Origin of the sequence: Streptomyces alfalfae (assembly GCF_004127445.1) — a bacterium.
Lineage (GTDB): Bacteria > Actinomycetota > Actinomycetes > Streptomycetales > Streptomycetaceae > Streptomyces > Streptomyces alfalfae.
The window spans coordinates 1-56357 of record NZ_QEXM01000027.1 but is presented as its reverse complement, the minus strand read 5'-3'; the positions used below and the strand labels follow the sequence as shown (position 1 = coordinate 56357).

At 72.0% G+C, this 56357-nt stretch carries 52 protein-coding genes and 1 pseudogene (1 of these 53 running past the window's edge); 22 read left to right on the top strand and 31 right to left on the bottom strand.

Going from position 1 to position 56357, the window contains the following annotated elements:
* On the bottom strand, positions 1 to 774 hold the 5' portion of the coding sequence (locus DCW30_RS12510; protein ID WP_076685093.1) for a hypothetical protein. It extends 42 nt beyond the left edge of the window; 774 of the gene's 816 nt are visible here — the first part of the coding sequence; the start codon lies at positions 772 to 774; its stop codon lies beyond the left edge, outside the window.
* Positions 775 to 1038: 264 nt separating this feature from the next.
* Between DCW30_RS12510 and DCW30_RS37435 the strand changes: the two are divergent.
* Positions 1039 to 1650: pseudogene (locus tag DCW30_RS37435) on the top strand (phosphatase PAP2 family protein); the annotation flags it as partial.
* Between the two features lie 446 nt (positions 1651 to 2096).
* On the opposite strand, the gene DCW30_RS12500 reads toward DCW30_RS37435, so the two are convergent.
* Complete coding sequence (locus DCW30_RS12500) at positions 2097 to 2720, bottom strand: response regulator (protein WP_079250371.1); 624 nt, start codon at positions 2718 to 2720, stop codon at positions 2097 to 2099.
* A 54-nt stretch (positions 2721 to 2774) separates the two neighbouring features.
* The gene (locus DCW30_RS12495; RefSeq protein WP_076689010.1) at positions 2775 to 4457 is read right to left on the bottom strand and encodes a sensor histidine kinase; all 1683 of its coding nucleotides are present in this window, start codon (positions 4455 to 4457) and stop codon (positions 2775 to 2777) included.
* 192 nt (positions 4458 to 4649) lie between these two features.
* Here DCW30_RS12495 and DCW30_RS12490 point away from each other — a divergent pair, with 192 nt between their 5' ends.
* From DCW30_RS12490 to cseC, 5 genes are all read left to right on the top strand, one after another.
* A complete protein-coding gene (locus DCW30_RS12490) occupies positions 4650 to 5585 on the top strand; it encodes an HhH-GPD family protein (RefSeq protein ID WP_062771652.1) in 936 nt (311 codons plus the stop codon).
* A gap of 208 nt (positions 5586 to 5793) precedes the next feature.
* Positions 5794 to 6333 carry a SigE family RNA polymerase sigma factor gene (locus tag DCW30_RS12485; RefSeq protein ID WP_062771649.1) on the top strand — a complete coding sequence of 180 codons (540 nt, stop codon included), beginning with the start codon at positions 5794 to 5796 and terminating at the stop codon, positions 6331 to 6333.
* Positions 6321 to 6968: a hypothetical protein gene (locus DCW30_RS12480; RefSeq protein WP_205576601.1), complete on the top strand. Its 648-nt coding sequence runs from the start codon at positions 6321 to 6323 to the stop codon at positions 6966 to 6968. Before DCW30_RS12485 ends, DCW30_RS12480 begins: the two co-directional genes overlap by 13 nt.
* Positions 6969 to 7032: 64 nt before the next feature.
* Positions 7033 to 7746 (top strand): two-component system response regulator CseB, encoded by a 714-nt coding sequence (gene cseB / locus DCW30_RS12475; protein ID WP_062771643.1) that lies wholly within the window; start codon positions 7033 to 7035, stop codon positions 7744 to 7746.
* A gap of 61 nt (positions 7747 to 7807) precedes the next feature.
* Entirely contained in the window at positions 7808 to 9172 is a 1365-nt protein-coding gene (gene cseC, locus DCW30_RS12470; protein WP_076685095.1) for a two-component system sensor histidine kinase CseC, read from the top strand.
* An 88-nt stretch (positions 9173 to 9260) separates the two neighbouring features.
* On the opposite strand, the gene DCW30_RS12465 is transcribed toward cseC, so the two are convergent.
* Positions 9261 to 10808 carry an MDR family MFS transporter gene (locus DCW30_RS12465; protein WP_076685096.1) on the bottom strand — a complete coding sequence of 516 codons (1548 nt, stop codon included), beginning with the start codon at positions 10806 to 10808 and terminating at the stop codon, positions 9261 to 9263.
* 145 nt (positions 10809 to 10953) lie between these two features.
* On the opposite strand from DCW30_RS12465, the gene DCW30_RS12460 reads away from it, so the two are divergent.
* On the top strand, positions 10954 to 11583 hold the full coding sequence (locus tag DCW30_RS12460; RefSeq protein WP_129299891.1) for a TetR/AcrR family transcriptional regulator: 630 nt from the start codon (positions 10954 to 10956) through the stop codon (positions 11581 to 11583).
* A gap of 43 nt (positions 11584 to 11626) precedes the next feature.
* Here DCW30_RS12460 and DCW30_RS12455 read toward each other — a convergent pair whose 3' ends face one another.
* On the bottom strand, positions 11627 to 12304 hold the full coding sequence (locus DCW30_RS12455; RefSeq protein ID WP_062771631.1) for a M23 family metallopeptidase: 678 nt from the start codon (positions 12302 to 12304) through the stop codon (positions 11627 to 11629).
* Between the two features lie 612 nt (positions 12305 to 12916).
* Positions 12917 to 15445: an ATP-dependent Clp protease ATP-binding subunit gene (locus tag DCW30_RS12450; RefSeq protein WP_030785664.1), complete on the bottom strand. Its 2529-nt coding sequence runs from the start codon at positions 15443 to 15445 to the stop codon at positions 12917 to 12919.
* Positions 15446 to 15885: 440 nt separating this feature from the next.
* Here DCW30_RS12450 and DCW30_RS12440 point away from each other — a divergent pair, with 440 nt between their 5' ends.
* Positions 15886 to 16479: an SCO3374 family protein gene (locus tag DCW30_RS12440; RefSeq protein ID WP_062771625.1), complete on the top strand. Its 594-nt coding sequence runs from the start codon at positions 15886 to 15888 to the stop codon at positions 16477 to 16479.
* Here the strand turns inward: DCW30_RS12440 and DCW30_RS12435 are convergent.
* The 10 genes from DCW30_RS12435 to DCW30_RS12395 form a co-directional block, all read right to left on the bottom strand.
* The gene (locus DCW30_RS12435; protein ID WP_062771622.1) at positions 16458 to 16796 is read right to left on the bottom strand and encodes a histone-like nucleoid-structuring protein Lsr2; all 339 of its coding nucleotides are present in this window, start codon (positions 16794 to 16796) and stop codon (positions 16458 to 16460) included. The two genes, DCW30_RS12440 and DCW30_RS12435, sit on opposite strands and share 22 nt — an antisense overlap.
* A 226-nt stretch (positions 16797 to 17022) precedes the next feature.
* Entirely contained in the window at positions 17023 to 17565 is a 543-nt protein-coding gene (locus tag DCW30_RS12430; protein WP_063802732.1) for an amino-acid N-acetyltransferase, read from the bottom strand.
* A 9-nt stretch (positions 17566 to 17574) separates the two neighbouring features.
* Positions 17575 to 18093, bottom strand: coding sequence for a BlaI/MecI/CopY family transcriptional regulator (locus DCW30_RS12425; RefSeq protein WP_237283554.1), 519 nt, complete (start codon positions 18091 to 18093; stop codon positions 17575 to 17577).
* A 246-nt stretch (positions 18094 to 18339) separates the two neighbouring features.
* On the bottom strand, positions 18340 to 18516 hold the full coding sequence (locus DCW30_RS36665) for a hypothetical protein (protein WP_162933568.1): 177 nt from the start codon (positions 18514 to 18516) through the stop codon (positions 18340 to 18342).
* A gap of 14 nt (positions 18517 to 18530) precedes the next feature.
* Positions 18531 to 19169 carry a hypothetical protein gene (locus tag DCW30_RS12420; RefSeq protein ID WP_119271249.1) on the bottom strand — a complete coding sequence of 213 codons (639 nt, stop codon included), beginning with the start codon at positions 19167 to 19169 and terminating at the stop codon, positions 18531 to 18533.
* A 458-nt stretch (positions 19170 to 19627) separates the two neighbouring features.
* Entirely contained in the window at positions 19628 to 20434 is an 807-nt protein-coding gene (locus tag DCW30_RS12415) for a type III pantothenate kinase (protein WP_076685099.1), read from the bottom strand.
* On the bottom strand, positions 20434 to 21423 hold the full coding sequence (gene nadC, locus DCW30_RS12410) for a carboxylating nicotinate-nucleotide diphosphorylase (protein ID WP_076685100.1): 990 nt from the start codon (positions 21421 to 21423) through the stop codon (positions 20434 to 20436). The genes DCW30_RS12415 and nadC overlap by 1 nt, the downstream gene beginning before the upstream one ends.
* A gap of 2 nt (positions 21424 to 21425) precedes the next feature.
* Positions 21426 to 23144 carry an L-aspartate oxidase gene (locus tag DCW30_RS12405; RefSeq protein ID WP_076685101.1) on the bottom strand — a complete coding sequence of 573 codons (1719 nt, stop codon included), beginning with the start codon at positions 23142 to 23144 and terminating at the stop codon, positions 21426 to 21428.
* The gene (gene panC / locus DCW30_RS12400) at positions 23141 to 24145 is read right to left on the bottom strand and encodes a pantoate--beta-alanine ligase (protein ID WP_076685102.1); all 1005 of its coding nucleotides are present in this window, start codon (positions 24143 to 24145) and stop codon (positions 23141 to 23143) included. The genes DCW30_RS12405 and panC overlap by 4 nt, the downstream gene beginning before the upstream one ends.
* Positions 24142 to 25080 carry a Rossmann-like and DUF2520 domain-containing protein gene (locus DCW30_RS12395; RefSeq protein WP_076685103.1) on the bottom strand — a complete coding sequence of 313 codons (939 nt, stop codon included), beginning with the start codon at positions 25078 to 25080 and terminating at the stop codon, positions 24142 to 24144. Before DCW30_RS12395 ends, panC begins: the two co-directional genes overlap by 4 nt.
* Before the next feature lie 148 nt (positions 25081 to 25228).
* On the opposite strand from DCW30_RS12395, the gene DCW30_RS12390 reads away from it, so the two are divergent.
* On the top strand, positions 25229 to 26482 hold the full coding sequence (locus tag DCW30_RS12390) for a threonine aldolase family protein (RefSeq protein ID WP_079250041.1): 1254 nt from the start codon (positions 25229 to 25231) through the stop codon (positions 26480 to 26482).
* Here DCW30_RS12390 and DCW30_RS12385 read toward each other — a convergent pair.
* Complete coding sequence (locus DCW30_RS12385) at positions 26433 to 26666, bottom strand: hypothetical protein (protein WP_076685104.1); 234 nt, start codon at positions 26664 to 26666, stop codon at positions 26433 to 26435. The two genes, DCW30_RS12390 and DCW30_RS12385, sit on opposite strands and share 50 nt — an antisense overlap.
* A 285-nt stretch (positions 26667 to 26951) precedes the next feature.
* On the opposite strand from DCW30_RS12385, the gene DCW30_RS12380 reads away from it, so the two are divergent.
* Positions 26952 to 28058, top strand: coding sequence for a DUF5937 family protein (locus tag DCW30_RS12380; protein WP_062771597.1), 1107 nt, complete (start codon positions 26952 to 26954; stop codon positions 28056 to 28058).
* Between the two features lie 49 nt (positions 28059 to 28107).
* Here the strand turns inward: DCW30_RS12380 and DCW30_RS12375 are convergent, their stop codons facing one another.
* Both DCW30_RS12375 and DCW30_RS12370 read right to left on the bottom strand, forming a co-directional pair.
* The gene (locus DCW30_RS12375) at positions 28108 to 28779 is read right to left on the bottom strand and encodes a response regulator transcription factor (protein WP_062771594.1); all 672 of its coding nucleotides are present in this window, start codon (positions 28777 to 28779) and stop codon (positions 28108 to 28110) included.
* A gap of 50 nt (positions 28780 to 28829) precedes the next feature.
* Complete coding sequence (locus tag DCW30_RS12370; protein WP_076689016.1) at positions 28830 to 30029, bottom strand: sensor histidine kinase; 1200 nt, start codon at positions 30027 to 30029, stop codon at positions 28830 to 28832.
* Between the two features lie 105 nt (positions 30030 to 30134).
* On the opposite strand from DCW30_RS12370, the gene DCW30_RS12365 reads away from it, so the two are divergent.
* On the top strand, positions 30135 to 31142 hold the full coding sequence (locus DCW30_RS12365) for an SAM-dependent methyltransferase (protein WP_076685105.1): 1008 nt from the start codon (positions 30135 to 30137) through the stop codon (positions 31140 to 31142).
* Positions 31143 to 31167: 25 nt separating this feature from the next.
* Here the strand turns inward: DCW30_RS12365 and DCW30_RS12360 are convergent, their stop codons facing one another.
* A complete protein-coding gene (locus DCW30_RS12360) occupies positions 31168 to 32331 on the bottom strand; it encodes an NADH-quinone oxidoreductase subunit D (RefSeq protein ID WP_076685106.1) in 1164 nt (387 codons plus the stop codon).
* Between the two features lie 57 nt (positions 32332 to 32388).
* Between DCW30_RS12360 and DCW30_RS12355 the strand changes: the two genes are divergently transcribed.
* Both DCW30_RS12355 and DCW30_RS12350 read left to right on the top strand, forming a co-directional pair.
* The gene (locus tag DCW30_RS12355; protein ID WP_076685107.1) at positions 32389 to 32898 is read left to right on the top strand and encodes a PH domain-containing protein; all 510 of its coding nucleotides are present in this window, start codon (positions 32389 to 32391) and stop codon (positions 32896 to 32898) included.
* Positions 32895 to 34280, top strand: coding sequence for a PH domain-containing protein (locus DCW30_RS12350; protein ID WP_079250042.1), 1386 nt, complete (start codon positions 32895 to 32897; stop codon positions 34278 to 34280). The genes DCW30_RS12355 and DCW30_RS12350 overlap by 4 nt, the downstream gene beginning before the upstream one ends.
* Before the next feature lie 136 nt (positions 34281 to 34416).
* Here DCW30_RS12350 and DCW30_RS12345 read toward each other — a convergent pair whose 3' ends face one another.
* The 4 genes from DCW30_RS12345 to DCW30_RS12330 all read right to left on the bottom strand — a co-directional run bounded on the left by DCW30_RS12345 (position 34417) and on the right by DCW30_RS12330 (position 38223).
* Entirely contained in the window at positions 34417 to 35544 is a 1128-nt protein-coding gene (locus DCW30_RS12345) for a hypothetical protein (protein WP_076685108.1), read from the bottom strand.
* Between the two features lie 211 nt (positions 35545 to 35755).
* The gene (locus DCW30_RS12340; RefSeq protein WP_076685109.1) at positions 35756 to 36727 is read right to left on the bottom strand and encodes an ABC transporter substrate-binding protein; all 972 of its coding nucleotides are present in this window, start codon (positions 36725 to 36727) and stop codon (positions 35756 to 35758) included.
* Between the two features lie 90 nt (positions 36728 to 36817).
* Positions 36818 to 37498 (bottom strand): ABC transporter permease, encoded by a 681-nt coding sequence (locus DCW30_RS12335; protein WP_076685110.1) that lies wholly within the window; start codon positions 37496 to 37498, stop codon positions 36818 to 36820.
* Positions 37495 to 38223, bottom strand: a complete 729-nt coding sequence (locus tag DCW30_RS12330) for an ABC transporter permease (protein WP_076685111.1) — start codon at positions 38221 to 38223, stop codon at positions 37495 to 37497. Before DCW30_RS12330 ends, DCW30_RS12335 begins: the two co-directional genes overlap by 4 nt.
* 158 nt (positions 38224 to 38381) lie before the next feature.
* Between DCW30_RS12330 and DCW30_RS12325 the strand changes: the two genes are divergently transcribed.
* Positions 38382 to 39542: an ABC transporter ATP-binding protein gene (locus DCW30_RS12325; protein ID WP_076685112.1), complete on the top strand. Its 1161-nt coding sequence runs from the start codon at positions 38382 to 38384 to the stop codon at positions 39540 to 39542.
* Positions 39543 to 39635: 93 nt separating this feature from the next.
* On the opposite strand, the gene DCW30_RS12320 is transcribed toward DCW30_RS12325, so the two are convergent.
* Entirely contained in the window at positions 39636 to 40754 is a 1119-nt protein-coding gene (locus tag DCW30_RS12320) for an alpha/beta hydrolase (protein ID WP_076685113.1), read from the bottom strand.
* Between the two features lie 248 nt (positions 40755 to 41002).
* Between DCW30_RS12320 and DCW30_RS12315 the strand changes: the two genes are divergently transcribed.
* From DCW30_RS12315 to DCW30_RS12290, 6 genes are all read left to right on the top strand, one after another.
* A complete protein-coding gene (locus tag DCW30_RS12315; RefSeq protein ID WP_076685114.1) occupies positions 41003 to 42823 on the top strand; it encodes a phosphatidylglycerol lysyltransferase domain-containing protein in 1821 nt (606 codons plus the stop codon).
* Positions 42824 to 42853: 30 nt separating this feature from the next.
* Entirely contained in the window at positions 42854 to 43723 is an 870-nt protein-coding gene (gene folP / locus DCW30_RS12310) for a dihydropteroate synthase (protein WP_076685115.1), read from the top strand.
* The gene (locus DCW30_RS12305) at positions 43720 to 44280 is read left to right on the top strand and encodes a nuclear transport factor 2 family protein (RefSeq protein ID WP_076685116.1); all 561 of its coding nucleotides are present in this window, start codon (positions 43720 to 43722) and stop codon (positions 44278 to 44280) included. The genes folP and DCW30_RS12305 overlap by 4 nt, the downstream gene beginning before the upstream one ends.
* Positions 44281 to 44423: 143 nt before the next feature.
* Positions 44424 to 44783, top strand: coding sequence for a dihydroneopterin aldolase (gene folB / locus DCW30_RS12300; protein WP_062771561.1), 360 nt, complete (start codon positions 44424 to 44426; stop codon positions 44781 to 44783).
* Positions 44780 to 45391 (top strand): 2-amino-4-hydroxy-6-hydroxymethyldihydropteridine diphosphokinase, encoded by a 612-nt coding sequence (folK, locus tag DCW30_RS12295; protein ID WP_062771559.1) that lies wholly within the window; start codon positions 44780 to 44782, stop codon positions 45389 to 45391. The genes folB and folK overlap by 4 nt, the downstream gene beginning before the upstream one ends.
* A gap of 144 nt (positions 45392 to 45535) precedes the next feature.
* Complete coding sequence (locus DCW30_RS12290) at positions 45536 to 46021, top strand: DUF3180 domain-containing protein (RefSeq protein WP_062771557.1); 486 nt, start codon at positions 45536 to 45538, stop codon at positions 46019 to 46021.
* A gap of 44 nt (positions 46022 to 46065) precedes the next feature.
* Here DCW30_RS12290 and folE read toward each other — a convergent pair whose 3' ends face one another.
* The 6 genes from folE to dacB all read right to left on the bottom strand — a co-directional run bounded on the left by folE (position 46066) and on the right by dacB (position 53581).
* Positions 46066 to 46671 carry a GTP cyclohydrolase I FolE gene (folE, locus tag DCW30_RS12285; RefSeq protein WP_062771555.1) on the bottom strand — a complete coding sequence of 202 codons (606 nt, stop codon included), beginning with the start codon at positions 46669 to 46671 and terminating at the stop codon, positions 46066 to 46068.
* 109 nt (positions 46672 to 46780) lie between these two features.
* A complete protein-coding gene (gene ftsH, locus DCW30_RS12280) occupies positions 46781 to 48805 on the bottom strand; it encodes an ATP-dependent zinc metalloprotease FtsH (RefSeq protein ID WP_062771553.1) in 2025 nt (674 codons plus the stop codon).
* 182 nt (positions 48806 to 48987) lie between these two features.
* On the bottom strand, positions 48988 to 49548 hold the full coding sequence (gene hpt, locus DCW30_RS12275; RefSeq protein WP_062771551.1) for a hypoxanthine phosphoribosyltransferase: 561 nt from the start codon (positions 49546 to 49548) through the stop codon (positions 48988 to 48990).
* Between the two features lie 53 nt (positions 49549 to 49601).
* Entirely contained in the window at positions 49602 to 50678 is a 1077-nt protein-coding gene (gene tilS, locus DCW30_RS12270; RefSeq protein WP_076685117.1) for a tRNA lysidine(34) synthetase TilS, read from the bottom strand.
* 237 nt (positions 50679 to 50915) lie between these two features.
* Positions 50916 to 52046 carry a zinc-dependent metalloprotease gene (locus DCW30_RS12265; protein WP_062771547.1) on the bottom strand — a complete coding sequence of 377 codons (1131 nt, stop codon included), beginning with the start codon at positions 52044 to 52046 and terminating at the stop codon, positions 50916 to 50918.
* Between the two features lie 269 nt (positions 52047 to 52315).
* Positions 52316 to 53581 (bottom strand): D-alanyl-D-alanine carboxypeptidase/D-alanyl-D-alanine endopeptidase, encoded by a 1266-nt coding sequence (dacB, locus tag DCW30_RS12260; protein ID WP_338400582.1) that lies wholly within the window; start codon positions 53579 to 53581, stop codon positions 52316 to 52318.
* Between the two features lie 355 nt (positions 53582 to 53936).
* Here dacB and DCW30_RS12255 point away from each other — a divergent pair, with 355 nt between their 5' ends.
* A complete protein-coding gene (locus DCW30_RS12255) occupies positions 53937 to 54428 on the top strand; it encodes an inorganic diphosphatase (protein ID WP_030785786.1) in 492 nt (163 codons plus the stop codon).
* 120 nt (positions 54429 to 54548) lie between these two features.
* Positions 54549 to 56219 carry a threonine/serine exporter family protein gene (locus tag DCW30_RS12250; protein ID WP_062771545.1) on the top strand — a complete coding sequence of 557 codons (1671 nt, stop codon included), beginning with the start codon at positions 54549 to 54551 and terminating at the stop codon, positions 56217 to 56219.
* The last annotated feature ends 138 nt before the right edge of the window (positions 56220 to 56357 follow it).

Here is a 56357-nt window from a genome sequence, read left to right as displayed (position 1 = left end):
TCCGGGGGCCTTGGCCTCGACCAGGTAGGTGCCGGGCGCGGCCTTCTTCGCCGGGGACGTGGCGCACTTCTCGGTGCTGGCCCTGCGGTCCCACTCCACGGTGTGCGTGACGCGGCCGTCGGCCGGCACCCGGAGCAGCAGGCTGCCGCTGCCCGCGGGGCAGTCGTCCGAGGACCAGAACGTGTCGTCACCCTCGGCCTGAGCGATCGTCAGGACCGTGCCCTTGCCGCCGAGATCGACCTTGCAGGCCTTGCCGCCGTCGTTCTCCGCGATCAGCTCGAACGTGGGCTTCTCGTCGATCTCGTACGTGTTGCGGACGCTGCGGACCTTCAACTTGACGTCGCCCTTGACGCAGTTGGGCAGCCGCGTGCCCGCGGGGAGCCGGTCGCCCGAGCCGCCGCCGCCCTTGGCGTCGTCCCCCGAGCCGATGCCGGAGCCCGCCGATCCGCCCGCGTCCGACCCTCCGGAGCCGCCGGAACCGCCCGACCCGCCCGAACCGGAACCGGAGCCGCCGCCCGGGCCGTCGCCCGACTCGTCGCGCCCGCCCGGGTGTTGGCTGATCGCCGGCCCGGACTGCGAGGGGCCCGGAGTGATGGACGTGGCGGGTCCGTTCTCGCCGGGCCCGTTGGCGCCGTTCTTCCCGCCGCCGCCACCCATGGTGACGATCCAGACGACAAGTAGCACCAATAGGCCGATTACGGACAGCAGAACGGCCCTCCGACGCCAGTAGATGGTGGAGGGAAGCGGCCCGACCGGATTGCGCAGAGATCCCACGCCCAAACCTTACGAGAGAACCGGCCCTTCTCCCGCCCCACCCGCCGTCCGGAGCGACAAAGTTTGTTGGATCATCATTCTGGTTCCGGTATGGAGTGCCGTTTCCGGCGACGAGGTGCCGTTTTCGGGACGCGGTGCCGGTTCCGGGACGTGGTACCTGTCGCAATCCGTCCGAACCCCCCTGGACCCTGTCGACCGTCGGGGGTGGGCACGGGTCGATCGCCGGATGCGGGCGGTCGGAGCCCCTCCGTAGCGTCCATCATCATGGAGACCATGGACGACGACCTCTACCGCGACACACTCGACTTCGCCCACGACACGCCGTCGTGGTTCCAGCACCTGGCGGAGGTGTGGACGGAGCTCGGGCTGCTGCTCTTCGGCGTGCTCTTCATCGTCGCGTGGTGGCGGGCCCGGCGGGGTGACCCCCGCGCTCTGGCGATAGCCGTGCTCGCCCCCCTCGCGACCGCGGTGGCGTACGTGTGCAGTGAGGCGCTCAAGTCCGTGATCGACGAGGAGCGGCCCTGCCGGGCGGTGTCCGGCGCGATGAAGCCGCTGGTCGAGTGCCCCGCCTACGGCGACTGGTCGTTCCCCAGCAACCACTCGACGATCGCGGGCGCCGCCGCCATCGGCCTCGTGCTCGCCTGGCCGCGCATCGCGGCCCTGACGGTCCCGATGGCGGTGCTCATGGCCGCCTCGCGGGTGTTCGTCGGCGTCCACTACCCGCATGACGTGGCGGTCGGCCTCGTCTTCGGCGCGGTGGTCACGTACGCGGTCGTACGGCTCACCACGCGTCCGGTGGCGCGGGTCGCGCAGTCGATGCGGGGGTCGTCCACGTCGGTCGTGCAGTGGTTCGCGGGCCCCGGCCCGGCGCTCGCCCCGTCCCCCGCCGCCGACCCGGCGGCGTACGACAACCCGACGATGACGTTCCGCCGCCACGAGGCGCGGGGCCAGGAGCCGTACGGCCACGGCCGGCCCGGTCAGCAGAGCCGGCCCGACCGGAGCGCGTACGGCCGGGCCCCGCAGCAGCGGGGCCGGCACGGCCAGGACCCGCGGGCACAGGACTCGTACGGCCAGGACCCGCAGGCGCACGGTCCGTACGGACAGGACCCGCGCAACCAAGACCCGCGCAACCAAGACCCGCGCAGCCAGGACCCGTACGGACAGGACCCGTACGGACAGGATCCGCAGGCACACGGTTCGCACGGCCAGGACCCCTACGGCCGCGGCTCCTACGGCTACGGCTCCCACGGTGACGGTCCGCACGGTCACGAGCCGCAGGCCCCCGGTTCGCAGCGCCGCTGACCGCGGTGTCCCCCGGGGCCTCAGTCCCGGGGGACGAGGTCGGCTTCGTACGCGACGATCGCCGCCAGAACGCGGTTCCTGACGCCGAGGCGTTCCAGGACCGCGCTCACGTACGCCTTGACCGTGCCCTCCACCAGATGGAGCCGGGCGGCGATCTCCGGGTTGGACAGGCCCGCCCCGACCAGGCCGAGGACCTCGCGCTCGCGCGGGGTGAGGGACTCGACGCGGGAGCGCGCGGCGGCCCCCCGGCCCATGCGGTGGGCCCCGAAGCCCTCGATGACGTGCCGGGCGACCTTGGGCGAGAGGAAGGCGGCGCCCTCGGCCACGGCCCGTACGCCCGCGATGAGTTCGCGCGGGTCGCCCGACTTCAGCAGGAAGCCGGTGGCTCCGCCGCCGAGCGCCCGGGAGACGTACGCGTCCTCGGAGAACGTCGTCAGCATGGCGACCGCGGTGCCCGGCGCCGTACGCGCGATCTCCTCGCCCGCGGCGAGGCCGTCGAGGCGCGGCATACGGATGTCGAGCAGCGCCACGTCGGGCCGGTGGGCCTGGGTCAGGGTGACCGCCTCGCGTCCGTCGGCGGCCTCCGCGACGACCTCGATGCCCTTGCCCGCGGCGAGGATGGCGCGGACGCCCGCGCGGATCATCGCCTCGTCGTCGGCCAGCAGGACCCGGATGGGCTCGTTCACGGCTTCCCTTCGTCAGTTCTCACGGCTTCTCCCGTCCCGCACCGGGATCACGGTCTTGTCCACGAGGCGGTCCGCGGCGTCCCCCGCCCTGCCGAAGCAGAGCCGGAAGTAGGGGACGGTGGAGAACAGTCTGGCCTCGGCCCGGTAGTAGACGCAGTCGGCGTCCGCGGGGGCCGGGCGCGGGGCGCGTTCCGCGGGCGGGTCCGCGGCGGTCCGGGACGGCAGGACGCGCTCGGCGTCCGCGCGCGCCTCGCCGATGCGCAGGCGTGCGAAGTCGGCGGGGTCGAGGACGGAGTGCGTCCGTGAGTACGCGTACCAGGCGAAGGCCCCGCCGACGAGCAGTACCCCGGTGGTGAGCGCGGCCCCGAAGGCGACGACGGTGCGGCGGCGTGCGTGCGCGAGGTGGGCGCCGGAGCGCGAGGGCCCGGGTGCGGCTCCCTTGACCGGCAACCGGGCGGTGACCCGGTGGCCCTGTCCGTACGGCCCCGCCTCGAAGGTGCCGCCCAGGTCCGTGACGCGGTCCCGCAGGCCGCGCAGTCCCGAGCCGCCGCGGGACGGCGGGGCGGGGGCGGCGGGGCGGCCGTTGGTGACCGTCACGGTCGTCGCCGAGGCGTCGCGGGTCACCTCCACGGCGACGGGGGCGCCGGGGGCGTGGCGGGCGGCGTTGGTCAGGGCTTCCTGGACGACGCGGTGGAGGGCGCGGGCGGTCGTGTCCTGCGGTGCGTCTTGGAGGGCGTCTTGGGGGGCGTCTCGGGCGGCGTCTGGCGACGGGTCCTGGGGTGCGCCCTGGGCGGCGCCCCGGGGGGACGTGCTGCCCGGCGTCCACTCGCCGCCCCCGTCCCCGTCTCCGTTCCCGTCCCCGTCATCCGGCGGTCCGTCGTCCGTGTAGCTGATCTCCAGGCCGGACTCGGCGGCGCGGGCCACGAGGTCGGCGACGCTCTCCCCGGCCGGGGCGAGCGGGGCCCGCTCGTCGCCCTCCTCGCGGAGCAGCCCGATGACGGCGTGCAGGCGGTCCGTGGCGTGCGAGGCGGCGGCGCGGAGCTCCGCGGCGGCCTCGCGATGCGGTGCGGGCAGGTCCGGGGCGACTTGGAGCGCGCCCGCGCGGACGGCGATCAGGCTCAGCTCGTGGCCGAGGTCGTCGTGCATGTCCTGGGCGATACGGGCCCGTTCGCGCAGCCTGGCCCGGTCGGCGACGATGCGCTGCTCGCGCTCCAGCTGCTCGGCGCGTGCCCAGCCGGCGGCGGCCAGTTCGCGGTTCTGGCGCCAGTAGCGGCCCGCGAGCCAGGGGAAGACCGCGCCGAAGAGCAGCGTGCCGATGAGGACGAGCCACTCGACCACGGGGTCGACGTCCCGTACGGCGATCTTGGCCGTGCCGATCAGGGCGACCGCCCCGAAGCCGAGCGCAGCGCGCCGGGGGCGGCCGGCCCCGCGGCCCATCAGCAGCGCGAACACCGTCAGGGCGGGGCCGTGGGAGAGGGTGAAGAGGGAGGGGGCGGTGGCCAGGCCGAGGGCCGCGGCGAGGAGGAACGCGAGGAGAGGGCTCGCCCGGCGGACGGCGACGGCTCCGGCGAGGACGGCGAGCGCGGTGAGCTGTTGCCGCGCGTCGGCCGGTTCGTTCATGCCGAGTCGGTCCACCGTCACCACGGGTGCGGCCAGCGCCACCCACAGCAGTGCGCTCCTGGTGCGTCTCTCCACGGCCCCGACGCTACTCGGCGTCGCCGCGCCGCCGCCCCTGCCGATCGTCAGGTCCTCGGTCACCGCCGCGCGGATTCCCGCCGGGGCCGCCCGCACATCCGCCCGCACACCCGTACGCCCATACGCCCGCCCCGCAGCACGACACCCGGATAAGACGAAAACCGCCGGCGCCGTGGCAGGATCGTTGGTGCCATGACTGCTCCCGCGAAGCCCTTGCCGCACAGCCCGAGCCCCGGGGACGCCCCCGGGTCCGCGGGCGACGCCCTGCACCGTCCCGTCATCGCATGGTTCGACGCGCACGCCCGTGATCTGCCGTGGCGGCGCGAGGACGCCGGCCCCTGGGGCGTGATGGTCAGCGAGTTCATGCTCCAGCAGACGCCGGTCAGCCGGGTCCTGCCGGTGTACGAGCAGTGGCTCGCCCGCTGGCCCCGCCCCGCCGACCTCGCCAAGGAGGCGCCGGGCGAGGCCGTCCGCGCCTGGGGGCGGCTCGGCTACCCGCGCCGCGCCCTGCGGCTGCACGGCGCGGCCGTCGCCATAACGGAGCGGCACGGCGGCGACGTCCCCACGGAGCACGCCCAGTTGCTGGCCCTGCCCGGCATCGGGGAGTACACGGCCGCCGCCGTGGCCTCGTTCGCGTACGGGCAGCGGCACGCCGTGCTCGACACGAACGTGCGCCGCGTCTTCGCGCGCGCCGTGACCGGCGTGCAGTACCCGCCGAACGCCACCACGGCCGCCGAGCGCAAGCTCGCCCGCGCCCTGCTGCCCGAGGAGGAGCACACCGCCTCCCGCTGGGCCGCCGCCTCGATGGAGCTCGGCGCCCTGGTCTGCACCGCGCGGAACGAGGCCTGTGAGCGCTGCCCGATCGCCGCGCAGTGCGCGTGGCTCGCGGCGGGCAAGCCCGCGCACGAGGGCCCGGCCCGCCGCGGCCAGACGTACGCGGGGACGGACCGCCAGGTGCGGGGCAAGCTGCTCGCCGTGCTCCGCGAGGCCGTGGCGCCCGTGCCGCAGGCCACGCTCGACCGGGTATGGGACGAGCCGGTGCAGCGGGCCCGCGCGCTGGACGGCCTGGTCGCCGACGGCCTCGTCGAGCCGCTGCGGGGCGGCCTGTACCGGCTGCCGCTGACCTGAGTTCTGAACCTGGGGGTGGCGGACGCCGCCGCCCTCGGAAACGCAGGTCCTTACGCCGCTCCTACGTCTGTTACACAACCTACGCACAGCCGTGCGTCCGCCGCTGGCTCGTCCGCACAACCTCGTGACAACGCCTCCGTACCTTCATATCCGTACCGCGAAGCAAGGACAGCGGTCGTCCATGGGAACGGAACGGAGGCGGTTTGAGATGGCGCACGGCGAGGTGCTCGAGTTCGAAGAGTACGTCCGCACTCGGCAGGATGCCCTGCTGCGCAGTGCCCGGCGCCTGGTCCCGGACCCCGTGGACGCCCAGGACCTCCTCCAGACCGCGCTCGTACGGACGTACGGCCGCTGGGAGGGCATAGCCGACAAGCGGCTCGCGGACGCCTATCTGCGCCGCGTCATGATCAATACGCGTACGGAGTGGTGGCGGGCGCGCAAGCTCGAAGAGGTGCCCACCGAGCAGCTGCCCGACGCGAGCGTGGAAGACTCGACCGACCAGCACGCGGACCGCGCGCTGCTGATGGACATCATGAAGGTGCTGGCTCCCAAGCAGCGCAGCGTGGTCGTGCTGCGACACTGGGAGCAGATGTCCACAGAAGAGACGGCTGCCGCACTCGGCATGTCGGCCGGAACGGTCAAGAGCACGCTGCACCGGGCGCTGGCGCGGCTCCGTCAGGAGCTGGAGAGCCGCGACCTGGACGCCCGCGCGCTCGAACGTGGGGAGCGGGAGCGTTGCGCGGCCTAGGCCCTGGGGCCAAGAGAAGTGTGAAGGCGGCGAGCACGGCGGTGACCGTGCTCGCCGCCGTCGGCCTTTTTTCCCTCGCCGCCTGCTCGACGGGCGGCTCCGGCGCACGGGACGAGGGCCCGGCCCACAGCGATCCCGTGGTGTCGTCGTCGCCGACCCCCTCCGCCTCGACCGGCCTGCCGAAGAAGAAGATCGACGCGGTGCGGCTCGTCAAGGACGACCCAAAGGTCAGCCCGGCCGTCAAACGGGACCTCAAGCCGTGCGCGGGGGAGACCTACCCGGTCGACGTCTCGTACGGGAATCTGACCGGAGGTTCGGCCTCCGATGTCGTCGTGAACGTCCTGACCTGCGCGGATGCCGTCGGTATCGGCAGTTACGTGTACCGCGCGCAAGGCGGCGGGTACGAGAACGTGTTCAAGGCCGAGGAGCCCGCGTCCGTCTACGCCGAGATCGACCGGGGCGACCTCGTCGTGACGAAGCAGCTCTACGAAAAGGGTGACGCGGTGGCCTACCCCTCCGGCGAGGAAGTGATCACGTACCGCTGGGCGTCGAACCACTTCAGCGAGTCGGAGCGCACGCGCAGCGACTTCAGCGGCGCGGTGGGCGCCGAGCCGACCCCACCGTCCGCCGACTGACCGACCCGGGTCGACACTACGTACGAGACGCATGACACGCACCGAGAAGGACTGAGAGCATCCGATGGCAGAGCAGACCCATGTCCTGTTCGTCGAGGACGACGACGTCATCCGCGAGGCCACCCAGCTCGCCCTGGAGCGCGACGGCTTCGCGGTGACCGCCATGCCCGACGGCCTCTCGGGCCTCGAGGCGTTCCGCGCCGACCGTCCTGACATCGCGCTGCTCGACGTGATGGTGCCGGGCCTCGACGGCGTCTCGCTCTGCCGCCGCATCCGCGACGAGTCGACCGTCCCGGTGATCATGCTGTCGGCGCGCGCCGACTCGATCGACGTCGTGCTGGGCCTGGAAGCGGGCGCCGACGACTACGTGACCAAGCCGTTCGACGGGGCCGTCCTGGTCGCCCGTATCCGCGCGGTCCTGCGCCGCTTCGGCCACGCGAGCGGCTCCGGCTCCTCGGGCGGCGCGGCCGACGCGGGCTCGGCGGCCGACGGGGGCGTGCTGCACTTCGGCGACCTGGAGATCGACACGGAGGGCATGGAGGTGCGCAGGGCCGGCGCCCCCGTCGGCCTCACGCCGACCGAGATGCGCCTCCTCCTGGAATTCTCCTCCGCGCCCGGCACGGTCCTCTCCCGCGACAAGCTCCTCGAACGGGTCTGGGACTACGGCTGGGGCGGCGACACCCGCGTCGTCGACGTCCACGTGCAGCGGCTGCGTACCAAGGTCGGCCAGGACCGCATCGAGACGGTGCGCGGCTTCGGCTACAAGCTCAAGGCGTGAGCGGCCGCGTGATCGACGACGCACGGCGGACCGACGCGGGACGCGGACTCGGGGGACACATATGAACGGGGCGCCCGGGGCGGGCCGGCGGTTCCGCACGGCGCTGCCCGCCGGCCTGCGCACCGGCGTGCGCTGGAAGATCAGCGCGGCCATCGCGCTGGTCGGCGCGCTGGTCGCGGTGGTCCTCAGCCTCGTCGTGCACAACGCGGCGCGCGTCTCGATGCTCGACAACGCGCGCGACGTGCAGGACGAGCGCATCCAGTTCGCCCTGCGCCTCTACTCCGCCTCCCAGCGGCAGACCCTCCAGTTCGGCACGAAGGTCGACGACCCCGCGCTCCCCGCCGAACTGCGGCAGAAGGTCCTCACGGGCCGCCGCGCCACGTTCGTCGAGGACAAGCCGGGCGGCGTGCCGGACATCTGGGCCGCCGTGCCGCTGGCCGACGGGCACGTCCTTTCGCTGCACTCGCGCTTCACCGACCGCAGCGCCACGGTCATGAAGGACCTCGACCAGGCCCTGCTCATCGGCTCGATCACGGTCGTCTTCGGCGGCTGCGCGCTCGGCGTGCTGATCGGCGGGCAGCTCTCGCGACGCCTGCGCAAGGCGGCGACGGCGGCGAGCGACGTCGCCCAGGGCCAGACGGACGTCAGCGTCCGTGACGCCATCGGCGGCGTGGTGCGGGACGAGACCGACGACCTGGCGAGCGCGGTCGACGCCATGGCCGACGCCCTCAAGCAGCGCCTGGAGGCCGAGCGCCGGGTGACCGCGGACATCGCGCACGAGCTGCGCACCCCGGTGACCGGCCTGCTCACCGCGGCCGAACTGCTGCCCCCCGGCCGGCCGAGCGAGCTGGTCAAGGACCGTGCGCAGGCCATGCGCACGCTGGTCGAGGACGTCCTCGAAGTGGCCCGCCTCGACTCGGCGGCGGAACGCGCCGAACTGCAGGACATCACCCTCGGCGAGTTCGTGAGCCGGCGCATGGCGGCGCTGACCACGGACGTGTCGGTGACGGTGGTGCACGAGTCCGAGGTGACCACCGACCCGCGCCGCCTGGAGCGCATCCTCGGCAACCTCGTCGCCAACGCGGCCAAGCACGGCAAGCCGCCGATCGAGGTGAGCGTCGAGGGCCGCGTGATCCGGGTGCGCGACCACGGCCCCGGCTTCCCCGAAGCCCTGCTGGCCGAGGGCCCGAGCCGCTTCCGCACCGGCAGCACCGACCGCGCGGGCCACGGCCACGGCCTGGGCCTGACGATCGCCGCGGGCCAGGCGCGCGTCCTGGGCGCCCGCCTCACGTTCCGCAACGTACGCCCGGCGGGCGCGCCCCCCGACGAACCGGCGGAAGGCGCGGTAGCGGTCCTCTGGCTCCCGGAACACGCCCCGACGAACACGGGCAGCTATCCGATGCTGAACCTCGCGGACATCAAGTAGCCGCTGGGGCGTATCGCCGAGTGCGGAAAAGTCCCGCCGGAACGCCCCCTTTGCGGGGATTCCGGCGGGACTTTTCTGCGACGCGCCCTTACTCAGCCACCGGCGGCGTCGAGCCGCGCAGCGGGACGTCCTTGACGAAGAGGGCCGCCAGCAGCGCCGCCAGACCGATCGCCGCGCCCAGGAGGAACGCGGAGTGCGTGCCCGAGGAGACCGCGTACTGGTACGCGTCGCGCACCGGCTCCGGCAGCTTCGCCAGACTGTCCGCGGTCAACTGCGCCGACTGCTCGGTGACCTCGCCGCCGACCGACCCGGCGCGCTCGGCCATCACGTCCTGGACCCGGCCGTTGAAGAGCGCGCCCATGATCGCCACGCCGAACGACGAGCCGAGCGTGCGGAAGAGCGTGGCCGAGGACGAGGCGACGCCCATGTCCCTCATGTCCACGCTGTTCTGCGCGACCAGCATCGTGGTCTGCATCAGGAAGCCCATGCCCGCGCCGACCACGGCCATGTAGAGGCCCGACGTGAGGCGGGACGTCTCCGTGTCCATCTGGGCCAGCAGGAAGAAGCCGCCGACCAGCAGGACGGTGCCGACGACCGGGAGGATCCTGTACTTGCCGGTGGCCGTGGTGTACCGGCCCGCGACCATCGAGACGACCATCATCGACAGCAGCATCGGCAGGAGCAGCAGCCCCGAGTTGGTCGCCGAAGCGCCCTGCACCGACTGCTGGTAGAGCGGCAGGAAGAGCATCGCGCCGAACATCACGAAGCCGGTGATGAAACCGACCACGGCCATCAGCGAGAAGTTGCGGCTGCGGAAGATGTGCAGCGGCATGATCGGCTCGGCGGCCTTCTTCTGCACGAGGACGAAGCCGATCAGGGCCACGACGCCGATCGCGACGAGCTCCATGATCATGGCCGAGCCCCAGGCGTACTCGGAGCCGCCCCAGGTGGTGACGAGCACGAGCGCGCTGATGCCGACGGTCAGCAGGGCCGCGCCCAGGTAGTCAATGCGTCCCTGCGCCTTCTTCTTCGGCAGGTGCAGGACGGCGGTCACCATGGCGAGGGCGACCGCGCCGAGCGGCAGGTTGATGTAGAAGGCCCAGCGCCAGCCGAGGTGGTCGGTGATGGTGCCGCCGGCCAGCGGGCCGCCGATCATCGCGACCGCCATGACGCCGCTCATCATGCCCATGTACTTGCCGCGGTCCCGCGGCGGCACCAGGTCGCCGATGATCGCCATGACGCCGACCATCAGGCCGCCCGCGCCGAGGCCCTGGATCGCGCGGAACGCGATGAGCTGGTTCATGTCCTGCGCCATGCCGCTGAGCACGGAGCCCAGCAGGAAGATCACTATCGCGGTGAGGAAGACGCCCTTGCGTCCGTACATGTCGCCGAGCTTGCCCCAGATGGGCGTGGAGGCGGCGGTGGCCAGGGTGTAGGCGGTCACGACCCACGACAGGTGGGCGAGGCCGCCGAGGTCGCCGACGATGGTCGGCATCGCCGGGCTCACGATCATGTTGTCGAGCATCGCGAGCAGCATCGTGATCATCAGGGCCAGCAGCACGACGCGCACGCTGCGCGGCTCCGGCTCGGCCCCCTTCTCGTCCGGTACGGCTTTCGCCGTGATCGTGTCCGCCATGTCTCCCCACTCCCCGCGGTCCCCCGGGAACGCCGCCCGGGGCCGGACGCCTTACTTGCCGCCCGGCTAGTTGATTACACTGGGGAAGCTAGACCCCTAACTAGCCGGGCGTCAAGTAAGTTCAGCAGAGTCGAGGAGCATCCCGATGGGCACGGACACGGGTACAGGCAGGCAGCGACGCCGCGGGAACACCCGCGAGCGCATCCAGGACGTCGCCCTCGAACTCTTCGCCGAGCAGGGGTACGAGAAGACGTCGCTGCGGGAGATCTCGGAGCGTCTCGAGGTCACGAAGGCGGCGCTCTACTACCACTTCAAGACCAAGGAGGACATCCTCAACAGCCTCTTCGAGGACCGCACCAGGCCCATCGACGAGCTGATCGAGTGGGGCCGCCGGCAGCCGCAGCCGCCCTCCCTGGAGACCAGGAAGGAGGTCCTGAGCCGCTACAGCGAGATCCTCGTCGAGGCGTCGCCGCTCTTCCGCTTCATGCAGGAGAACCAGGCCACGGTGCGCGACCTGCAGATCGGCGAGTCCTTCAAGAGCCGCATGATCGGGCTCTTCGAGATCCTCAAGGACCCCGGGGCCGCCATGCGCGACCAGGTGCGCTGCTTCAGCGCGCTGTTCACCATGCACGGCGGGATGTTCGCGCTCAAGGACGTCGAAGGCGACCCCGAGGAGAAGCGCGAGGCCATCCTGGAGGTCGCCGTCGATCTGATCACGCAGGCCCACACGGGCGCGGGACCGGCTTCGGAACCGGGCTCGGGCTCGGGCGGCTGAGCGCCCGGGCCCGAGGCCCGGAGCCGGGGGTCAGAGCCTCACGTCAGAGCTTCAGGCCCACCGAGCCGAGGAACGCGACCGGGTCGATCGCCGAGCCGTAGTTCGCCGTCTTGCGGATCTCGAAGTGCAGGTGAGGACCGCTGGAGTTGCCGGTGTTGCCCGAGAGGGCGATGTGCTGGCCGGTGTTGACGTTCTGGCCCACGCGGACGTCGATCCGCGAGAGGTGCGCGTACTGCGAGTACGTGCCGTCGTCGTGCTTGATCACGACGGCGTTGCCGTACGCGGGACCGTCGCCGCCGCCGTTCGGGCCCGCCTTGACGACGGTGCCGGCGTGCGCGGCGCCCACGTTGGTGCCGACCGGGACGGCGAAGTCCTGGCCCGAGTGCTTGTGGGACCACATGTTGCCGCCGAGTCCGAAGGTGGCGGAGAGCGTATAGCGCTCGACCGGGTGGACCCAGGAGGCGGCGGCCTTCTTGGCGTCCGCGGCCTTCTTGGCCGCGTCCTTCTGCGCCTTGTCGGCGGCCTTGGCCTGGGCGTCGGCCTGGGCGCGGAGCGGGTTCGCCGAGACGCCGGGCAGGGCGCCGCCGGCCTTGGCGCTGTCCGCAGCGACCGAGACCCCGGCCCCCAGGACCGCCGAGGCCCCGACGCCCGCGGCGATGACGGCCACCTTCGTACGGAGCATCGACGGGCGGGCCTGGTGGGACTTGGTGCGCTGTGACATAGGGATGTCCTCCGGAGCTTTGACTGAGGGGGCATGCGACCCGGAAACGCGGGAGCGGGTGAGTCCCGCGTTTCACGCATCGCCGTGTCGGCCATCCCTTGGTAACCCGTGCTCCGACCACCGCACAAAGGGCCCATCTACTACCGAAAGCCGTAGCAGGCCGTCATCATTTCAACCTCTTGACGCCCTCAAATCCAGACAATTCCCCCACGTCAGCTTTCCGGTGCTTTTCCGGCGTCGTCGGGTTCCCTTGCACGTCGGAGGGGGGCCGGGGGCCCGTGCGGGGCGTCCGGCGCGGCGTCCCGCCGGACGCGCCGAAGGGCCTGGAGGTTGCGGGCCGAAGGTCCCGGACGCCACCCGCGCCGTACCCACTATTCCGCGTAGTAACGGACAAAACCCCTGTGCGTCATGTCACCGGACGGCAAGATCCACCCGGCCGGGATTGTGACGCCCGCTACTGCCTCGGGCCCTCGTGGACCTGCTCGCGGGCGCGCGGAAAGGCCGTGAGGGCGCGAAAGAGGGGCTCTGCCCCGGACCGTGGGAACGGTCCGGGGCAGCCCCTGTGCGGCGTGCCGGAGGCGGGCCTGCCCGAAGGGCGGGGCCCACCGGTGGCTACGCCTCCTTGCTCAGGTTCGGGCCCGCGCCGCCACCGGCGGCGGACTCGATCGGCGGCACGTCGGGCAGTGCCGCCTTCTCCTCGCCGCGGAAGGTGAAGGTCTTGGTCTCGCCCTCGCCCTCCGTGTCGACGACCACGATGTGGCCGGGACGCAGCTCGCCGAAGAGGATCTTCTCGGAGAGGGTGTCCTCGACCTCGCGCTGGATCGTGCGCCGCAGCGGACGCGCGCCGAGCACCGGGTCGTAGCCCTTCTTCGCGAGCAGTTCCTTCGCGGACTGGGAGAGCTCCAGGCCCATGTCCCGGTCCTTCAGGCGCTCGTCCACCTTGGTGATCATCAGGTCGACGATCTGGAGGATGTCGTCCTGGCTGAGCTGCGGGAAGACGACGACGTCGTCCACGCGGTTCAGGAACTCCGGGCGGAAGTGCTGCTTCAGCTCGTCGCTGACCTTGTTCTTCATCCGCTCGTAGTTGGACTTCGTGTCGCCCTGGGCCGCGAAGCCGAGGTTGAAGCCCTTCGAGATGTCACGGGTGCCGAGGTTGGTCGTCATGATGATGACCGTGTTCTTGAAGTCGACGACCCGGCCCTGGGAGTCGGTCAGACGACCGTCCTCCAGGATCTGCAGGAGCGAATTGAAGATGTCCGGGTGGGCCTTCTCGACCTCGTCGAAAAGGACGACCGAGAACGGCTTGCGGCGGACCTTCTCGGTCAGCTGGCCGCCCTCTTCGTAACCCACGTAACCGGGGGGCGAACCGAACAGACGCGAGACCGTGTGCTTCTCGCTGAACTCCGACATGTCGAGGGAGATCAGCGCGTCCTCGTCACCGAACAGGAATTCGGCGAGCGCCTTGGACAGCTCGGTCTTACCGACACCGGACGGGCCCGCGAAGATGAACGAACCACCCGGACGCTTCGGGTCCTTCAGACCCGCACGCGTACGCCGGATCGCCTTCGAGAGCGCCTTGACGGCGTCCTTCTGGCCGATGACGCGCTTGTGGAGCTCGTCCTCCATGCGCAGCAGACGGGAGGACTCCTCCTCCGTCAGCTTGAAGACCGGAATGCCGGTGGCGGTCGCGAGGACCTCGGCGATCAGCTCGCCGTCGACCTCGGCGACGACGTCCATGTCGCCGGCCTTCCACTCCTTCTCGCGCTTGGCCTTCGCCGCCAGCAGCTGCTTCTCCTTGTCGCGGAGAGAGGCCGCCTTCTCGAAGTCCTGGGAGTCGATGGCCGACTCCTTGTCGCGGCGCACGCCCGCGATCTTCTCGTCGAACTCGCGGAGGTCCGGCGGCGCGGTCATCCGGCGGATGCGCATCCGGGAGCCCGCCTCGTCGATCAGGTCGATCGCCTTGTCGGGGAGGAAGCGGTCCGAGATGTAGCGGTCCGCCAGCGTCGCCGCCTGGACGAGGGCCTCGTCGGTGATGGAGACGCGGTGGTGGGCCTCATAGCGGTCGCGCAGACCCTTGAGGATCTCGATGGTGTGCGGCAGCGACGGCTCCGCGACCTGGATGGGCTGGAAGCGGCGCTCCAGGGCCGCGTCCTTCTCCAGGTGCTTGCGGTACTCGTCGAGCGTGGTCGCACCGATGGTCTGCAGCTCACCGCGGGCCAGCATCGGCTTCAGGATCGAAGCGGCGTCGATGGCGCCCTCGGCGGCGCCCGCACCCACGAGCGTGTGCAGCTCGTCGATGAACAGGATGATGTCGCCGCGGGTGCGGATCTCCTTGAGGACCTTCTTCAGGCGCTCCTCGAAGTCACCGCGGTACCGGGAGCCGGCGACCAGCGCGCCCAGGTCGAGGGTGTAGAGGTGCTTGTCCTTGAGGGTCTCGGGCACCTCGCCCTTGACGATGGCCTGGGCCAGGCCCTCGACGACGGCGGTCTTGCCGACGCCGGGCTCGCCGATGAGCACCGGGTTGTTCTTGGTGCGGCGGGACAGCACCTGCATGACCCGCTCGATCTCCTTCTCGCGCCCGATGACCGGGTCGAGCTTGGACTCACGGGCGGCCTGGGTGAGGTTCCGGCCGAACTGGTCGAGCACCAGGGACGTGGAGGGCGTGCCCTCGGCAGGACCGCCGGCGGTGGCGGTCTCCTTGCCCTGGTAGCCGGAGAGCAGCTGGATGACCTGCTGCCGCACCCGGTTGAGATCGGCGCCCAGCTTGACCAGGACCTGGGCGGCGACGCCCTCGCCCTCGCGGATCAGGCCGAGCAGGATGTGCTCCGTGCCGATGTAGTTGTGGCCCAGCTGAAGGGCCTCGCGGAGCGAGAGCTCCAGGACCTTCTTGGCACGGGGGGTGAAGGGGATGTGCCCGGACGGAGCCTGCTGGCCCTGTCCGATGATCTCCTCCACCTGCTGGCGGACCGCCTCGAGCGAAATCCCGAGGCTCTCCAGGGCCTTAGCGGCGACACCCTCGCCCTCGTGGATCAAGCCCAGGAGGATGTGCTCGGTGCCGATGTAGTTGTGGTTGAGCATCCGGGCTTCTTCCTGAGCCAGGACGACAACCCGCCGCGCGCGGTCGGTGAACCTCTCGAACATCGTTAATCGCTCCTCAGAGCGGTCAGGCAGTAAGGGGTCGGTCCCCTCCCTGTCCTTCCGCAGCTTAGTCCCGCAAGCGGGGACCGCTCATTCCATCTGCCGACACCCGGACCCCATCTCGGAGGTTCTCCTGACCCCGAACGCCGACATCTGCTCCAACCCGATGGTGCGAGACGATGTTCCCGCAGGCCAGACAGTTACCCCCACCATCACTACGCCGATGGCGAACGGAGAACCGCCGGAGCCGCGTGTCGCCCCTCCCCACTAGGGATGTCTTACCCGTTACGACTGACAGTCCATGCGGCGCGCCCCGGTTCCCTCAGCTACGGGCGAACAGCCTTGCGCTGCCGAACACGCCCGCGCGCCCCATTTTCGGACACATGCCGCACCCAATCGGCCACCGTGCGTAACCCCGGAACCGTTTCGGCTGTTGCCGGGACATGGCCCCCACAGTTCCTCAGCCCCGCAGGACGGTCGAGAGCGACCCGGTGCGGCAGTGGTACGAGAACGAGCTCGGCTGGGCGACCGCCCCCGGCCCCGGACCCGGTCAGGCGCGTCTGGTGACGGGTCTGCGCTTCGACGTACTGGAACTGCCCGCCGAGGCGGGGTTCGCGGCGCTGCGCCATCTCGGGCCGAGGGCTCCGGTGGCGCTGCGCGGAGAAACGATGCTGCTGCTGATCGGCGCGGGTGGCGCCGACGAGCTGCCGGGACTGCTCGACTGGCTGGAGTGGGGGGACATCCCCCTCGGCCTCACCGCTGTCGGGGCGGGCGGCCTGATCGAGGCGCCCACGCCTCCGGGGTGGCCCGGTCCGCGGGGGGCCGCTGTCTGGCTGCGGCCCCCGGAGCCCGGGTGCGAGGTGGAGCCGACGCTGCCGGCGCCGCTGTCCCTGCCCGCCGCGGGGAGGGGTGGGACGGTGCACCACAGCGACCCCGCCGCGGGCTCCGATCTCGTACGACTCGTGGACACGGCGGCGACCCAGTGCCACCGCGTCCGGCTGCGGCGTCGCAGCCGTCAGCCGTTGGCCTTCTCGTAAGCCTCGCGGATGGACGCGGGAACGCGGCCGCGGTCGTTGACCTCGAAACCGTTCTCCTTCGCCCAGGCGCGGATCGCCGCGGTGTCCTGGCCGCCGCTCGACGCCGCCGCGCGCGTCTTGCCGCGCCCGCCGGAGCCGCGGCCGCCGGTACGCCGGCCGGCCTTGACGAAGTCCTCGAGGGCGCCACGGAGCTTGTCCGCGTTCGCCGTGGTGAGGTCGATCTCGTAGGACTTGCCGTCCAGCGCGAACGTCACGGTCTCGTCCGCCTCGCCGCCGTCGAGGTCATCGACAAGAAGGACCTGAACCTTCTGTGCCACCGGATTTCCTTTCATCGATAACTTCAAGGCCGGACCGCACGACGTGCGCCGCCGATTCGCGGCCCCTGTTATATGCAGTACTGCAGTACGTCGGAAAGCAAACCGCTTTTGCCGGAAAAACACAAACCCCTGGGAGAGATCCGCAGCCCCGAGAAGCCCGGAAACATGCGCGTTTCGGACATAGGCCACCGGGGCAGGAGGCGGTCACGGAATACGACCGAGACGATCACAGATGCAGAAGCATCCGGCTGTTGCCCAAGGTGTTCGGTTTCACTCGTTCGAGACCGAGGAACTCCGCGACGCCCTCGTCATAGGAACGCAGGAGCTCGCTGTAGACATCTCCGTCGACCGGAGTCTCGCCGATCTCCACGAAGCCGTGCTTGCCGAAGAAGTCGACTTCGAAGGTGAGACAGAAAACCTTGCGCACGCCGAGCCAACGGGCGGTCTGCAGCAACTTCCCCAACAGCTGGTGCCCTACTCCGGAGCCCCTGACCTCGGGATTCACCGCGAGCGTACGGACTTCCGCGAGGTCTTCCCACATCACGTGCAGTGCGCCGCAGCCGACCAACTCGGCGTTGTCGTCGCGTTCCGCCACCCAGAACTCCTGGATGTCCTCGTAAAGCGTCACGGTCGCTTTGTCCAGGAGGATGCGCTCGCGGACGTACGAGTCGAGGAGCCCGCGCACGGCCGGCACATCGGAGGTTCGCGCCCTGCGGACGGAGACCGCTTTTGACTTGCGTTCGCTGAGTTCGGGTCCCTCTGCTGCCATGAGCGGACGCTATCGTTCTGCGCGGTGCTCGGCGTCGCCGGGGTTCTCGGGGCCGCGGGGGTTCTCAGGGCCGCCGGAGTTCTCCGGTCCCCCGGGGTTCTCAGACCTGGCGGGGTTCTCCGGTGGGGTGAGGTTCTCAGACCTGCCGGGGTTCGCCGGTCCGGTGAGGTTCTCCGGTCCTTGGGCGGGCTGTCCTTGGGTGACCGGTCCTTGCACGATACGCATCGCGTCGCTGAGCGCTTCGCGCTGTTCCGCCGACATCATGCCGAAGAAGGCGACGAGCGCGGCGGCCGGGTTGTCGCTCCGCGACCAGGCTTCGTTCATCAGTGCGGCGGCATAGGCGGCGCGTGTGGAGACCGCCTCATATCGATAGGCGCGGCCTTCCGCTTCGCGGCGCACCCAGCCCTTCTGATGGAGATTGTCCAAAACGGTCATGACGGTCGTGTACGCGATGGACCGTTCCTGCTGAAGGTCTTCCAGGACTTCTCGAACGGTCACGGGGCGGTTCCACTTCCACACCCGTGTCATGACGGCGTCTTCGAGTTCTCCCAAGGGACGAGGCACAGTAGAACAATAGTGGGAGACGTCACTATCGGCACTATCGGCGCGAAGCGTATTTACGTGACAAAAAGGGCGTACGGCTCGAAAGGTGTCGAGTCGTACGCCCTCTTGGTGTGGCGAGGTCCCGCTCTCGGGGTGGCGGGGGCGCGCTCTTGGGGTGGCGGGGTCGCGATGAGGCTGTGGCGGGGTCCGGTCGTGGGGCCCCGGCCCCGCTCAGGCGCCGCCGGCCTCCGGGGCGCGGCGGGCCGCCTCCGCGTGGCTGAGCGCGTCCGCGGCCGCGTCTTCCTTGGCCTTGTTGGCGCCGCCCTGGGTCTTCACGATCGTCACGATGAGACCGCCGAAGAACACGGCCATCACTACGGGGGGCACGAGCGCGGAAACGTAGTCCATGCCCTCCAGAGTAGCTAGCCCGCGACGCGCTGGTGCGGGGGGCCCGCGGGTGCCGCGGGTGTCGTGGGCGTCCCGGGCGCCGCCGGGCGTCGCTTCGGCGGGAAGACCTCCGCGGGGGTCGGGACCGGGCGGGCCGGCTCCGGGGCGGGGGCCTGCGGGCGTCCGGCCGGCGCGGGGGCGGGCGCGGCCCCGTCGTCCGCCGCGGTGCGGCCGCCGGGCAGGGCGAGCAGGTGGGAGCGGGACGCGGGGACGACGGGGCGCTCCGGCGCCGCCGGTACGGTCCGGCCCGCGAGGCGGGCGCGTACGGCTTCCTCGGTGAGGGTGCGGCAGCGGTCGAGCAGGGCGGCGGCCGTGGCGTTGCCGCGCAGGGCGCGGAGCGCGGCGAGGTCGTCGGGGCCCGGCCGGTAGCCGGTGCCGAGGACGTCGGCGAGGAGCGCCAGGTAGCCGGAGGCGGTGCCGGGTAGTCCCGCCCGGTAGCGGGCGAGGTCCGCCACCAGGAAGGCGCGCAGTCTGGCGCCCTCGCTCAGGGCCTCGTCGACCGATTCGGCGAGGCGGAGGCAGTCCTGGATGTCCTCGTCGGAGGCGGGGCGTGGATGCAGGGCGAGAGCCAGGGCACGACGGAGCACACGCAGCTCCTCCGCGCTGAAGGCCATACCGCCGCGGGAACCGTAGGGCGTGGGCATGAGTTGACGATAAGCGCAAGTCGGACAAAATCGGCTTAACGCCATTTCAGCGGCGCGGCGGGGGGTGACGGGGGCGTTTGGGACGCCTTTTCGGGCCCTTCTCGGGCCCTTGCCGGCTTGTTCGTTGTGGGGCGGGGCCGCGGGGGTATGTGCGTGCTCGCCATCTTTGCCCGGGCGTTCGGCCGAATGGGCGGGGTCACGCGGAATCCCTGTGCTGTGCTCGCACACACCCCCACGTCCCCTCCGGCCGGAGCGCGTCCGCGGATACCGGGGGGGAGGCCGGGCCCCTACCTCGCCTCGTCCGCCGCGGAGGAACAAGTGGGCGGGGGAGAGAGATCCGCCGCGGAGCGGCGGCTTTGGTTGGTGCGAGCGCGGAGCAGGGGCGAGGGAGGGAACCGCCGGTGGGGACGCGGAGGCCCAGGGGCCAGTTATAGGTGGGGGGTGTTTCGGGCGTAGACCAGGCGGAGGCCGATCAGCGTGAGCCAGGGCTCGTGTTCGTCGATGACCGAGGCCTCGCCGAGCACCATGGGGGCGAGGCCACCCGTGGCGATCACCGTGACGTCGTCGGGGTCGCCGCCCGCGCCGACGAGCTCGCGTGCCATGCGGTTGACGACGCCGTCGACCTGGCCGGCGAAGCCGTACAGGATGCCCGCCTGCATGGCCTCCACCGTGTTCTTGCCGATGACGCTGCGGGGGCGGGCCAGCTCGATCTTGCGGAGCTGCGCGCCCCGTACGCCGAGCGCCTCCACGGAGATCTCGATGCCGGGGGCGATGACGCCACCCGCGTACTCCCCGCGTGCGGACACCGCGTCGAAGGTCGTCGCGGTGCCGAAGTCGACGACGATCGCGGGGCCTCCGTAGAGCTCGACCGCCGCGACCGCGTTGATGATGCGGTCGGCGCCGACCTCCTTGGGGTTGTCCATGAGGATCGGGACGCCGGTCTTGATGCCGGGTTCGACGAGGACGGCGGGGACGTCTCCGTAGTACCGGCGGGTGACCTCGCGCAGCTCGTGCAGGACCGAGGGGACGGTGGAGCAGATGGCGATGCCGTCGATGCCGTCGCCCAGCTCGTCGCCGAGCAGCGGGTGCATGCCCATCAGGCCGTGGAGCAGCACCGCCAGTTCGTCCGCCGTGCGCCGCGCGTCCGTGGAGATGCGCCAGTGCTCGACGATGTCCTCGCCGTCGAAGAGGCCGAGGACGGTGTGGGTGTTGCCGACGTCGATCGTGAGCAGCATCAGTCGCGCACCGCTTCCCGCAGGTCGAGGCCGATGTCCAGGATCGGGGAGGAGTGGGTGAGGGCCCCCACCGCGAGGTGGTCGACGCCCGTCTCGGCGTACGCGCGGGCGTTCTCCAGGGTGAGGCGGCCCGAGGATTCGAGGAAGGCGCGGCCGGCCACGATCGCGACGGCCTCCGCCGTCTCGCCCGGCGTGAAGTTGTCCAGGAGGATCAGGTCGGCGCCCGCGTCGACGACCTCGCGCAGCTGGTGGAGCGTGTCGACCTCGACCTCGATCGGCACCTCGGGGAACTGCTCGCGCACGGCCTTGAAGGCCTCCGCGACGCCGCCCGCCGCGACCACGTGGTTGTCCTTGACCAGGGCCGCGTCGGAGAGCGACATGCGGTGGTTGACGCCGCCGCCCATGCGGACCGCGTACTTCTCCAGGGCGCGGTAGCCGGGCGTCGTCTTGCGGGTGTCGCGGACCTTCGCCTTCGTGCCGTCCAGGGCGTCCGCCCACGCGCGCGTGGCGGACGCGATGCCGGAGAGGCGGCACAGGATGTTCAGCGCGCTGCGCTCGGCGGTGAGCAGGTCGCGGGTGCGGGTGGTGACCGACAGGAGCTTGTCGCCCGCCTCCACCCTGTCGCCGTCCTCCACGTGGCGCTCCACCTCGAACTCGTCCTCGCAGACGACGGAGACGACCGCCTCGGCGACCCGCAGGCCGGCCACGGTTCCCGCCTCGCGGGCGACGAAGTCCGCGGTGGCGACGGCGTCCTCGGGGATGGTGGCGACCGTGGTGACGTCCACGCCGCCCGCCAGGTCCTCCTCGATGGCCATGTGCGCGATGTCCTCGACCTGGAGCGGGTCGAGGCCCGCCTCGGCGAGGAGCCGTGCGAGAGCGGGGTCGAGGCCGCACTCCAGGGGGTCGAACGCGTCGTCCCCGCCGCAGCCGCAGGCATCGCCGCAGCCGCCGCCGGTCGGGGCGAGGGGGAGGTCGTCGGGGGTGCTCACGGTCACTGCTCCTGGGGAGTGGGGCGGGTCGTCGGAGGGAAGTCGTACGTCTGCGTGGTGTGGGCGGCCAGGGTGCGGTCCGGATTCAGGCGTACGACGATGTGGCGCCGCCAGGCGGCGTCGTCGCGGTCGGCGTGGTCCTCGCGCCAGTGGCAGCCGCGGGTCTCCTCGCGGCGCAGGGCGGCGGCGACCAGGACGCGGGCCACGCACAGGAGGTTGGTCGTCTCCCAGGTGTCGACGCCGGGCTCGGCGGTCTTGCCGTCGTCGGCGAGGGCTCCCGCGGCCTCGGCGTGGATGCGCGCCAGGCGGGCGGCGGCCTCGCTGAGGGAGTCGGCGGAACGCAGCACTCCGGCGCCCTCGGTCATGACGCGCTGGATGGCGAAGCGGGCCTCGGGCGGCAGCAGGGGGTGCGTCGGGGTCTCCGGCTGCGCCACGGGTGCGGGCACGCCCGCGTGGAGGTCGCCCGCCGCGTGCCGCGCCGTGATGTCGGCGGCGATGCGCTCGGCGTAGACCAGGCCTTCGAGCAGGGAGTTCGAGGCCAGGCGGTTGGCGCCGTGCACGCCGGTGCAGGCGACCTCGCCGCAGGCGTAGAGCCCGGGGACGGTGGTGCGGCCGTGCGGGTCCGTGCGGACGCCGCCGGAGGCGTAGTGCGCGGCGGGGGCGACCGGGATGGGCTCGGTGACCGGGTCGATGCCGTGGGCGCGGCAGGCGGCGAGGATCGTCGGGAAGCGGTTCTCCCACATGTCGGCGCCGAAGTGCCTGCCGTCGAGGTACATGTGGTCGGCGCCGTGCTCCTGCATACGGCGCGTGATGCCCTTGGCGACGATGTCGCGGGGCGCCAGCTCGGCCAGCTCGTGCCGGCCGACCATGAAGCGCACGCCGTCGGCGTCCACCAGGTGCGCGCCCTCGCCCCTGACCGCCTCGGACACCAGCGGCTGCTGGCCCTCCGCGTCGACGCCGAGGAAGAGCACCGTGGGGTGGAACTGCACGAACTCCAGGTCGGAGACCTCGGCGCCCGCGCGCAGGGCGAGCGCGACGCCGTCGCCGGTGGACACCGAGGGGTTGGTGGTCGCCGAGAAGACCTGGCCCATGCCGCCGGTCGCGAGGACCACGGCGGGGGCGTGGACGGCGCCCACGCCGTCGTGCTGGCCCTCCCCCATGACGTGCAGGGAGACGCCCGCCGTGCGGCCGTCGGCGTCCGTGAGCAGGTCGAGGACCAGGGCGTTCTCCACGGTGGGTATGCCCCGCGCGCGGACGGCCTCGACCAGGGCCCGGGAGATCTCCGCGCCGGTGGCGTCGCCGCCCGCGTGCGCGATGCGGCGGCGGTGGTGGCCGCCCTCGCGGGTCAGCTCGATGACGCCCTCGGGGCCCGTGTCGAAGTGGGCGCCGGTCTCGATCAGCCTGCGTACGGCGTCCGGGCCCTCGGTGACGAGGATCCGGACGGCCTCCTCGTCGCAGAGGCCCACTCCGGCGACGAGGGTGTCGTCCAGGTGCTGCTCGGGGGTGTCGCCCTCGCCGAGGGCCGCGGCGATGCCGCCCTGGGCCCAGCGGGTGGAGCCGTCGTCGAGGCGGGCCTTGGTGACCACGACGGTCTTCAGGCCCGCCGCCTCGCACCGCAGGGCGGCGGTGAGGCCGGCCACGCCGGAGCCGACGACCACGATGTCGGCGTCGAGGGACCAGCCGGGGGCGGGCGCGTGCAGCCGTATTCCGGTGGCAGTCATACGGCGTCTCCGAAGGTGAGCGGGATGTTGTCGATCAGCCGCACCGTGCCGACCTTGGCGGCGACGGCGAGGATGGCCTCGCCGGTGTGGCCCGGACGGACCTCGCCGAAGTCGGCGGGGTCGACCAGCGCCACGTAGTCCAGCTCCAGCGGGGGCCGCAGGCGCGCGGCGTCGTCCAGGACGAGGCGGGCCGCCGCGACGACGGCCGCGGGGCCGCCGGAGGCCGAGGGGGCGGCGGACTCCGCAACGGCGTGGGCGTCGGCCGCCGCGCGGGACTCGCCCATGGCGTTCAGCGCGTCGGCACGCGCGCGCGAGGCGGGGGCGCTCGCGGCACGCGCGCGCAGGGCCTCCTGGGCGGCGTGCCGGTCGCGGCCCGCGAAGAGGGCCCGGGAGAGGGCGAGGGCGGTGCGCCGCTCGTCCGGCGCGAGGTAGCGGTTGCGGCTGGAGAGGGCCAGGCCGTCGTCCTCGCGCACGGTGGGGACGCCGACGATCTCCACGTCGAAGTTCAGGTCGCGTGCCATGCGGCGGATGAGGGCGAGCTGCTGGGCGTCCTTCTGGCCGAACAGCGCCACGTCGGGCCGGGTGAGGTGCAGCAGCTTGGCGACGACGGTGAGCATGCCGTCGAAGTGGCCGGGGCGCGCGGCCCCTTCGAGGACGGTGCCCATGGGGCCCGCGCTCACCCGGACCTGCGGCTCGCCGCCCGGGTAGACCTCGTCGACGCCGGGGGCGAACACGGTGTCCGCGCCCGCCTGTTCGGCGATCTTCACGTCGGCGTCCAGGGTGCGCGGATAGCGGTCCAGGTCCTCGCCCGCGCCGAACTGCAGGGGGTTCACGAAGACGGTGACGACGACCTCGCCGTCGGGCCCCGCGAGGCGGCGGGCGGCGCGGATCAGCGAGGCGTGGCCTTCGTGCAGGGCGCCCATCGTCATGACGACGGCTCTGCGGCCCGCACGCGCGCGTGTGCGCAGCGGCTCGGCGGTGTGCGCCAGGGTGGTGGTCATCGCGCTTCCCCTCCGGCGCCGCCCGTCGTGCCGGCGCCGTCGGCGAGCACTCCGAGGAGGTCCTCGGCGAGCTCCGGCTTGAGCAGGCCGTGGGCGAGGGCGCGGTCGGCGGTGGCGCGGGCCATCGCGATGTACCCGGCGACGGTCTGCGGGGCGTGCCTGCGCAACTCGGCGACATGGGCGGCGACCGTGCCCGCGTCGCCGCGCGCGACGGGTCCGGTGAGCGCGGCGTCGCCCGACCGCAGCGCGTTGTCCAGGGCGGCGCCGAGCAGGGGGCCGAGCATGCGGTCGGGGGCCGTGACGCCGGCGTCGCGCAGCAGGTCCATGGCCTCGGCCACCAGCGTGACCAGGTGGTTCGCGCCGAGAGCGAGCGCCGCGTGGTAGAGCGGGCGGCTCTCCTCGGCGATCCACTCGGGCTCGCCGCCCATCTCGATGACCAGCGCCTCGGCGGCCAGCCGCAGCTCCTCGGGCGCGGTCACGCCGAAAGAGCAGCCGGCCAGGCGCTGCACGTCGACGGGGGTCCCCGTGAACGTCATGGCGGGGTGCAGGGCCAGCGGCAGTGCGCCGGCCCGCAGCGCCGGTTCGAGGACCTTCGTGCCGTACCGCCCCGACGTGTGGACGAGGAGCTGGCCCTGGCGGATCGCCCCGGTCTCGGCGAGCCCCTCGACCAGGCCGGGCAGGGTGTCGTCGGGGACGGTCAGGAGCACCAGGTCGGCGCGGTCGAGGACCTCGGCGGGCGGGACGAGGGGGACGTCGGGCAGCAGGGCGGCGGCCCGCCGCACCGAGGCGTCGGACACCCCGGAGGCGGCGACCGGGCGGTGCCCGGCAAGCTGCAGCGACGCGGCGAGCGCGGGGCCGACGCGGCCCGCTCCCACGACTCCGACGGTGAGCCTCGCGGGGCGGTCCCGCGGGTCCGGCTGATGCGATGCGTTCACGCGATGACGCCTTCCGTTCCAGTCCGCTCGGGGTACCGGACGATTTCTCGTCATGCTAACGCGATTGGCCGGTGCCACGTCTTCCCGCTGTCCACAGGCTGTGGTTATTAGTGTGACCGGTACCGGCCGGGCAGGTCATGCTCTGGGCATGACTTCGCACGGCGCGACAGAAGCGTCCCTCCAGTCCCCCGCCGGCCCCTCCGCCACCGGCGACGAACCGGAGGCCGTCGGAGACGCGCCGGACGCCACCGGTGGCGAGCCGGACGCGCAGGCGAGGCGCATGGCGGCGGCCCGGGGCGCCACCCGCACGCTGGACCGCTCCCCCCTGCACGTCCCGCTCCTGGAACGCTTCTCCGCGCTCGCCGCCGCAGCCCCCGAAGCCGTCGGCCCGCGGGAACCGGTGGACCTCTACGGGAACGGCGTCGTCGCCACCCTGGAGGACGAGGTCGCGCGCCTGCTCGGCAAGGAGGCCGCCGCCTTCTTCCCGACGGGCACCATGGCCCAGCAGGTCGCCCTGCGCTGCTGGGCGGGCCGTACGGGGAACGCGACCGTGGCACTGCACCCCCTGGCGCATCCCGAGCTCCACGAGGGGGGCGCCCTGGGTGCGGTCAGCGGTCTGCGCACCGTGTGGCCGACGACCGAGCGGCGCCTGCCCACGGCCGACGAGGTACGGGACTTTCCCGAGCCCTTCGGGACGCTGATGCTGGAACTGCCGCTCAGGGACGCCGGTTTCGTGCTCCCGGCGTGGGAGGAGCTGGAAGCGGTGGTGGCGGCGGCGCGCGAGCGGGACGCGGTCGTCCACTTCGACGGCGCCCGCCTGTGGGAGTGCCCCACCCACTTCGGGCGGCCCCTTGCGGAGATCGCGGACCTCGCGGACACCGTGTACGTGTCGTTCTACAAGTCCCTCGAAGGGCTGAGCGGAGCCGCGCTCGTGGGGCCGCGCACGCTGATCGAGGAGGCGAAGGTCTGGCGCCACCGCTACGGAGGCCAGCTCTTCCAGCAGTTCCCCGCCGCCGTCTCGGCCCTGCTCGGCCTGCGGCGCGTGCTGCCTCGGCTGCCCGGCTACGTCGCCCACGCGCGCGTGGTGGCCGACGCGCTGCGCGAGGGGTTCGCCGCCGCCGGGGTGCCGTGGGCGCGCGTGCACCCCGAGCGCCCGCACACGCACCAGTTCCAGGTCTGGCTGCCGTACGAGCCCGGCGTCCTGAGCGAGGCCTCCCTCGAACAGGCCGAGGAGACGAAGACCCACCTCTTCGGGCGGTGGTTCCCCGACGGGCCGCCCGGCCTCTCGGTCACGGAGGTCACCGTGACCGAGGAGGGCCTGGCGTGGACGGCCGACGACGTCAAGGAAGCGGTCACGGAGTTCGTGCGACGGATCCCCGCCGACGGAACGCGCCGCGGATGAGCCCGCTCAGCGCGGAGCGGACGCGACCGCGGGCGGGACGTTCCTCGATGACGGCCCGGAAGCGGCCGTGGTCGCGGATCTCGCGGACGACCTGCCAGTCGTGCCGCCCCGGCGCGGGCGGCCTCGGCCCGCCGTGCTGGGCGGCGCGGTAGGTGTCGAGCAGGTGCTGCTGGATGACGCTCATGACGTACTACCTCTCATGGCAAAGGGTACTTAACGGGCATCGGCGGGCTGAGGAGGTCCGGGGAGGGCCGCACACGGTCAGGGAGGGCCGGCAGGGCGGAAGTGCCGTGCCGGTCGGTGGGGGGAAGAAGGGGACCGGACGCGGTGCCGGTCATTCGGCTACGGCGGCGCTGCCGTGCCTTTCGATGACTCCACACTGCTCCCGCGGCGCCATCTCCGTCGCGTCGATTGACGACGCTCGTCAATCGACGGCGGCGCTGTCAGTGGCGCGGTGCACCATGGGGCCATGAGCGTGCGCATCGACATCACCGGGCTGACCCCGGACCGGATCCACGTCGTGCCCTCACCCCTGAACGAGCTCGGCATGGCGCTGCACGCGCTGTCCGAACCGGGCCATCACCCGGGGCTCCAGGGGTGGGCCACGGCCGTCTCCGCGCGCCTGGACCCGTGCCTGGCGGACCGCATGTGCGAGGCCGACTTCCTGTGGCGCTCGACGTTCTCCGACGTGTTCGCGCCTTTCGCCGGACTCCCCGGACGGAACGCCCTGCCCGGCGAAACGCTCGCCGAGGAACTGGACCAGCTCGACCGGCTGACCGACGAGCAGTTCGTGGACGCCGCCCTGGAGTTCACCTGCCAGTCGACGAACGGGGAGCCGGACCGCAACATCCTGGCCGACCCCGCCGTGCAGCAGCGCGCGCTCGACCTGGCTGCCGCCCGCGGCCCCCACCAAGTGCGGTTCACCCGGCGGCTGCTCGACGACCCGCCCGCCGTCCGCACCTGGCTGCGCGGGCTGCTCCAGGACTGCGACGAGGCGTTCTTCGCCGACACCTGGGCCCGCCTGAGCCATCAGCTCGCCGCGGACGCCCGGCACAAGACCGAGCTGCTGCGGCGCAAGGGCCTCGGCGAGGCGCTGAAGTCGATCTCCGGAGTGGTCTCCCTGGACGAGAGCGTCCGGCGCATCACCATCGACAAGATCACCGACGGACACACGGCCACCGGCCACGGCGGCCTGGTGCTGATGCCGACCAGCCTCGGCTGGCCGCACCTCATGGTGCTGCACCGCAAGGGCTGGCAGGCGTTGATCACGTATCCCGTGAGCGCGCCCGGCCTCGCGGCCCCGCCCACCGTGGAGCAGCTGACCCGCCGCATGGCCGCGCTCGCGCACCCGGTGCGGATGCGGCTCTGCCGCCACCTGGCGCGCGGGTCGTACACCACGGGCGAGCTGGCCGACGCGCACGGCATGACCGCCCCGGAGATATCCCGGCACCTGACGGTCCTGAAGAAGGCCGAGCTGATCACCACGCGCCGCCGCGGGCGCTATGTGCAGCACCAGCTCGACATCAGCGTGGTCTCCCGCCTCGGCAGCGACTTCATCGAGGGCGTCCTGCGCTAGGCCCCGCCGGACCCGGAGCGGTCCGGGCGCTCCCCCGAAGCCGTCGACCTCAGCCGCCGCCCCCGGCCCGCACGAGGCCCGTCTCGTAGGCGAGCACGACGACCTGGACCCGGTCCCGCAGGCCCAGCTTGGTCAGGATGCGGCCGACATGGGTCTTCACGGTCGCCTCCGAGAGGACGAGCCGCGCCGCGATCTCGCCGTTCGACAGGCCCTGCGCGACGAGGATCATGACCTCGCGCTCGCGGTCCGTCAGGCGTTCGAGCTCCTTGTGCTGCGGCTGCCCGCCGGCGTTCGGCAGCATCGGCGCGAAACGGTCGAGCAGGCGCCGCGTGGTGGACGGCGCGACCACCGCGTCACCGCTGTGCACCGAGCGGATGGCGGTCAGCAGCTCCCCCGGGGGCACGTCCTTGAGCATGAAGCCGGACGCGCCCGCCTTCAGCCCCGAGAAGGCGTACTCGTCGAGGTCGAAGGTGGTCAGGATCAGCACCTTCGGCGGGTTGTCGCCCTGGCAGATGCGCCGGGTCGCCTCCACGCCGTCCAGCTTCGGCATGCGCACGTCCATCAGGACGACGTCGACCGCGGTCGACCGCAGCGCTTCGAGGGCCTCGACCCCGTCGCCCGCCTCCGCGACGACCTCCATGTCCGGCTGGGCGGCGAGCACCATCCGGAACCCGGTGCGCAGCAGCACCTGGTCGTCGACGAGCATCACGCGGATCGACATCAAGGAATCCCTTCGGGGGGCGAGTCGTTGACAGGTGTCATCGGTGGACGTCAATGTGCGGACTTCAGGGGCAGCAGGGCGCTGATCCGGAAGCCGCCGCCGGGCCGCGGACCCGCGTCCAGCGTCCCGCCGACCATACCGACGCGCTCCCGCATGCCGATCAGGCCGTGGCCCCTTCCGTCCGCGCCGCCGTCCTCGTACAGCTCGTGCGGGGCGCCCTTGCCGTCGTCCTCGACGAGCAGCCCGAGGCCGTCGTCGAAGTAGACGAGGCGCACGCTCGCCCCGGCGTTCTCGCCACCGTGCTTGCGCGTGTTCGTCAGCGCCTCCTGGACGATGCGGTACGCGGTGAGCTCGACGCCGCTGGGCAGCGGGCGCGGCGTTCCCTCGACCTTGTAATCCACGGGGAGACCGGACGTGCGTACCTGCTCGATCAGCTCGTCGAGCTGCTCGACGTCGGGCTGCGGGACGTACTCGGAGCCCTCCTCGGGCTCCCCGGTCCGCAGCACGCCGAGCAGCCGGCGCATCTCCGCGAGGGCCTGGCGGCCGGTGCCCGAGATCGTCTCCAGGGCCTTCTTGGCCTGGTCGGGCGCGGCGTCGAGGACGTACGCGGCGCCGTCGGCCTGGACCACCATCACCGAGACGTTGTGCGCGACCACGTCGTGGAGCTCGCGCGCGATGCGCGCCCGCTCGGCCGCCACCGCGACCTTGGACTGCGCCTCGCGCTCCCTCTCCAGACGGTCGGCGCGCTCCTCCAGCTCGGCGAGGTAGGCGCGGCGGGTGCGGATGGAGTCGCCGAGGACCCAGGCGAGCGCGAAGGGCACTATCTGGAACGCCGCGACGAGGACGCTGCCGGGGAGACCCATCTCGCCCGTGTGCCAGCGCATCATCGCGAGCGGGGCCGCGCACAGGCCGCCGATCAGCGCGAACCGCGAGGCCCACCGCGCCCCGTCGGCTGCCGCCGTGTAGATGATCACCAACATCGCGAAGTTGGCGGGCAGCTCCTCCACGTCGAAGACGAGCTGGAGGAAGCCGATGACCGCGGCGAGCACCAGCATCCACTCCGGCTTCCGCCGGCGCAGCGCCACCACCAGGGAGAGCCCGACGACGACCGGAACGGCCATGACACCCGGTTCCTTTCCGGGCTCCCACAGGGACACCAGAGTGAACCCGGAGATACCGAGCAGGAGGGCGGCCCAGGAGCCGTCCACCCAGGTCGGGTGTCGTCGGAGGAAGTCATAGAGGCGCTGCACGTAACCCAGAGTAGGCAGGCCCACAGCGCCCCGGGGTCAACCGGAGGTGCGATCCGTATCGCATGCGTGTACTCCCCAAGGTGGAGGCCCGCTTAGCCTGCGGTCGTGACGAACGACGAGCAGGCGAGCCCGGCCTCCGCCCCGCGCGGCTGGCGCGAGGCCACAAAGACCGCTCTGTACGGACCCGGCGGCTTCTACCTCCGCCCGGAAGGACCCGCGGGGCACTTCCGCACCTCCGTGCACGCCTCGCCCCTGTACGCGGACGCCGTGGCGCGGCTCCTGTGCCGCCTGGACGACGTGCTCGGGCGCCCCGGCGAGCTCGCCTTCGTCGACATGGGGGCGGGCCGCGGAGAGCTGACGTCCGGGGTCCTGGCCGCGCTGCCCGCGGACGTGGCGGCACGCGTGCGTGCGTACGCGGTGGAGCGCGCGGAGCGGCCCGCCGGGCTCGACCCGCGCGTGGAGTGGCGGGCCGCGCCCCCGGCCGGCGTCACGGGGCTGCTCTTCGCCAACGAATGGCTGGACAACGTCCCCCTGGACGTCGCCGAGGTCGCCGCCGACGGCACGGCACGCCGCGTCCTCGTGCGCGGGGACGGCGCCGAGTCGCTGGGCGGCCCCGTCGACGGGCGGGACGCCCGCTGGCTCGCCCGCTGGTGGCCGCTGGGCGACGAACCGGGCCTGCGGGCCGAGATCGGGCATCCCCGCGACGAGGCGTGGGCGGCGGCCGTGGCGGCCCTGGAACGCGGTCTGGCGGTCGCCGTGGACTACGCGCACCTCAAGGGGGCCCGGCCGCCCTACGGGACGCTCACGGGCTTCAGGGCGGGCCGGGAGACGGCTCCCGTGCCGGACGGGAGCTGCGACATCACCGCGCACGTGGCGCTGGACGCCTGCGCCGCCGAGGGAGCGGTGCTGCTCACCCAGCGGGCGGCGCTCGGCGCGCTCGGGGTGAGCGGTGGCCGCCCGCCGCTGGCCCTGGCCTCCAGTGACCCCGCGGCCTACGTACGCGCGCTGGCCCGCGCCGGGGAGGCCGCCGAGCTGACGGCGCCCGGCGGGCTCGGGGACTTCCGGTGGCTGCTCCAGCCGGTCGGCGTCCCCGAGCCGCCGCTCGCACCCTGAGAGCCCGCGGTCCGCGCGGGGGCCCTCACTTGTCGATGTCGCCGACCACGAAGAAGAGCGACCCCAGGATGGCCACCATGTCCGCGACCAACTGGCCGGGGAGCAGTTCGGTCAGCGCCTGGATGTTGTTGAACGAGGCCGAGCGCAGCTTCAGGCGGTACGGCGTCTTCTCGCCCTTGGAGACGAGGTAGTAGCCGTTGATGCCGAGGGGATTCTCGGTCCACGCGTACGTGTGGCCCTCCGGGGCCTTGAGGACCTTCGGCAGGCGCTGGTTGACCGGCCCCTGCGGCAGCTCCGCCAGCCGGTCCAGGCAGGCGTCGGCGAGGTCGAGGGCGTTGTGGGTCTGCTCCAGGAGGCACTCGAAGCGGGCCAGGCAGTCGCCCTCCTCGCGCGTGACGACCTTCAGGGTGTCCTGGAGTTCCCCGTACGCGAGGTAGGGCTCGTCGCGGCGCAGGTCGAAGTCGACGCCGGAGGCGCGGGCGATGGGGCCGCTCACTCCGTAGGCGTGGGCCGCGTCCGCCGTGAGGACGCCGACGCCGCGCGTACGGCCCCGGAAGATCTCGTTGCCGAGCACCAGGCGGTCGTACACGTCCATGCGGGAGCGCACCGACGCGACGGCCGCACGCGCGCGTGCGGTCCAGCCGGCGGGCATGTCCTCCTTGAGGCCGCCCACGCGGTTGAACATGTAGTGCATGCGACCGCCGGAAATCTCCTCCATGACGTTCTGCAGCTCCTCGCGCTCGCGGAACGCGTGGAACACCGGGGTGATCCCGCCCAGTTCGAGCGGGTAGGAGCCGAGGAACATCAGGTGGTTGAGGACGCGGTTCAGCTCCGCGAGCAGGGTGCGCGTCCACACCGCGCGCTCGGGGACCTCCATGCCGAGCATCCGCTCGACGGCCATCACGACACCCAGCTCGTTCGAGAAGGCCGACAGCCAGTCGTGGCGGTTGGCCAGCATCACGATCTGCCGGTAGTCCCGGGCCTCGAAGAGCTTCTCCGCGCCGCGGTGCATATAGCCGATGACCGGCTCCGCGTGCTGGACGCGCTCGCCGTCCAGGACGAGGCGCAGGCGGAGCACGCCGTGCGTGGACGGGTGCTGGGGGCCGATGTTGAGCACCATGTCGGTGCTCTCGGCGGCGCCGCCGATGCCGAGCGTGGTCTCCGTGGTGGTCTCCGTCGTGGGACTCATGCGCACAGTCTCTCGCACGCGTCCCCGGGTGACGGAGGTCGTACGTACGCTGGGTGCATGGACACGGGGACGGCAGGGCCCGCGGGACCGGCGGGGGCGCACGAGGGACCGGTCTGGACGGGGCTGCCGCGCGGCGTGCTGACGATGCGGCGGCTGCTGCTCGTGGTCTGGCTGGTGCCGCTCGCCGCGGCCGCCGGCGTGCTCCTCGGCCTGTTCGCGGGCCCGGCCTGGGCCGCCTTCGCCGTGCTGCCGCTCGCCGTGGCCGCCTGGGGCTGGGGGATGCTGGAGCGCAACTGGCGCTCGTGGCGGTACGCGGAGCGCGTCGACGACCTGCTGATCAGCCGGGGCGTGCTGTGGCGCCAGGAGACTGTCGTGCCGTACGGGCGGATGCAGCTCGTCGAGGTGACCTCGGGCCCCGTGGAGCGGCACTTCGGGCTCGCGGGCGTCCAGCTGCACACCGCCGCCGCGGCCACCGACGCGCGCATCCCGGGGCTGGTCCCCGAGGAGGCCGAGCGGCTGCGCGACCGGCTGACCGAGCTCGGCGAGGCCCGATCGGCGGGGCTGTGAACGGCGAGGCGGGCGCGCCGGACGGGGCGCCCACGACGGACGGCGCCACGGGCGAGGCGGGCCGCGAGGGCTCCCCGCCCGGCGGGGACGCGGTCCAGGAGCGGCGGCTGCACCCGGTCACGCCGCTGCGCCGCGCGTGGGCTCCGTTCGCTCTCCTGGTGGGCTGGGCGCTCCACGACCCGAACGGCACACAGCAGCGCCTGTCCGAGCTGACCGCCACCACCCTGCTGGCCGGCAGCGCGGCCGTGGTGCTCGGCGGAGCCGCGTACGGCCTGATGAGCTGGTGGTTCACCCACTTCGCGGTCACCGACACCGAGCTGCGCATCCGCACCGGCCTGTTCTTCCGGCGCACCGCCCACATCCGCCTCGACCGCCTCCAGGCCGTCGACGTGACGCGCCCGCTGCTCGCCCGCGTCGTGGGCGTCGCCAAGCTGAAGCTGGACGTCGTCGGCGCCGACAAGAAGGACGAGCTGGCCTTCCTCGGCGAGCGGGAGGCGGCCGAGCTGCGGGCCGAACTGCTCGCCCGGGCGGCCGGTTTCGCCCCCGAGCAGGCCCGCGAGGTCGGCGAGGCCCCGGTCCGCGCCCTCCTGCACGTGCAGCCGCGCATGCTCGCCGTCTCCCTCCTGCTGACCGGCGCGCCCTGGGTGATGCTGGCGGCGGCGGTGGTCGTGCCGGCCTTCCTCTGGTTCGTCACGCACAGCGTCTGGACCGTCCTCGCCACGTCCCTGCCGATGCTGGGCGGCGCGTTCGCGAGCAGCGGCGGACGCTTCATCACGGAGTACGACTGGACGGTCGGCGAGTCCCCCGACGGCCTCCGCATCGACCACGGGCTGCTCGACAAGGCCCACGAGACGGTGCCGCCGGGCCGCGTGCAGACCGTGCACGTCGTGCAGCCACTGCTGTGGCGGCGGTACGGCTGGGTGCGCGTCGAGCTGGACGTGGCGGGCTCGTCCAACGGCGTCCTGGTGCCGGTGGCGCCGCGTGCGGAGGCCGAGGCGCTGATCGGGCGCGTGCTGCCCGGCGTCCGCGTCCCGGAGGCCGACGCTCTGGTGCGGCCGCCCGCCCGCGCGGCGTGGTGCGTCCCGCTGTGGTGGAAGGGGTACGGCATCGCGGTCACCGACGCGGTCTTCGCGGCCCGGCACGGCCTGCTCAAGCGCCGCCTCTCGCTGGTGCCGCACGCCAAGGTGCAGAGCGTCCAGCTGGCGCAAGGCCCGTGGGAGCGCCACAAGGACGTGGCCGACGTACGGGTCCACACCGGCGCCAACAAGACGGTGACCGCACGGCTCCGCCCGGCCGCGGAGGCGGCGGCGCTGCTCCAGTCCCAGGCGGACCGCTCCCGCACGGGCCGCCGCGAGGCCCGGCCGGACCGGTGGATGGCGTAGGGGCCCCGGCCCCGGCCCCGGCTTCGGCCCCGGGAGACCTTGCACGAAAGTCCCGGCGACACGCCGTGTGATACGGCGTGTCGCCGGGACTTTCCCGCAATCAGCCCTCGAAGCGGGGCCGAACCGAGGCCGGGGCTTATGCCCGCAGTGCCGTGCGGAGGTCCGCCATGTCCAGCTGCTCCGTCTCGTCGTGGGCCGTCAGGTCGATCACCTGGCCCACGCCTCGCTCGGCGTCCGCCTCGGGCCCGGCCTCGGGCGCGCTTTCGGGTGCGGCCTCGGGACGGTCCGCCTCGGCCTCGGCCTCCGCCTTGTGCACCGCCAGGGCCTCCTCGCCGACCACGTCGGCCAGGTCCGCGTCCTGCACGGCTTCCAGCGAAGCGGGGGTCGCGCCGCCCTCGTTGCCGAAGAAGTCGAACCCGCCCTGGGGCGCCGGGCGGCGTGCCTGCACGGGCGGCGCGACGGCGACCGCGCGCTCATGCCCGCCGTACCCGTCGGCCGCCCCTTCCTGCCCCCGCTCCCCGTCGTCCTCCGCCCCGGCCTCCGCCACCGGCGGCGCGGCAGGCGCCGGCTCCGGTCGCGAGGTCATGCGGTCGAGCGCGGCGTTGGCCCGCTGGAAGAGCGACGGCGTCGGGGCGGCGCCCTCCCGGGTGCCGGTGACGGCCGCCGGGGCGGCCTTCGCCGGCCGCGCGGGGCGGTCCGCCGTGCGCGCGGCGGGCACCGGCGCCCCCGCCCGCACCGCGGGTACGAGGTCCACCGCGCCCGGCACCAGGTCGTCGGCGCCCGCCTTCGACAGCGCGGGGGCCGGGGCCGAGGCCTCTATGGCGAGCAGGCGCCTGCCTTCGAGTGCACTGGCCCGCTCGGTCTCGGCGGTGGCGTAGCGGCGCAGCAGGTCGGCGTGTTCGTTGCGCAGGGCGGCCAGCTCGGCCCGCTTGGCGCGCAGCTTGGTCTCCAGCCTGCCCCGCAGCTCGCGCGACTCCTCCAGATCGGCCTCGGCCTCGGCGATCCGCTCCTCGTGGCGCCACTCGTCGCTCGCGCGGGCCCGGCCGAGCTCGGCGATCTGTTTCCCGGCCGCCTGGTCCCAGCGGCGCATGACGACCGAGCCGACGACGGCGGCGGCCGCCGCGACCGCGGCGAGTCCGCGGAGCACGAGCGGTTCCGCGAACATCCAGGCGCCGCCGGCGCTGAGAACAGAGACGCCGGCGACCGCCGAAGGCGGAAGCAGCCTGTGCAGGGGTGGGGAATGGCGGTGACGTCCACGTGGCATGGCCAGAAACTTACCGCGCGTAGGCGAAGTCATGTGTCCGGCCCGCCAAAAAGCAGAAGTCGTCGGCCACAACTCGTCATAACTCCCCCACCCTTTTCTTGATCAACTAGCCGGGCGGCCGGCGTTCCCGCCGGCCGGCCTCACACCAGGCCTCCGACTCGTCCCGGATCAGGCCATCCGACTCGCCTCGGATCAGACCATCCGACCTGTCTCAGATCAGGCCCTTCGACTCCAGGTACTCCTTGGCCACATCGGCTTCCTTCTGCCGCTCCTCGTCGACCTTCCGGTTGAGCTCGATGAGATCGTCCGTGGTGAGCGTCTTGGTGATCTTCGCGAGCGCGTCGGCTATCTCCTTGGAGCCCGCTTCCTCGGCGTTCACGACAGGAAGGATGTTGTCCGCGTTCTGGAGCTTCTTGTCGTCCTCGAGAATGACGAGGTCGTAGTTCTTCAGCGTCGCGTCGGTCGTCGTGGTCAGCACCAGCTGGTCCGTGCCGTTCTTGACGGCCTGTTTGGACTGCGTGGTGCCGACGCCCTTGGGATCGATTCCGGCGACGTCGATGCCGTACTTCTTCTTGAGGCCGGGGGCGCAGAACGGCCGGGACTCGCATTCGTCGCCCGCCGCGATCTTCACCTTCTCGCCCGACCTGCCGAGGTCCGAGAGCGTCTTGAGCTTGTGCTCCTTCGCAAATTCCGCGGAGACCGCGAACGCGTTCTGGTCGACCGCCTCGCCCGCGGGGAGTGCCTTGAGTCCCTCGGGCTCCGCGAGCTTCTCCAGGGCGCTCACCGTGGCGTCGAGATCGCTGGAGGCGACGGGCTCGGCCTTCGGGCCGTTCTTCTGCAGGTTCAGGAATTCCGCGAGGGTCGCGGCGTATTCCGGAGCGACGTCGATCGTGCCCTTCTTCAGTTCCGGCTTGTAGATCTCGCGGTTCTGCACCGTCTTGACCTGGGTGTCATATCCGGCGTCCGCGAGAACGCCCGCGTAGAGCTCGGCGAGCACCTTCTGCTCGGTGAACCGGGCCGAACCGACCACGATCGAGCCCTTCTTGCCACCGCCCCCCTTGTCCGACCCCTTGCCGTCGTCCTCCAGGCTGTCACCGCCGCACGCGGCGAGCCCCGCGGTCAGCGCCATGACGGCCGCGGCCGCCCCTGCCATCCGTCGCGCGCGACGCGTTGTGCTGTTCATCGGTGGATCACCATCTCCAAGGGGATTCGGAATGACCGGGCGAGCAGGACCCGGTGGGCGGGGCTGGGTGAGCAGGACTCGGCGCGACACTCAGCGGGCTGCTCCGCCCGACCGTCGCATCGGGTCGAAGAGGCGTCCGGCCAGCACCAGGACGCCCTCCACGAGCAGTGCGAGCAGCGCCACGAGGACCGCGCCCGCGACGACTTGCGGGGTGTTCTGCAGGTTGAACCCGGCGGTGATGATCCGGCCGAGGCCGCCCTCCCCCGCCATGGCGGCGAGCGTGGCCGTCGCGACGACCTGCACGCCGGCCGACCGGACGCCCGTCATGACGAGCGGGTAGGCCAGCGGCAGCTCGACCCGGGCGAACAGCTGGCCGCCGCTCATGCCCATCCCCCGCGCCGCCTCCACCACCGCCCGGTCCACCTCGCGCATCCCGAGGTAGGCGTTGGTCAGCAGCGGCGGCACGGCGAAGAGGACCAGCGCGATCAGCGTCGGGGCGTCGCCGTGCTCACCGAGCGGGGTGAGCGTGAGCAGGATCAGCAGGGCGAGGGTGGGCACCGCGCGGCCGACGTTCGAGATGTTGACCGCGAGGGCGCCGCCCTTGCCGATGTGACCGAGCCAGAGGGCGAGGGGCAGCGCGATCAGGCAGGCCACGGCGAGGCAGACGCCGCTGAAGTACAGGTGCTCGGCCAGGCGGTGCCACACCCCCTGCTCGCCCCGCCAGTTGGCGCCCGTGGTCAGCCAGTCGTACGCACCGGTGATCGCGTTCATGCAGGTTCAGCCACCTTGGCCACGGCCGGCCCGCGGTCGGCTCGGTTCGTCCGTATTCGGTGGACCCTCGTCCAGGGCGTCAGCAGGCGCTGGAGGCCGAGCAGGAGCAGGTCGGCGACGACGGCGAGGAGCACGCACAGCGCGGACGCCGTGAGCACCTGGGCCTTGAAGGTCGTGTCGAGGCCGTCGAGGATCAGGGTGCCGAGGCCGCCGTAGTCCACGATGGCGCCGACGGTCGTCAGGGCCACCGTGGAGACCGTCGTGATGCGGACGCCGGCCAGCAACGCGGGCAGCGCCAGCGGCAGTTCCACCTCCCACAGCAGCCTGAGCGGGCCGTACCCCATGCCCTTCGCGGCCTCCCTGGCCTCGTCGGGGACCGCTTGGAGCCCGGCCAGGATGTTCCGCACGAGGACCGTCAACGAGTACAGGACGAGGCCCGTGACGACCAGTGAGACGGAGAGCCCGAAGAAGGGCAGGAGCAGCGAGAACATCGCGAGCGAGGGGACCGAGTACAGCACGGTCGTCACGCCGAGGACGGGCCCCGAGAGGAAGCGCCACCGGCGCGCCAGCAGCGCGAGCGGGAGGGAGACGGCGAGTCCGATCGCCACCGAGGCGAGCGTGATGCCGATGTGCTGAAGGGTCGCGTCGGTCAGCTCCTGGCTGCGGGAGCGGACATACTCCCCGCAGATCCAGTCGTTGGTCACCAGACAGTTCCGCTCGGCCACGCGTGGCACCTCCCCCGAATTCCCGGACGTATGCCGTACACACGTCCCCCCGTGTCTGGCGACCCTAACGCGCGCCACCGACAATCGCCGAGAGTCGTTGTACGGCCGCAATCCCGCGGACACACAAAGCCCCTCGCCGCCCGCCACAATGGGGAAGCATGATCCGGTTCGAGCACGTCACCAAGCGCTACGCGGACGGCACCACGGCCGTCGACGATCTGTCCTTCGAGGTCGCGGAGGGCGAACTGGTCACGCTCGTCGGCCCGTCGGGCTGCGGCAAGACGACCACGATGAAGATGGTGAACCGGCTGGTCGAGCCGAGCGAGGGACGCATATACGTCGACGGCGACGACATATCGGGCATCGACCCGGTCCAACTGCGGCGCCGCATCGGCTACGTCATCCAGCAGGTCGGCCTCTTCCCGCACAAGACGGTCCTGGAGAACACGGCGACCGTCCCACACCTGCTCGGCGTCAAGCGCGGCAAGGCCCGCGAGCGCGCCGCCGAACTCCTCGCCCTGGTCGGCCTCGACCCCGCCGTCTTCGGCGACCGCTACCCCGAACAGCTCTCCGGCGGCCAGCGCCAGCGGGTCGGCGTGGCCCGTGCCCTGGCGGCCGATCCGCCGGTGCTGCTGATGGACGAGCCGTTCGGCGCGGTCGACCCGGTGGTCCGCGAGCACCTGCAGAACGAGTTCCTGCGCCTCCAGCAGTCCGTGCGCAAGACCGTCCTCTTCGTCACGCACGACATCGAGGAGGCGGTCCGCCTCGGCGACCGCATCGCCGTCTACGGCCAGGGCCGCATCGAGCAGTTCGACACTCCCTCGACGGTCCTCGGCGCCCCCGCGACGGAGTACGTGGCCGACTTCGTCGGCGCGGACCGGGGGCTCAAGCGGCTCTCCGTGACACCGATCGAGGAGGGCGACCTGGAACAGCCCCCCGTGGTGCACCTCGACGACCCGCTGCCGAAGCATCTCGACGCCCGCTGGGCCGTGGTCCTGGACGGCGAGAACAACCTGCACGGCTGGATCTCCGCCGAGCACGCGCGCGTGGAGCACGGCACGGTCCGCGAGCACGCCCGCCGCATGGAGGCCTGGCTGCCGGTGGGCGCGAGCCTGAAGCAGGCCTTCGCGACGATGCTCCAGCACGACGCGGGCTGGATCGCGGTCATCGACAAGGACAGCGAGGGCCGTTTCCTCGGCGTGCTGACCCCCGCCCGGCTGCACGAGGCGCTGCGCCGCTCGACGGCGGCGGACGCCCGGGCGGTCGCCCGCGCGGACGTCGAGCTGGAGACGGTGGCCGCCATCGCCGGCAAGGCGTGAAGCGAGACGTCAGCCACGGCGAGCGGCGCGGCATGCATCAGGGCGTGGGGCACGGCGTGAACCAGGGCGTGGGGCACGACGTGCCCCGGCGGCTCAACCGTCGCGCAGCCGGCTGCTCATCCACTGGAGCGTGGCGGGGATCTCCCTGCGCCAGGTGTTGAAGTTGTGCCCGCCGCTCTCCAGCGTGATCGACGACACGCGCGTGGGCGGCTTCACCGCGTGGATGAAGTCCTGTGTGGCCTGGTAGTTGTCCTCGCCCTTCTTGCTGGTGGTCACCAGGAGGGACGTCTTGGGCCGCGGCTCGTGGGCGAGGTACCACATCAGGTCCGCGCGGCGCTCCAACTCCTCGTCGCCCTGGAAGAGGTCACCGGTGGTGACGTCGATGGGCGCCTTGTAGTACGCGGAGAGGCCCGCCGCGGCGCCGTACCGCTCGGGGTGGTGGACGGCGAACTTCAGGGCGCAGTAGCCGCCCGTGGAGTCGCCGACGACGCCCCAGCTGCGGCTGTCGGCGCCCACCCGGTAGTGCCCGGAGATGGCGCGGGGCAGGTCCTTGGTGAAGAAGGTCTCGGCCTGCGGGCCGCCGGGGACGTCCACGCACTCGGTGTCGCGCGGCGGCGCGACGGTCGGCCGCATCATGATCAGGACCATCGGCTGCATCTTGCCCTCGGCGGACAGCCGGTGGGCGGTCTGGGGGTAGTGCAGCCCCTTGATGAGCGCCTCGGCGGTCCCCGGGTAGCCGGTGAGGACCACGGCCGTGCGGAACTTGCGGTCCCTGTACTGCGGCTGGAAGTACTCGGGCGGCAGGTAGACGTAGGCGGGGCTGGCGATCCGCGACACCTTGCCGCCGATGTCGATCTTCTGGATCTGGCCTCCGGTGGTCGGCCTGTTGCCCCCGGGGACGTCCACGGCGCGGGTGTCGAGCACCCTGACGGGCCCCTCCCCCTTGGCCGGGTCGTGGTCCACGACGAGGCCGGGGCTCGTCTCCTGGCCGAACAGGTCCGCCCACGTGGCGTAGAAGCCGAACGCCTGGTTGGCGGCCAGGCCCACCGATCCGAAGATGGCGAGCTGGGCGGCGAGGAGCAGCCCGACGCGTCCCGTGACGGCCTTCCAGGTGCGGCGGGCGAGCCGCGGCCAGAGCCAGATGGTGCCGAAGAAGAGCAGTGCGGCCAGCACGACCGCAAGGGCGAGGACCTTGTTGCTCGTGAGTCCCATGGGGGTTTCCTGCCTGCGCTTTCTGCCTGTGCCCCGAGATCGTCGCGGCATGACCGGAACCGGCCAGGAACGCACGGCGGCTCGCCGGGGACCTGCCGAACTTTTCCAGTGGTTTCCGGTCGGGAATGAACCCGTTTCCCCGAGGGACCGTCCTAGAGGGGGCAATGGTGCCGGATGCCGCTTTGGCACCGGATTAAAGCTCTCTCGCAGAACTACGGGATGCGATGTCTGTCAGGATAGATGGGGAAATGTCGGGCGAGGTTCCGGGCAGTCAGGAACGGCACGGCGACAGCCGGTTCCGCCGGCTGACGCGCGGTCCGCGCCCGGAGGCGGTGCCGGCCCTCGTCGCCCGGGCCTGCACGCTCGTGGGCGTGCTGAACGTCGCCGCGGGTGTGTTCCCGCGCTTCCGCCACAGCCGTGTGCACGCCATCGCCGAGGTCCTGCCCGGCGCGCTCGGCCCCTTCGCCGCCGCCCTCGCCCTCAGCTCCGGCATCCTGCTGCTCCTGCTCGCCCACGGCCTGCGGCGCCACAAGCGGCGGGCCTGGCGGGCCGCCGTGGTGCTGCTGCCCGCGGGGGCCGTCGCCCAGTTCGCGTACCGGCACTCGGTGATCGGCGTCCTGATCTCCGTCGCCCTGCTCGCGCTGCTGCTCCGTCATCGTAGTGAATTCACGGCACTGCCCGATCCACGCAGCCGCTGGCGGGCCCTGGCCAACTTCATCCTGCTCGGAACCGGTTCGATCCTGCTCGGCCTGGTGATCGTCAGCGCCCACCCCGGCAAGGTCGTCGGCGACCCCGGCATCACGGAACGCCTGCAGCACGTCCTGTACGGCCTCTTCGGCCACGAGGGCCCGGTCGCCTACTCCGGGAACACGTCCTGGACCGTCGGCTTCTCCCTCGGCGCCCTCGGCATGCTCACCGCCCTGACCACCATCTACCTGGCCTTCCGCCCCGAGCACCCGGCCGCACGCCTCACCGAGGACGACGAGACGAGGCTGCGCGCGCTGCTCGACAAGCACGGCGGCCGCGACTCCCTCGGCCACTTCGCGCTCCGCCGCGACAAGGGGGTCGTCTTCTCCCCCAGCGGCAAGGCCGCCGTCACCTACCGCGTCGTCTCCGGAGTGATGCTCGCCAGCGGCGACCCGATCGGCGACGTCGAGGCCTGGCCCGGCGCCATCGAGCGCTTCATGGACGAGGCCAAGGCCCACTCCTGGACGCCCGCCGTCATGGGCTGCTCCGAGACCGGCGGCGAGGTCTGGACCCGCGAGACCGGCCTCGACGCCCTCGAACTGGGCGACGAGGCGGTGGTGGACGTCGCGGATTTCTCCCTGTCCGGGCGTGCGATGCGCAACGTACGCCAGATGGTCAAGCGGATCGAGCGCAATGGCTACGAGACGCGCGTACGGCGCATCCGTGACCTCGGGGAGCGGGAGCTCGCCAGGATCCAGCAGGCCGCCGAGGACTGGCGCGGCACCGACACCGAGCGCGGCTTCTCGATGGCGCTCGGCCGCATCGGCGATCCCGGGGACGGCGACTGCCTGATCGCCACCGCCCACAAGGCCGACGCGGAGCCGGGTCCCTACGGCGACCTGAAGGCCGTCCTCCACTTCGTCCCGTGGGGAAAGGACGGCGTCTCCCTGGACCTCATGCGCCGCGACCGCGCGGCCGATCCCGGCATGAACGAGCTGCTCATCGTGGCCGCCCTCCAGGCCGCCCCCAAGCTCGGCATCGCGCGCGTGTCCCTCAACTTCGCCATGTTCCGCGCGGCCCTCGCCCGCGGCGAGAAGATCGGCGCGGGCCCGGTCCTGCGGGCCTGGCGCGGCCTGCTGGTGTTCCTCTCGCGCTGGTTCCAGATCGAGTCCCTGTACAAGTTCAACGCGAAGTTCCGCCCCCGCTGGGAGCCCCGCTTCGTCGTCTACCGCTCCAGCAAGGACCTGCCCCGCATCGGCTTCGCCGCCATGCAGGCCGAGGGCTTCGTGACCCTCTCGCTCCCCCGGTTCCTGCGCCGCTCCGCCGCGCAGCCCCGCCCCTGCCCGCACGGGACCACGGAGCGTGAGGTCCAGGCGGCGTAACCGTCCGCCGACCGGGCCTAGGCTGGAGTCATGAGTACGTTGCGCGGGCGCGGATCGGTCCAGGGGCTGCCGGAGTGGGGCCGCTGTGCGGTCATGGGCGTCGTGAACGTGACGCCGGACTCCTTCTCCGACGGGGGCCGCTGGTTCGACACGACGGCCGCCGTCAAGCACGGCGTCGACCTCGTGGCGCGGGGCGCCGACCTGGTCGACGTCGGCGGTGAGTCCACGCGCCCCGGCGCGACCCGCGTGGACGAGGACGAGGAGCTCAGGCGCGTCGTCCCCGTGGTGCGCGGCCTGGCCGCCGAGGGCGTCACGGTCTCCGTGGACACCATGCGCGCCACCGTCGCCGAGCGGGCGCTCGCCGCGGGCGCCGTCCTCGTCAATGACGTCAGCGGCGGCCTCGCCGACCCCCGCATGGTCCCCGCGGTCGCCGCCGCCGGAGCGCCCTTCGTCGTCATGCACTGGCGCGGCTTCCTCACCGACATCCACGCCGAGCCCGCCTACGAGGACGTGGTCTCCGAAGTCGTCGACGAGCTCCACGCACGCGTGGCCGCGGCCGTCGAGGGCGGCATCGCCCCCGAGCGCATCGTCGTCGACCCGGGCCTCGGCTTCTCCAAGAAGGCCGAGCACGACCTGGCCCTCCTGGCCCGCCTCGACCGGCTGCGCGATCTCGGCCACCCGATCCTGGTGGCCGCCTCCCGCAAGCGTTTCCTCGGCCGGGTCCTCGCGGGCCCGCAGGGCGCCCCGCCGCCCGCACGCGAGCGTGACGCCGCCACCGCCGCCGTCTCCGCCATCGCCGCCCACCAGGGCGCCTGGGCGGTCCGTGTGCACGAGGTACGGGCCACCGCCGACGCCGTGCGCGTCGCCCAGGCCGTGACGGACGCGGGCGAGAGCCGGTGACCGGGGCCCGTACCGACGTCGAGCAGGTCGAGAGCGCCAACACCGCCTTCTACGAAGCACTCGAACGCGGCGACTTCGACGAGGTCTCCGACCTGTGGCTGGACCCGGCCACCGACGACCCGGCGGCCGGGCGCGCGACGGACGAGGACGCCGCGGACGGCGGGGCGGACGGCGACCCGGCGGACGACGACGAGGTGGCCGACGACGGCTCCGCGATCTCCTGCGTGCACCCCGGCTGGCCGGTCCTCACCGGCCGCGGCGAGGTCTTGCGGTCGTACGCGCTGATCATGGCGAACACCGAGTACATCCAGTTCTTCCTGACCGACGTGAAGGTCGGGGTGGCCGGTGACACCGCCCTGGTGACGTGTACCGAGAACATCCTCAGCGGCGGTCCGCCCCCGGAGGCCGGCGGCGAGCTGGGGCCTCTCGTGGGCCAGCTCGTGGTCGCCACCAACGTGTTCCGCCGCACTCCGGACGGCTGGAAACTCTGGTCGCACCACGCCTCTCCCGTACTCGCCGAAACCGACGACGACGAGAACGACGAGACGCCCTCGTAGTGGGTAGGGGCACAGGTGTGGCCGGTCCCACGGGCCCCGCGGGCAGGCCATGTCAGTGCTCGCAGGTAGATTCGATCGAGGCTGGAGCGCCGACCGCACTCGGGGCAGGCCTGCCGATACCGACGATTGCAGGAGTGATTCGCGTGGATCGTGTCGCGCTGCGTGGCCTCAAGGCCCGCGGGCACCACGGTGTCTATCCGCGGGAGCGCGAAGAGGGCCAGACCTTCATCGTGGACCTGGTTCTCGGCCTGGACACGCGAGCGGCCGCGGCCGACGACGACCTGGCGAAGACCGTGCACTACGGGATCGTGGCCGAGGAGGTCGTGGCCGTCGTGGAGGGCGATCCCGTCGACCTCATCGAGACGCTCGCCGAGCGCATCGCCCAGGCGTGCCTGAAGCACGACGGCGTCCTGGAGGTCGAGGTGTGCGTCCACAAGCCGGACGCCCCGATCACCGTGCCCTTCGACGACGTGACCGTCACCATCACCCGGAGCCGAGTATGACTGTGCCCTTCACAGCAGGTCAGAGCGACCCGACCGTCCAGCCGGTGCCCACCTCCGTCGTCGAGCAGGTGGACGCGGCCGACCACACCCTGTCCAACCCCCACCGCGCCGTGATCTCCCTCGGCAGCAACCTCGGCAACCGCCTGGAGACGCTGCAGGGCGCCGTCGACGCCCTGGAGGACACGCCCGGCCTGCGGGTCAAGGCGGTCTCCCCGGTGTACGAGACGGAGCCGTGGGGCGTGGAGCCCGGCTCCCAGCCCGCGTACTTCAACGCGGTGGTCCTGGTGAAGACCACCCTTCCGCCCGCCTCGCTCCTGGAGCGCGCGCAGGCCGTCGAGGAGGCCTTCCACCGCGTCCGCGACGAGCGCTGGGGCCCGCGCACGATCGACGTCGACATCGTGGCGTACGCCGACGTGGTCTCCGACGACCCGGCGCTCACGCTGCCGCACCCGCGGGCGCACGAGCGTGCCTTCGTCCTCGCCCCGTGGCACGACGTCGACCCCGAGGCCAGCCTGACCGGCCGCGGCTCCGTCGCGGAGCTGCTCGACGCGCTCACCCGTGAGGGCGTCGAACCCCGCGCCGACCTGGAACTCCGACTGCCGGAGTAGTCGTTAGGGTCTGCGGATCGACGGGTCTGCGGCCCGAGGGGTCCGCGACCGATCGGTCCGTGGACCGATCCGCACGAGACATGGACGAAGATCGGGACGCCGACGCGGGTATGAAGGGTCAGACGCGGGTATGAAGGGTCATTCGTGAAGCAACTGCGCATCAGGACGCTGGTCGGCCTCTTTCTCGCGGCCGGAGTGCTGTCCTGGTCGGGCGCCCGGCTGTGGGACTCCGTCGGCTCCCTGCCGAAGGTCCCGCTGGCCGCGCCCATCGTGCTCGCGGTGATCGCCGTCGTGCTGCTCGCGACGGCGCTCTCGCTGCGCTCGCGCCTGCGTGCCCAGCGCGAGCGCCGCCCCGGCGCCAAGGGCGTCGAGCCGCTGATGGCCGCCCGCGCCGTCGTCTTCGGCCAGGCGAGCGCCCTGGTCGCGGCGCTCGTCGCGGGGATGTACGGCGGCACGGGCGCGTTCCTGCTGGAGTTCCTCGACATCCCCGCCCGCCGCGACCAGGCGGTCTACGCCGGGCTCTCGGTCGTCATGGGCATCGCCGTGATCGCCGCCGCCTTCTTCCTCGAGCGGGTCTGCAAGCTGCCCGAGGACGACGACGAGGACGGCCAGACGGCCGCGGCCGCCTAGGGCCCGCCCTCCGCCGGGTCGGCGCGCGGCCGGTCCCGGACGGCTCAGCGGGCCATGATCAGGCTCATCGCCTCGTTGCGCGTGGCGGGATCCCGGAGCTGGCCGCGGACCGCGGACGTTATCGTCTTGGCGCCCGGCTTGCGGACCCCGCGCATCGTCATGCACATGTGCTCGCACTCGACGACCACGATCACCCCGCGCGGCTCCAGGATCTTCATCAGGGAGTCAGCGATCTGCGTGGTCAGCCGCTCCTGCACCTGCGGCCGGCGCGCGTACACGTCGACGAGGCGGGCGAGCTTGGACAGACCGGTGATCTTGCCGTCCGTGGACGGGATGTACCCGACGTGGGCGACGCCGACGAACGGCACCAGGTGGTGTTCGCAGGAGCTCATGACCTCGATGTCCTTCACCAGGACCATCTCGTCGTGGCCGAGATCGAACGTCGTGGTCAGGACGTCCTCCGGCTGCTGCCAGAGGCCCGCGAATATCTCCCGGTAGGCCCGCGCCACCCGGGCCGGGGTCTCCAGGAGGCCCTCGCGGTCGGGGTCCTCGCCCACGGCGATCAGGAGCTCGCGCACGGCGTTCTCGGCACGCTTCTCGTCGAACTCGCCGATCGAGCCCTCGCTGTCCAGCGTCACCGGGTCGGTCATGATGTGCCTCGTTCCTGTGCGTCCTGCGCGGGGCTGCGGAAATGCCGCGCCCCCCAGGCTAAAACCTGGGGGGCGCGGCATTCATTCCGGGCCTGCCGGGACGTACGGATCAGCTCTCGGGGCGGTCCTCCGGGGCCACCTCAAGGGGCTGCTCCGTGCCGCCCGCGGAGATCGCGGGGGTGGCGCCGTTCGCACCGTTCGTCAGCGACAGCTCCTTGGGGGAGAGCACCGGCGGGCGGGTCGAGGGCGTGCGCCTGGAGGAGCCGGTCCACGCCGGGCGGGCCGGGCGCTTCACGATGCCGGAGAAGACCTCGGCGATCTGCTCCTTGCCCAGGGTCTCCTTCTCCAGCAGCTGGAGCACCAGGTTGTCGAGGATGTCGCGATTCTCGACGAGGATCTCCCACGCTTCGTTGTGCGCGGTCTCGATGAGCTTCTTGACCTCTTCGTCGACCAGCGCGGCGACCTCTTCCGAGTAGTCCCGCTGGTGCGCCATCTCGCGCCCGAGGAACGGCTCGGTGTTGTCCCCGCCGAACTTGATCGCGCCGAGACGCTCGGTCATGCCGTACTGCGTGACCATCGCGCGTGCGGTGGCCGTGGCCTTCTCGATGTCGTTCGCCGCGCCCGTCGTCGGGTCGTGGAAGACGAGCTCCTCGGCCGCGCGCCCGCCCAGCATGTACGCGAGCTGGTCGAGCATCTCGTTGCGCGTGGTGGAGTACTTGTCCTCTTCGGGCAGGACCATGGTGTAACCCAGGGCCCGGCCACGGGACAGGATGGTGATCTTGTGGACCGGGTCCGAGTTCGGGGAGGCCGCCGCGACCAGGGCGTGTCCGCCCTCGTGGTACGCGGTGATCTTCTTCTCCTTGTCGGACATGATCCGGGTCCGCTTCTGCGGGCCCGCGACCACACGGTCGATCGCCTCGTCCAGCGAGTGGTTGTCGATCAGCTTCTTGTCGCTGCGCGCCGTGAGGAGCGCCGCTTCGTTCAGCACGTTCGACAGGTCGGCACCCGTGAAGCCCGGCGTGCGGCGGGCGACCGCGCCCAGGTCGACGTCCGGGGCGACCGGCTTGCCCTTCTGGTGGACCTTGAGGATCTCCAGACGGCCCTGCATGTCCGGGCGGTCGACGGCGATCTGCCGGTCGAAGCGGCCGGGGCGCAGGAGCGCCGGGTCGAGGATGTCGGGCCGGTTCGTGGCGGCGATCAGGATGACGCCGCCCTTCACGTCGAAGCCGTCCATCTCGACGAGCAGCTGGTTCAGCGTCTGCTCGCGCTCGTCGTGGCCACCGCCGAGGCCGGCGCCGCGGTGGCGGCCGACCGCGTCGATCTCGTCGACGAAGACGATCGCCGGGGCGTTCGCCTTGGCCTGCTCGAAGAGGTCGCGGACACGGGAGGCGCCGACACCGACGAACATCTCGACGAAGTCGGAACCGGAGATCGAGTAGAACGGCACCCCGGCCTCACCGGCGACGGCGCGCGCGAGGAGCGTCTTGCCCGTGCCGGGCGGGCCGTAGAGCAGCACGCCCTTGGGGATCTTGGCGCCGACGGCCTGGAACTTCGCCGGCTCCTGGAGGAACTCCTTGATCTCGTGGAGCTCCTCGACGGCTTCGTCCGAACCCGCGACGTCGGAGAAGGTCGTCTTCGGGGTGTCCTTGGTGATCAGCTTGGCCTTGGACTTCCCGAAGTTCATGACCCGGGAACCGCCGCCCTGCATCTGATTCATCAGGAACAGGAAGACGACGACGATCAGGACGAAGGGGAGGAGGGAGAGCAGGATGCCGACGAAGGGATTCTGCTTCGACGGGGAGACGGTGTAACCGTCCTTGATCTGCTTGTCCTCGAACTTGGCCTGCAGAGACTTGGCGAGGTCGACGCCCTGGTCGCCGATGTAGCTCGCCTGGATCTTGCTGCTGCCCTTGACCTTCTCACCGTCGATGAGCTCGGCCTTGATGATCTGCTCGTCACCGGTGGTGAGCTTGGCCGACTTGACCTTGTTGTCGTTGATCGCCTGGACGACCTGACCGGTGTCAACCGTCTTGTAGCCACCGGACGAGCCGACGACCTGCATCAACACGACCACGGCAAGGACGGCCAGCACGATCCACATGACTGGCCCACGGAAGTATCGCTTCACGTCCATCCATACGGAGCGATGACGCCCCGTCCCTCCTGCCATAGTGAGTTTGATAAAGACTGTTCTTCGGACGGTACCCCAGCATTGTGACCCGAAGCCGCACGGGCGGGCTGGCAATACTGCCTTCGCATGTCCAACGGCGGGAAACCGGTGAGGGTTCCCGCCGCCGCCCCCCGGTCCCTCGGCGGTCAGCCGCCGTAGACGTGCGGGGCGAGCGTTCCGACGAAGGGAAGGTTCCGGTACTTCTCCGCGAAGTCCAGGCCATAGCCCACCACGAACTCGTTCGGGATGTCGAAACCGATCCACTTCACGTCGATCGCGACCTTCGCCGCCTCGGGCTTGCGCAGCAGCGTGCACACCTCCAGGGAGGCGGGCTCGCGGGAGCCGAGGTTGGAGAGCAGCCAGGACAGCGTCAGACCGGAGTCGATGATGTCCTCGACGATCAGCACGTGCCTGCCCTTGATGTCGGTGTCCAGGTCCTTGAGGATCCGGACGACGCCGGAGGACTGCGTGCCCGCGCCGTACGACGAGACGGCCATCCAGTCCATCGTGACCGGGGTGGACAGCGCGCGCGCCAGGTCCGCCATGACCATCACGGCGCCCTTGAGGACACCGACGATCAGCAGGTCCTTGCCCGCGTACTCCGCGTCGACCTTCGCGGCGAGCTCCGCCAGCTTCGCGTCGATCTCTTCCTTGGTGATGAGCACCGACTTGAGGTCGGTGCCCATGTCTTTCGCGTCCACCCGCATCACTTTCGGTCGTCACACCGGCCGACGCGGTCCCGCAGTGCGCACGGTCCTCGTCAGCCTTGCCGGATCACCAGTCTGCCACCCTGGCGCTGAGCCACGACTTTGCCCGGGAGATTGATGGCCCCCTGGCCGCGCCAGCCGGTGATGAGGCGGTCGACCTCCTCGATGTGCCGGGCGAACAGCGAACCGGCCGGCGCACCGGCCTCGATCGCGGCCCGGCGCACGATGCGGCGGCGCACGGCGGGGGGCAGGGCGAACAGTTTGGCGCACTCCAGGAGGCCGGCGGCGTCGCGCACCGACGCCTCGGCCTGGGCGGCCCAGGCGTCGAGGGCGTCGGCGTCGTCGCGGGAGAGCTGGGCCGTACGGGCGAGCGCTTCGACGACGCCCTTGCCGAGCGCCTTCTCCAGGGCGGGCAGGCCCTCGTGGCGCAGCCGGGAGCGGGTGTAGGCGGGGTCGGCGTTGTGCGGGTCGTCCCAGACGGGCAGCGACTGGACCATGCACGCCTTGCGGGCCGTCTGGCGGTCGATGTGCAGGAACGGGCGGCGGTAACGGCCGGCGGCCCCCGAGGTCGCGGCCATTCCGGACAGGGAGCGGATGCCGGAGCCGCGGGCGAGGCCGAGCAGGACCGTCTCGGCCTGGTCGTCGCGGGTGTGGCCGAGCAGGACGGCGGCGGCCGAGTGCCGCTCGGCGGCGGCGTCCAGGGCGGCGTAGCGCGCGTCCCGGGCGGCGGCTTCGGGACCGCCCGCGCGGCCGACCTCCACGGCGACGGATTCGACCGGGGTCAGGCCGAGGGCGGTCAGACGTGCGACGACCTCGGCGGCGCGCAGGTCGGAGCCGGGCTGCAGGCCGTGGTCGACGGTGACGCCACCGGCGCGGACGCCGAGCTTGGGGGCCTCGAAGGCGAGGGCGGAGGCGAGCGCCATCGAGTCGGCGCCGCCGGAGCAGGCGACGAGCACGAGCGGCCGGGGGGCCTGCCCGTGGGGAGCGTCGCCGTGAGCGGCGTGCCCGTGGGGGGCGTGTGCGGGGGGTGGGGGGTCGGTTTCGGAGCTGCGCTGTACGTCGGTCAGTACGTCGTGGAGTACGCGGCGGACCGCCAGGCGTATCGCCGCGACCGCAGGATGGGGACCCATGTCCGGTTCCCTTCGTGAAGTTCGGGGGGTGTGCCTCGGACCAATCGCTCAAGGACCCACTCCGGAGACCGGATCTGGCGTTCAGACCGCGGAGTCCCGAGCATTCGGTCACTCAGAGTGTGTCGATGGTGACAGAGCCGAGCCGTTCCCCGAGCATTGCACGCCTACCCACCGTTCACGGTCCCTCGGACGGGTGATTGCGAGGGCGTTCTCCTGTCATCGGCCGGGATCGGTCCCTCAATCCGCCTTACGGTGCACCCGCGCGACCCACTCCGCGGGTTTCGCGATCTCCGCCTTGGTGGGCAGCGTGTTCGGTGACGTCCATACGCGGTTGAAGCCCTCCATGCCGACCTCCTCCACGACCGCCCGCACGAAGCGCTCGCCGTCGCGATACTGGCGCAGCTTCGCGTCGAGGCCCAGGAGCTTGCGCAGCACCTGGTCGAGGCGGCTCGCGCCGCGCGCCCTGCGCTCCTTGAACTTCTCCCGGATCTCGGCGACGGACGGCACCACGTCGGGGCCCACGCCGTCCATGACGAAGTCGGCGTGGCCCTCCAGGAGGGACATCACGGCGGTGAGGCGGCCGAGGATCTCGCGCTGGGCGGGGGTCTGCACCAGCTCCACGAGGGAGCGACCGCCGTCGGACGCCGCGTCCTCCTCGGCGTCGCCGCGGCCGGTGGCGAAGGCCTGAGCGGCCTCCCTCACACGCTCCAGGACGGTCATCGGGTCGACCTCGGTCTCGCCGAGGAAGCCCTGGATCTCGCCCTCCAGGTGGTCGCGCAGCCAGGGCACCGCGGTGAACTGCGTGCGGTGCGTCTCCTCGTGGAGGCAGACCCAGAGCCGGAAGTCGTGGGGGTCCACGTCCAGCTCCCGCTCGACGTGCACGATGTTCGGTGCGACCAGGAGGAGCCTGCCGCCGCCGTTCGCCCCCGCGGGGAGGTCGCGGGTGGCCGGGGCGAAGGTCTCGTACTGCCCGAGGACACGGGAGGCGAGGAACGAGAGCAGCATGCCCAGCTCGACGCCCGTCACCTTGCCGCCGACCGCGCCGAGCACGGCTCCGCCGGGGGTGCCGGAGCGCTTGTCCTGCATCTTGTCCAACAGGGGCTTGAGGAGCTCCCTGAAGCCCTCCACGTTCGCCCGGACCCAGCCTGCTCTGTCGACGACGAGGACCGGGGTGTCGTGGGTCTCCTCCGTGCCCATGCCGGTGAAGGAACGGACGTGCTCCTCCGAGGACTTGGCATGCCGACGGAGCTCTGCGACGACGGCGCGTGCCTCGTCGCGGCTCACTTCTGGGCCCGGCCTCACGAGTCGGGTCGCGGTCGCCACCGCGAGATTCCAGTCGACCATCTCCGCACCACCGATGCTCGTCATGCGTCAACGGTACGTGGTTGCTCCCTCTGGTGGAGGGGCTTGCACCCCTCACTTGCCCCTGGGCTCGCCCCTAGGGGCCCTTTCGCACCCTCGGTGGGGCTGTGTCCCGTCTTCGCCCGGGCGTCGGCCCGTGCCTGCGGGCACCGGCCTCGCGTGCGTCGCCTCTTGCGTCCGCGGGTTCGTCGTGGCTCGGCGCGCCGTTCCCCGCGCCCCTGGCTGTGGGCTGGCCTCGCCTTGGTGCTCACGGGCCGGCCCGCTTCGGGGCTGTTTCAGCGGCAGCCGCAGTTGGCCAGAGTCGTGGCCATTTTGTCCAGGGTTTTCTGGGCCGCCTGGGGGTCCGACGTGCCGGTGGTCATGAACGCGAAGACCAGGAGGCGGCCGTCCGCGTCGACGACCGTGCCCGCCAGGGTGTTCACACCCGTGAGGGTGCCGGTCTTGGCGCGGACCACGCCCGTGCCCGCGGAGTCCTTGGGGTAGCGGTCGACGAGGGTGCCGGTGAAGCCCGCGACGGGCAGGCCCGTCACCGCCGAGCGCAGCTCGGGGCGGGCCGGGTCGGCGGCCTTGTGCAGGAGCGCGCCGAGGAGTTCCGCGGAGACGCGGTCGGCCCGGTCGAGGCCGCTGCCGTCGGCGAACCTCGCCCCCGAGAGCGGCAGCCCCAGCTTCGCGAGCTGTGCGTGCACCGCCTTGTCGGCTCCCTCGAAGCTCGGCCGCTCCTTGGCCGCCACGGCGGTCTGGCGGGCCAGGGCCTCGGCGATGTCGTTGTCGCTGTGCGTCAGCATCCGCTCGACCAGGGCCGACAGGGGCGGTGACTCGACCTCGGCGAGGGACTCCGCCCGTCCGGAGGCCCTGGTCCCCTCCGTCCGCTCCGTCTTGATGCCGTGGTCCCGCAGGAACTCCGCGAACTTCTCCGTCGCGTCGCCCGCCGGGTCCCCCGAGCGCGGCGCGGGGCCGCTGGAGGAGTCGTCGAGGCGCCCCTCGTCGATCATGAGGGCGCTGACGGGGGTGATGTTCTCGTTGGGGCCGATCGGGTGCTGCGCGGGCCCCGCGTACAGGGACGTGTCGTAGGACAGCTTCACCTCGTCCACGTGCCGGGCCTCAAGCGCGCGGGCGGTGTCCGCCGCGAGGCGGCGCAGGCTCGCGGCCGTGTCGGTGTACCGGCCGTCCTTGCGGGCGGTGAGCGTGGGGTCGCCGCCGCCGACCAGGACGACGTCCCGCGTGTCCCCGGACCCGCCGGGTTCGAGCACCGCCCTGGTGGCGATGCGGTGGTCGGGGCCGAGCGCGGACAGCGCCGCGACCGCCGTGGCGATCTTGACGGTCGACGCGGGCGTCAGGCCCCGGCCCGCGTCCTTGCCGTAGACGCGCTTGCCGGTGGCCGCGTCGACGACCACGGCCGCGCGCTCCGGGCCGAGCGCCCGGTCCCGCAGCAGCGGATCGAGTACGTCCGCCAGGGCGCGCTCCGTCGGCACGGGCGCCGTTCCCGCGGGCGCGCCGATGCCGGCGAGCACCGTACGGGCGCTCGGGGCGGTCTCCGGCACCCGGTCAGCGCCCGGACCACCGTGATCTGCGCCACCCCCGGCATCCCGGGCAGCCGCCCGGACGCGCTCCGCCGTACGCTGACCGGAGGAGTCCCAGGGGCCGGCCGCGGCCACCGCTCCGGCCGCGATCACCAGGCCGAGGGTGGCGGCACCCGCCGTGAGCTGCCAGTTCGTGAGCTTTCCCGAGATCCGGGGGAGCTTGCGGGCGGAAGGCTCGGCCAGCTGTCTCAGCAGCTGTCGAGGCCGACGCCAAGGCTTGAGCTCCGGCACGACGACCAGCCCCTTTCGCGATCACACATCTGCGTGAGGGACACTTAACCACCCGAAGTATGTGCTGATCATGGAGGAGCCACCCGTGGAGTTCGACGTCACCATCGAGATTCCGAAGGGTTCGCGGAACAAGTACGAGGTGGACCACGAGACCGGCCGGATCCGTCTGGACCGTCGCCTCTTCACGTCGACCAGCTACCCCGCGGACTACGGCTTCGTCGAGAACACCCTCGGCGAGGACGGTGACCCGCTGGACGCCCTGGTCATCCTGGACGAGCCGACCTTCCCCGGCTGCCTCATCAAGTGCCGCGCGATCGGCATGTTCCGGATGACCGACGAGGCGGGCGGCGACGACAAGCTGCTCTGCGTCCCGGCCTCGGACCCGCGCGTGGAGCACCTGCGCGACATCCACCACGTCTCCGAGTTCGACCGTCTGGAGATCCAGCACTTCTTCGAGGTGTACAAGGACCTGGAGCCCGGCAAGTCCGTCGAGGGGGCCGACTGGGTCGGCCGCGCCGACGCCGAGGCCGAGATCGAGAAGTCGTACAAGCGCTTCGAGGCGCAGGGCGGCCACTGAGCCTCCGGCCTCGTACGGGCCGCGCGGACCGATCACCGGGCCGCGCGGCCCGTTCGTGTATCTGTGCCCATACTGGCCATACGGAGGTGCGTACGAGTCGTAGGAGAAGTGAGGGCATCAGTGGCCGAGCATGAGGCCGAGGACCGTAAGCCTCAGTCGGACGAAGCCCGTAGCGCGTTCGTCCCGCCGAGCGGGGTGCTCGCGCAGGAGGCTGCCGAGGACGAGTCTCAGACGACGTCCGAGTTCGCCGTCCCGACCGGTCTGGCGACGCCGTCGACCACGACGCAGGAGACCGAGAAGTCTGCGTTCACGACGCCGAACACCTACAGCTCCCGCAACGCCCCGCCGGCCTTCACGCCCGCGCACGGCATCCCCCTGGTGAAGCTCACCAAGGAAGTGCCCTGGCAGGACCAGATGCGCACGATGCTGCGGATGCCGGTGGCGGAGCGGCCCGCTCCGGAGCCGGCGCAGAAGCAGGAGGACGAGTCGGGGCCCGCCGTCCCGCGCGTCCTCGACCTGACGCTCCGTATCGGCGAGCTGCTGCTCGCGGGCGGTGAGGGCGCCGAGGACGTCGAGGCGGCCATGTTCGCCGTCTGCCGCTCCTACGGGCTCGACCGCTGCGAGCCGAACGTGACGTTCACGCTCCTGTCGATCTCCCACCAGCCCTCGCTCGTCGAGGACCCCGTCACTGCGTCGAGGACGGTACGGCGGCGCGGCACCGACTACACCCGGCTCGCGGCGGTCTTCCACCTGGTGGACGACATCAGCGATCCGGAGATCGAGGTCTCCCTGGAGGAGGCCTACCGCCGGCTCGCGGGCATTCGGCGTAACCGTCACCCCTACCCCGGGTGGGCGCTCACGGCGGCCAGCGGGCTCCTCGCGGGCTCCGCGTCCGTGCTCGTCGGCGGTGGCGCGCTGGTGTTCCTCGTGGCGGCCGTCGGCGCGATGCTCGGCGACCGGCTCGCCTGGCTCTGCGCGGGGCGCGGGCTGCCGGAGTTCTACCAGTTCGTGGGCGCGGCGATGCCGCCCGCCGCGCTGGGCGTCGCGCTGAGCTTCGCGCACACCGAGGCGACGATGGCGTCCGCCGTCATCACCGGTGGGCTCTTCGCGCTGATCCCGGGGCGGGCCCTGGTGGCGGGCGTGCAGGACGGTCTCACCGGCTACTACATCACCGCCGCCGCACGCCTCCTTGAGGTCATGTACCTGATCGTCGGCATCGTCTGCGGCGTGCTGCTCGTGCTGTCGCTCGGCGTGATGCTGGACGCGACGAACCTGACGCCCGAGACGAAGTTCGGCGTCTCGTCGTCGCGTCCGGTCATCCAGATCCTGGCGTCGATGGCGCTGAGCCTCGCCTTCGCGATCCTGTTGCAGCAGGAGCGGAACACGGTGCTGATCGTGACGCTCAACGGCGGCATCGCCTGGGTGATGTTCGGCGCGCTCGCGCAGACGCCCCTCGCGCTGTCGCCCGTGGCGGCCACGGCTGTCGCCGCCGGGCTGGTGGGGCTGTTCGGGCAGCTCTTCTCGCGGTACCGGTTCGCGTCGTCACTGCCGTACGTCACGGCGGCGATCGGGCCGCTGCTGCCCGGTAGCGCCACGTACTTCGGGCTGCTCGCCCTGGCCCAGAACGACCTCAACACCGGGATCAACTCGCTCACCAAGGCCGTCGCCACGGCGCTGGCGATCGCGATCGGCGTGAACCTCGGGAGCGAGGTGTCCCGGCTGATCCTCAAGGTTCCCGGCGCGGCCTCGGCGGCGAATCGCCGTGCGGCGAAGCGGACCAGGGGCTTCTAGCCCCGGGGGCGCGTTCCCCTGCGGGGGGCTTCCCTATTGGGCTTCCCCTGCAGGGGGCCCTTGCCGGGCCTCCCTGCGGGGTTTCTGACCGCTTCTGGCCGCCGGTTCGGGAGTGGTTCGGGGGCTCTGCCCCCGGGC

Bases quoted from the DNA above. Each gene is read 5' to 3' on its own strand.
- DCW30_RS12500 (WP_079250371.1), bottom strand. From the start codon at position 2,720: ATGATCCGCGCGGGCGTCCGCGCCATCCTCGCCGCGGGCAAGGGCATC.
- DCW30_RS12490 (WP_062771652.1), top strand. From the start codon at position 4,650: ATGACTGCTCCCGCGAAGCCCTTGCCGCACAGCCCGAGCCCCGGGGAC.
- DCW30_RS12485 (WP_062771649.1), top strand. From the start codon at position 5,794: ATGGCGCACGGCGAGGTGCTCGAGTTCGAAGAGTACGTCCGCACTCGG.
- cseB (WP_062771643.1), top strand. From the start codon at position 7,033: ATGGCAGAGCAGACCCATGTCCTGTTCGTCGAGGACGACGACGTCATC.
- cseC (WP_076685095.1), top strand. From the start codon at position 7,808: ATGAACGGGGCGCCCGGGGCGGGCCGGCGGTTCCGCACGGCGCTGCCC.
- DCW30_RS12465 (WP_076685096.1), bottom strand. From the start codon at position 10,808: ATGGCGGACACGATCACGGCGAAAGCCGTACCGGACGAGAAGGGGGCC.
- DCW30_RS12460 (WP_129299891.1), top strand. From the start codon at position 10,954: ATGGGCACGGACACGGGTACAGGCAGGCAGCGACGCCGCGGGAACACC.
- DCW30_RS12455 (WP_062771631.1), bottom strand. From the start codon at position 12,304: ATGTCACAGCGCACCAAGTCCCACCAGGCCCGCCCGTCGATGCTCCGT.
- DCW30_RS12450 (WP_030785664.1), bottom strand. From the start codon at position 15,445: ATGTTCGAGAGGTTCACCGACCGCGCGCGGCGGGTTGTCGTCCTGGCT.
- DCW30_RS12440 (WP_062771625.1), top strand. From the start codon at position 15,886: ATGGCCCCCACAGTTCCTCAGCCCCGCAGGACGGTCGAGAGCGACCCG.
- DCW30_RS12430 (WP_063802732.1), bottom strand. From the start codon at position 17,565: ATGGCAGCAGAGGGACCCGAACTCAGCGAACGCAAGTCAAAAGCGGTC.
- DCW30_RS12425 (WP_237283554.1), bottom strand. From the start codon at position 18,093: ATGACACGGGTGTGGAAGTGGAACCGCCCCGTGACCGTTCGAGAAGTC.
- DCW30_RS36665 (WP_162933568.1), bottom strand. From the start codon at position 18,516: ATGGACTACGTTTCCGCGCTCGTGCCCCCCGTAGTGATGGCCGTGTTC.
- DCW30_RS12420 (WP_119271249.1), bottom strand. From the start codon at position 19,169: ATGGCCTTCAGCGCGGAGGAGCTGCGTGTGCTCCGTCGTGCCCTGGCT.
- DCW30_RS12415 (WP_076685099.1), bottom strand. From the start codon at position 20,434: ATGCTGCTCACGATCGACGTCGGCAACACCCACACCGTCCTCGGCCTC.
- DCW30_RS12405 (WP_076685101.1), bottom strand. From the start codon at position 23,144: ATGACTGCCACCGGAATACGGCTGCACGCGCCCGCCCCCGGCTGGTCC.
- panC (WP_076685102.1), bottom strand. From the start codon at position 24,145: ATGACCACCACCCTGGCGCACACCGCCGAGCCGCTGCGCACACGCGCG.
- DCW30_RS12390 (WP_079250041.1), top strand. From the start codon at position 25,229: ATGACTTCGCACGGCGCGACAGAAGCGTCCCTCCAGTCCCCCGCCGGC.
- DCW30_RS12385 (WP_076685104.1), bottom strand. From the start codon at position 26,666: ATGAGCGTCATCCAGCAGCACCTGCTCGACACCTACCGCGCCGCCCAG.
- DCW30_RS12380 (WP_062771597.1), top strand. From the start codon at position 26,952: ATGAGCGTGCGCATCGACATCACCGGGCTGACCCCGGACCGGATCCAC.
- DCW30_RS12375 (WP_062771594.1), bottom strand. From the start codon at position 28,779: ATGTCGATCCGCGTGATGCTCGTCGACGACCAGGTGCTGCTGCGCACC.
- DCW30_RS12360 (WP_076685106.1), bottom strand. From the start codon at position 32,331: ATGAGTCCCACGACGGAGACCACCACGGAGACCACGCTCGGCATCGGC.
- DCW30_RS12355 (WP_076685107.1), top strand. From the start codon at position 32,389: ATGGACACGGGGACGGCAGGGCCCGCGGGACCGGCGGGGGCGCACGAG.
- DCW30_RS12345 (WP_076685108.1), bottom strand. From the start codon at position 35,544: ATGCCACGTGGACGTCACCGCCATTCCCCACCCCTGCACAGGCTGCTT.
- DCW30_RS12340 (WP_076685109.1), bottom strand. From the start codon at position 36,727: ATGAACAGCACAACGCGTCGCGCGCGACGGATGGCAGGGGCGGCCGCG.
- DCW30_RS12335 (WP_076685110.1), bottom strand. From the start codon at position 37,498: ATGAACGCGATCACCGGTGCGTACGACTGGCTGACCACGGGCGCCAAC.
- DCW30_RS12325 (WP_076685112.1), top strand. From the start codon at position 38,382: ATGATCCGGTTCGAGCACGTCACCAAGCGCTACGCGGACGGCACCACG.
- DCW30_RS12320 (WP_076685113.1), bottom strand. From the start codon at position 40,754: ATGGGACTCACGAGCAACAAGGTCCTCGCCCTTGCGGTCGTGCTGGCC.
- DCW30_RS12315 (WP_076685114.1), top strand. From the start codon at position 41,003: ATGTCGGGCGAGGTTCCGGGCAGTCAGGAACGGCACGGCGACAGCCGG.
- folP (WP_076685115.1), top strand. From the start codon at position 42,854: ATGAGTACGTTGCGCGGGCGCGGATCGGTCCAGGGGCTGCCGGAGTGG.
- folK (WP_062771559.1), top strand. From the start codon at position 44,780: ATGACTGTGCCCTTCACAGCAGGTCAGAGCGACCCGACCGTCCAGCCG.
- folE (WP_062771555.1), bottom strand. From the start codon at position 46,671: ATGACCGACCCGGTGACGCTGGACAGCGAGGGCTCGATCGGCGAGTTC.
- ftsH (WP_062771553.1), bottom strand. From the start codon at position 48,805: ATGGACGTGAAGCGATACTTCCGTGGGCCAGTCATGTGGATCGTGCTG.
- hpt (WP_062771551.1), bottom strand. From the start codon at position 49,548: ATGCGGGTGGACGCGAAAGACATGGGCACCGACCTCAAGTCGGTGCTC.
- tilS (WP_076685117.1), bottom strand. From the start codon at position 50,678: ATGGGTCCCCATCCTGCGGTCGCGGCGATACGCCTGGCGGTCCGCCGC.
- DCW30_RS12265 (WP_062771547.1), bottom strand. From the start codon at position 52,046: ATGACGAGCATCGGTGGTGCGGAGATGGTCGACTGGAATCTCGCGGTG.